This is a genomic window from Limnohabitans sp. TS-CS-82, from assembly GCF_002943475.1.
The window spans coordinates 1-57,302 of sequence record NZ_PTQX01000023.1 but is presented as its reverse complement, the minus strand read 5'-3'; the positions used below and the strand labels follow the sequence as shown (position 1 = coordinate 57,302).

The following is a 57,302-nucleotide window of genomic DNA, read 5'->3' as shown; positions in this document are numbered from 1 at the left end:
CTACAAGGAAGGCTTGGCCTTGGCACAGATCGCACCTGGACCACTGGCTGCCCAATTGGCCATCTATCTTGGCTATGTGCACCACCGAATTCTTGGCGCAACGGTGGCTGGCTTTGCTTTTGTGCTGCCATCTTTTGCCATGGTTGTAGGTTTGGGCATGGCCTATGTGTCTTATGGCGGCTTGCCTTGGATGCAGGCAGTGTTTTATGGGGTAGGTGCTGCGGTGCTGGGCATCATGGCCATTGGCGCACACAAACTGTCCACCAAGAGCATCGGCAAGGACAAACTGCTGTGGGCAATCTTTGGTGTGCTGGCCGCAGTGACCATCATCACCCAGTCTGAAATCGCTTGGTTGTTCATTGCAGCAGGGCTTCTGGTCTGGGTGATCCGTTGCAAGCCCACCTTCGGCAACAAAGCCATGGGGCTGGGTCTGGTGCCCCCAGTCGATGCCGCCCAGCTTGCTCCTGTGGTGCTTGATCCGGCCTTGTTGACGCAAATCGGTCTGTTCTTTGCGAAAGCCGGGACCTTCGTCTTTGGTTCGGGTCTGGCCATTGTTCCCTTCCTCTACGCGGGCACTGTGACCGAGCACCATTGGTTGACCGACCGCCAGTTTGTCGATGCCGTGGCCGTGGCCATGATCACACCGGGTCCGGTGGTCATCACAACGGGCTTCATCGGCTACCTGGTCGCAGGATTGCCCGGCGCGGCCATGGCCGCAGCAGCGACTTTTCTGCCGTGCTACCTCATCACCATCGTTTCAGCACCTCATTTCAAGAAGTGGGGCAAGAACCCCTCGGTGATCGCCTTTGTGGATGGCATCACAGCAGCTGCCATCGGGGCCATTGCAGGCTCGGTGGTGGTGATCGCGCAGCGCTCCATCAGTGACATCCCAACCGCACTGCTTGCCCTCAGTGCCACTGCACTGCTATGGAAGTTCAAGAAGATTCCCGAGCCGGTACTGGTTATTGGTGCTGCCCTGATCGGATTGGCCATCTATCCTCTGGTGAGCCATTGATGAAAACCGCAATTAACCTGTTGGTCTTGAGTGGTGCTTTATTGCTCCAAACCAGCTTCGCTCAAGACCGCAAGATCGAGCAAGCCATTAAGCATCGTAAGGCGGCGTTCACCTTGATGGCGACCTATGTGAATCGGATGGTGCAGACCGTAGAGGGGAACCGACCGTTCGATGTCAAGCAGATGGCCCAAGATGCCAAAGCGGTCGAATTGCTCAGCAAGCTGCCATGGGAGGGGTTTGTCGAGGGCAGTGAACGGGGTGAGACCCGCGCCAAAGATGACATCTGGTTTGAAGATGAGAAGTTCAAGCGGTATGCCAACGACCTGCAAGTCAAATCGGCTGCGGTGACAGTTGCCGCCGAGTCCGGTGATCTCAAAAGATTCAAGGCAGCCGTTAGTCCAATGCGGGATGCCTGCAACACCTGCCATAAGGCGTTTCGCAAGGAATGACCGTGTATCGCCCGCGCTGGATCGCCGTGCTTTTGCTGATGGTCTGTTCAGTGACTTGGGCCACCAAGCCATTGCCGGGCTGGAAAGCATTGGGATCGTCTGAAATTGAGGACTTGTTCAAGGGCAAAGTGCTTGGAGATGGATTCCATTACAGCTACCGATTCCAGACCAATGGCTCTCTCAGCGGTGTCGAAATGGCCAAGGATGTGCGAGGCACTTGGGCGGTCGAAAAGAAACTGCTCTGCCTCCATCGGGAAAAGCCTCGACGGTTCACCGAATGTTTTGAAGTTCACGCCAATGGTCGCGACATCAACATGTTGGACCGTGGAGGCTTGGTGTTCCGGGGGAACCTGCTTGACCTTGAGCCAAGCCAGCCAATCCATTGACCCTGTGTCGGTCAGTAATCAGGAGGTTTGATCATGAAATGGATCACACGCGAGCGCCCCAAGATCGACCGAATTGCCTGCCCATGGCTGATCACGCGATTCATCGACAAGGACGCCGAATTTCTCTACGTTCCCGCCACGGATGTGCTGCGCCTGTCCAGTGAAACTGGGGCCACACCCTATGACATTCCGGGTGTGGCGTTTTCTCATGTGGGCGAGCGGTGCAGCTTCGATGCCTTTTTGTTGGCGTACAAACTGGAGCAACCCGCGCTCAAGCAGTTGGCTGGAATCGTGCGCGGTGCGGACACCTCACGACTGGATTTAACGCCCCAGTCTCCAGGCTTGTATGCCATCTCACTGGGTCTGTCTGAAGTCTTCAAAGACGACCACGAAATGCTCAAGCACGGCTTGGTTATGTACGATGCGCTGTATGCGTGGTGTTGCCACTGCCAAGGTGAATCCCACAACTGGCCTCCCAAAATGTAATCTCCCGTGAATCAGAGCGTTATCTTTGCCATTGCTGCCGCCGTTTTGTTCGGTGCCAGCACACCGCTGGCCAAACTGCTGGTGGGCGATGTTTCGCCTGTCCTACTCGGTGGCCTGCTCTATCTGGGAAGTGGTGTTGGGTTGGGGCTATTCCGAATGCTGCGTGACAAGGCTTGGAACCCATCAGGACTACAGGCTGGTGACTGGCCTTGGCTCCTTGGAGCCATCTTCTTTGGGGGTGTCTTAGGTCCCGTGGCCTTGATGTATGGCCTGACGACGGTATCAGGATCGGCTGCTTCTTTGATGCTCAATCTGGAGTCGGTGCTGACCGCAGTCTTGGCATGGGTGGTGTTCAAAGAGAACGCCGACAAGCGCATCGTCTTAGGCATGCTCGCCATCGTGGTTGGAGGGGCGGTGCTTTCTTCGCAGCCTGGAGGCGCTGGCAGCTCCTCCCTTGTTGGTCTTGCTGCCATTGCCATCGCATGCCTGTGTTGGGCCATTGACAACAACCTAACCCGCAAGGTGTCGGCCTCTGACGCGGTGTTCATTGCCAGTTCAAAAGGTTTATTGGCCGGATTGGTGAACTGCGTCGTCGCCCTGGGGATGGGGGCCAGCTTTCCCGCAGTTCAGACCTCTTTGCTGGCGATGACTGTGGGCTTGCTGGGGTACGGCATCAGCCTGGTGTTCTTCGTCTTGGCCTTGAGAGGATTAGGGACTGCTCGCACGGGGGCTTACTTCTCAACCTCACCGTTCATTGGTTCTGCTGTTTCATTGCTGTTCCTCGGGGAAACTGCAACAGCCTCGTTTTGGCTGGCCTCAGCACTTATGGCCCTGGGTTTATGGCTTCATCTGACCGAGACTCACGAGCATGAGCACACGCACGAGCCACTTGAACACTCACATGCGCATACACATGACGAGCATCATCAACATCAACACAACGCGAGTCTGGATTTGACAGAGCCACATGCCCATTTGCATCGACATTCATCGCTCACTCACAAGCATCCGCACTATCCTGACATTCATCATCAGCATTCGCATTGATGCACCGTCTGATGGCCTAGGTTTTTGAGGACAGTCAACGTCCGCTTTGATCAATTGCCTAAGTCCAAGAGTGTCTGCTTAGCTGAGTTCCCGATGACAGCTAAGGGTCGGCTGCGGCCAGTCACTTGCGACGATTGAATGTCTGCTCCCAGCCTGAAGCCGTCTTTAATTAGCGTCATCACATACCGGCTTGCAACGGAATTCCGCCCCCCTCTTCTTCCTGAAGACCCGATCTGCCCTCCAACAACAACACACCTATTAGGTGTGTTGTTGTTGGAGGGCATCGCCTGGCTCTTTAGCTAAATCGAAAAAAAGATTACTAGACCCCTTAATAAAAATTCAAAGTCAGCGATTTCATCCTAATGGACCTAGCGCGTAGTGCGTTCAGGCCATCAATAGGAGTAGAGATGAAAAGCAAACACACACTCGCCGCTGTCAACTGGGGTGATAGTGCAGGCATCGAAATGATTGCGATAGACGAGGCACTATCTGCGTATAAGCCGAATCCACGATCACCCGCATTTGCAGTGCAAAAGATCTTTCAAATCAAATCAAATGATGATGATGAACAAGTTTTTCTAGCTCGCGAAGATTTCTTAGTGATGTTCCCACTACTGAAGGGAGATGTTTATGAAGGACAAATGAGTTGGGATGCTGCTGGCTCATGCTGGAGCCTAAGTCCTGGACCAACTGTGCCAGCGTTAAGAATTCAGGAAGACGCCATGAGATGGTATTTGAATGGTTGGGACATGAGTCGCCACACTCGCGACTCAGAATTCGGTTATCCCGAAGATCGTGAGTTTGCCCCCTCGGGCGAAGGAATTGATCGCCTGTTCCATGCACTCTTGCCGCATGAGGATGAGTTGACTCGTCGCTTGTTTGTTGACCATCAGAATGAACGCGTCGGTTACTGTGATGTGTATAAGTCAAAAAACACAGACATGTACGTAGCTGAACTTGGATTCTTCAACGACCGAAGAACCCATCGATTACAACGAATCACTCAGCCTTTTTGGGAACTTGAAGGGTTCACCGTCCCATCCATGCTCAAACAATACAAAGTTCTGAGCTATAGAGTCCATCACATCTTCGCTTTACGTGGCGAAATGGAATAAATCTAACGCGAGCACTGCGGAGCAATTCCGCAGTGCAACCATGCCTGCCCAAAATCAGCCACACAAACGACATACTGATTTATGGGGTAAAGACCACATACATCCAGCAGATCTTTGGAACTGCCAAACCCACATTGAACTTCGCAATCAATTGGCACAGCAACAGTCATCTATGGGCAGAGGACTTCGTTAAAAAATATTTTCCCCCTCCCCCTTAAAAACGGCAAAAGGTCAGCGATTACATAGAAATGGACCTTGTGCAAGTGCATCTTGGCCATGCAATAAAAAGGAGAGACAGATGAGAAAGGTAGACATTTTTAAAGACATCGCTGGGCGTACAGATGAGATCCTTGATGCATTGGGAATTGATCAGCGCTCACGGTTTCGCCACATTCACTGCCCAATTCCGTGCCATGACGATCATCGACCATCATTTCGTGTAGATGTTCAGAAAGAACGTTTTATCTGTAGTTGCTCACCCATTGGCGGATCAATGATCGATTTAGTCATTGCCATGGGGCATGCTGAAAATTTTGTCGAAGCAGCTCGCTGGTTGCGTCGAAAGTTGATGATTCAAATGACGACAGTAAAGCCATTTCGAATTGAACACAACTTCGTGGAAGACGCGCAAGATGCAAAAGAAGCGGCCAATCGTGACGATATCCTGCGCGTGTTCTCACATTGTGTTGATGTACCTCCGTTTCATCCTTACCTTGTAAAGAAAGGAATTCTTCCGCTAGGGGCACGTTATGAAACAACATTGAAATCCATCGTGCTGCCAATTCACGATTCGGAATATGTGTTCCGAGGGATGGAATACATTGATGATCAAGGAAACAAGTTCTGCATAGATGGGACGAAAAAATCTGGTAACGGACTCATGCTCGGCAACCCAGATTCGAGTCCAGTTTTGTGTGTTGCAGAGGGTTGGGCAACCGGCGTATCAGTGCACATGGCGCTTGGTGGAGTACCGGTGTTGATCACTTTTGGCGCTGGAAATCTTTCAGCAGTCAAAAACTTTGTGCGACCAGAGCAGAAAGTTTGGTTCTTCGCTGACAAAGACGAAAGCGGAATTAAAGCAGCGAATGATGCGGCTCAAAAACTAGACCCTATCGGAGTAGTCTTACTTCCAACACTGGATGATTTCAATGAAGACTTTTTGGGCGCTATGGGGCGATCGAACTTCATCAAGATGAAACACCAATTCCAAGATACACGGAGACAAAAATGATGCAAAAAACCACTCCAACAGGTCTAATGGATTCGTTTTCACAATTAACGAAACATTTAGATACGAAAGATGCATCAACGCTCAACAGCAACGCCACGATTACGCCTCCTCTGGAATGGTTAGGCATGCCGATTGATCTACGCGAAACTCGACGAGTAGCTCAAAAAAATGTGGACTATGTTTTGTCGCCAATCATTCCTGCCGGGCGCGCTACTTTGGTTACGGGAGTCGGTGCGTCATCTAAATCGATGCTTCTCAAACAAATGGCGATTGCCGTCGCAATTGGTCGAGATTTTCTTGGTTTGTCAGTTCCAACGCCAGGGAAAGCTGTTTTGATTCTTGCTGAAGACACTTCAGAAGATGCCCATCGAAGCCTGGACGCTATTTTTCAAGGTATGAACCTAACGGATGACGAAATCACTCTTGCTCAAAAACGACTGCATGTATTTGCAGCAGCCGGCATGGATTGCGTAATCGTGAATGAAAACGATGCATCTGAAAGACTTGAAAAATTACTTGCATTTGTGAGTAGTCTCGGTGACGTTCGACTGATTGGACTTGATCCGGCTATTGCACTGTCGCGGGGGCGCGAACTTGACGAGATGGCCCAACGAGATCTCGCTAACGCCGTTGAACGAATTGCTATTACTTCAAGGGCGGCCGTCTTAGTGATATCGCATGCAGCAAAGTCTATCCAGAGCAGACAAGAGATCACTTCTCACTCAAGTAGGGGAAGTGGTGCAATTACAGATGCTTTTCGACTTGAAATACTAATGCGTGTGATGACTGAACGAGAAGCAAGAGACTTCCGAATCCCAGAAGAGTTTAGATTTCGGTATGTTCGCATGCAAGTTACCAAGGCTAATTCACTCTCTTATGAAGAGATGCAACCGCGTTGGATCGAAAGAGGCTCAGGCGGCGTGCTAACTCTTGCCAATCTAGCACCTCCTGTACCCACTGCGTGGGTTCGCAAGCGACGTGGACTTGAACTTTTTTTCAACACTGACACATGCACAGGAGAGGTATGTCCGACAACTTTGTCTAAAGCAGAATGGAAGAAGAGAGCCGCTTCAGCAGCACTTTTGACTGGAGTTTCGACTAGCGCAAAGGATATGTCTGCGACAAGATTGTTTGCAGCAATCCAAGACTGCAACTGGATTTACGAAGCAGAAGGAAAGTGGACAGTAACGGCGGAAGGATTAAATGAACTATTGGATTAGCAAACTGCCAAGACCGTGACTTACATTTTGGCAGCAGATTTCCCTTGGAACCAACATCATGGAAAATGAACCAGAGACAAGACGAAAACGCTTATGGATCGAAAAAAAAATCTAACCAACAGTTCCAGCATACATTTCGACGGCACAAATAACAACATCATGGTCGAAGATGCTGTTTCCAAATTCACCTGGGAACTGAGTCGCAAGGGCGAAGCGCAGCAAGTCAATGGAGCCGTGCTTGCTGTACTTGTTTCTGTCGCTCTGGAAAACGGGTGGAAATTTCCCTCAGAAACCCAGCACAAAGCGAACTTCATTGACCTCCAACTTCTGAACCAGTTGCCCAGCCATTTCGACGATCAGCAGGCCAGAAGATTCTCGAGAGAGTCTCTTAGGGCTGTTGGAAAACAAGGAGCAGAAACGCTTGGCCCGGAAGGAGCAGTCCTCTCCGAACTGCTTGACTTCATTTACCAAGGTGCCTTTAACCTGAGAAAACTGGATGAATCATCTGCAGCCGGACCACTCCGACCGATGTGCAGGATATTGGACATCCCAGACGATCTACCGACACCAGCAGCAAAGATGCGGGTCATGTCACTGGAGGGAGAAGGACTGCGCACAGTCCAGGTGCCCGACGCGGTCCTTGACTATTGGGCAAATTTTGAACCTGGTACCCCTGAAATTTACCTACACGCCATCATCCCGGATGAGACGAGGTACCAAGAAGTCATTCTCGTTAAGAGAGATGCGTGGGACAAAGCAAGCCAAGTCTTGAGGCACTTCGCAGACAGCAGCGATGAAGTCTACGAGGATCAATTTCAAAAGGTCCTCGATCAGATTCTGCGAGCAGAGGAGTTCAAAAAACTCACACTCGAAGGCTAGATCATCGAGAAAGCTCTCTCATCCTTCGAACCGTGTCATTCAAAGATGCTGCCACCGGGGTGCCACGCTCGGAAAACACCTTCGCCAAAGATTCGTAGTACCAGAGAGTCTGTTCTTGACTCGCTGTGAATCGTTCGTAGACCGCAGAACCTATGCGCAGGAGGTCTTCAACAATTGCACGTGCGTTGTGCAGTTTGTCAGATCCACTCACCAACAGCACATCGTCTGTGGCGTCCTTCAGATGTTCGAGATATTGCTCTTTGCGAATCTTCCAAGGCGCTTTCTTGCCGCTGGCATCAGGAATGCCATCTGTACACCCTTCGACAATATCGGCCACGCGATCACCAAATTTGTCACGGATCAACTTGGCATATTTGGCACCACCATCCTCGATGGCATCGTGAAGCAGCGCCGCCATCGCTTGGTCCTCATCAGCCCCGTGATCAAGTGCAATCGATGCGACCCCCATGGGGTGCGCGACATAGGGAATGTCAGTCCCTTTCCGCTTTTGTCCAGTGTGCGCCTCAACAGCTAGTGCGAGCGCTTGTGAAATTCGTTCAGTCAGCATTTTTTCATCCTTGTCGTACCCAAAGGCTGCGCCTTAGCTTTACGGTTCGTTGATGCCATGGGAGCGCACTCAGTTGTCATATGGCTCCTCGCTAAAGTCTGGATCTACTTCCCCGACCTCAACGTCATACTCGCCACCAGCAAGCTCAATGGACGGGTCTAGATCATCAATTGCCGCGTTTTCAAGATCGCCGCGCAAGGTGATGAACAGATCCACTTCCACTTCATGATCGCGAGATACTTCTATAGAGCCAAAATTTAGCTCTTCATGGTCGATGGTGTCGTATATAAAAAATTCAACATTCACGTCCACAGAAACCTGAACTTTCGCTCTGACCTCGATGATGCAAATGGTAGGGTCATGATCCACCAACCATGTCCCAATTTCAGTCAGGTCCATCTGGTGACCGACGTAGTGCGCTTGATCCACCTCTGCCTCAACACGGTGACAGAAACCCGTCCAAACATCACCTGCATTCCAATAGGCACCAGCAACATGGTTTTCAACTGCGGCCTGCACCAATGTAGAAAGACTGCTGGTGGTATTTGATAGCTCCGTACTGACTTTCGCAGTCACACCTGTTGCCACCGGATTGGCGGACTTGAACAGCGCGACAAATTCATCCAACGATTTCACACAGTAGATCCAGTCACTGTCCTTGGCGAAATCTGCCCATCCGCCATCCTTTGAGATCACGATGCCCTGCTTTTGGGTAGCCATCGCATAGTTTTCCAGCGTCAAAAGCGCGGCAGCATCGGGAAATTCGGACTTTTTTCTGGCTTCAAAAGGCGCCACTTCTTGGAAATAGCGATCAAACATCTGTCGCGCCAAATTTGGTCCATCGATGGGCAGAACGCTTCCACCAAGCCCTGCGACAAAGGTCTTGAACTCATTGGAGAAATTTCGAGCGGCTACAGCTTCGGGATTCATGCCTTCAATTTGAGCGTTGACAGAAGTGAAATCCTGCCTTGTGTGCCGCTGCAAACTCGAAATCGCAGAGTTCAGTTCCTTAACAGTCTTAGTCACTGGATCCATTCGGTGTGCGTGGACTTCCCTCTCGACAACTTCAGTCTGCTGGATAGTCAGCCAAGAGGGCCTTTGAAGAGGCAATGCTCGCAACGCACCCTCAGAAAACTTGAAGCCCAAGCCTTGAATGATGTCCGTATCAATCGAAAAAAAAGCGACAGTCTTGTCTTCTAACAACGCTTGTGCACTTGGCAAACCACTTGGCATACTTGCTTATCTCCTCCGTTGGATTTATGAATCCCGCAAGATTGCAGCAGCCATGTTTGAGCCAGTCGTATAAACGTCCTTGCACTGATCGGCGAATATGAGCTCGAACTCGCTGTCAGACATATGATCGAACTTCGATCCGGACGGGCCATTTCTGCTCATCAGAACATCAAGAATCGGGACAAACACGTTTTCTTTGCCGGACAACTCTCTTTGCAAAGAAGCCTCAATCGCCGCAGAGAGTCGATCGACGAAAACTTTGTTCGAGTCATTGAACATCCGGTCCATATCGATCCCCAACAACTTATTCATTTCAGCAAGCCCCGGCCCCGAGCCACCAGCTTTCTCCTTCAGGCTGCTGTTGACCACTCCCATGGTCAAGTTGTTGTTCACCGCCAGCACTTTATTGAGACCTTCAACAGTGATCGCCTTTAGTCGCTGGTCATTGCATCCCGCTTTTCGAAGTGCAAGCCAAAGGATGCTCCAAGCGAAGAAGGGACCGGGATTGGCAAAAAGCTGTCCGAAGCCGTTCTTTGAGCAGTAGCTATCGAAACGATTCCCAGCATTTCGAACGAACGACGTTGCACGAAAGAGCGGATCTTGGTGCGTCGGCTTCTGAACCTGAGGTACTGGCGTTGGCGACTGCATCCTCTTTTTTGATGCCAGAAAAGAATCAAATGCTGCCGAACGTTTTTTCGCATCCTGCCTGGTGAAAAACCAACCCAAGCCAAACAGGGTGCCGCCGACCCCTATCGCCCCAATTACTGCACCCGTCAGTAGAAATGTTCGATCAGTCAACTCTCCGCCGACAAAGCCACCAATGATGGCGGACACGATGATGACGATGATGAATGCTTTCATTTCTCTCCCCTTGTTCGTTCAGGGTGCCTAAATTCCCACGGTGGGATCTGACTCGGAACACCCCATAGCCCTAATTTCCCCTGTCGTGCCTGCTGCTCTGCATCTGCATATGACAGCCTTAGCCCCTCTGGCTGTTCATTCGCGTATTGCTTGTAGTGCCAGGCCAACCCTGCTCGAATCTGCTCAAGACAGACATCAGCTCCATTGACAAGCACCCTACCAAGAACCCGACCGTATCGATCCTTCTTGGTTGTCTCAACGGTCACAGTCTTCCCAAAGACATGATCGGAAAGATGTCTCTTGGAAACCGCCCCAAATGGCTGTGCTTTTTCCGGGGCATCAATTCCTAGAAGCCGTACCTTGACGCTGTCATGCCCGTCGACGAGAACGGTGATGGTGTCTCCATCGGAAACACCGACGACACGACCAGTGATCTCTGCGCTCATTACAGTCAGTGAGGTCCAAATCAGCGCTACGCCGATCAGGGCTTGTCGAATTGAGCGCAAAAAATTCATCACGACCTATTCCTCGCCATCTTTTTCAATGGGGATCCGAGCAGTCAAGATGTATGCGTCAGGCGCTCCCTCTCGCACGATGGTGTAGCCGCTCCGGATTTCTTTTCGCCCCCAGTTTCCATCCCACGTAGTCTTGAAGGACCAAAGCTCATCCCCGGGTAGCAACTGGGAAGTCAAATCTACCCAGCACTTATTCAAATGCCCAAACGGAAGCGACGGAACTGCCGAAAGTGGATCTGAAACGATTTCCGACGATTCAATCTGCTCGATCGATTTCTGCGTTTGCAAATCAGCCTTGAGTACCTTGAATACCTTCTCCTCGTAGCCACCACTTGATCCCTTGTCCAGCATGTCTTTTATCTTCATGTAAATGGCGACTGGCCATACAAAAAGAACCAGCACAGCGGCCAAAACGGGTACGAGACAGTTGTTGATGATTCGATATGAAAGCCTCTTTCGCTCTGGATTCATCGCATCTAGGATGTCCTTAAGGCCATCTGATTCAGACCTGGAATTCCATTTGTGTGCCCCGTACATGATCACAAGAGTCACGGCTCCGACGCCGAGATACCAGTAGAGGTAGATCATGACTGATCCCCTTTCTCGCGACCTTCACGTGAGAAGACCGTCATGGCTCCATTGCTGTAGCCCTCTTTGGCATCTACATCCTCAGCGACACCATTGACTTTCACATGACGAGAAATCAGCACTCCTTTTTCGAATTCGAGCAACAGATCACGCTCGTAAGTACTGCCATAGCCCATATGGATGTACTCAAGCATTTTTCCCTGAGGCAACCGGATGACTCCTGAATACCAATGCGCGAATACGCGTTGGCCGTATCCTGGGAATACTGTCTCGAGATCAGCATCTTGGCCAGACTCAAGCTCTCCGTTGAGCTCAATCAGGTACAGCCTATCGTTGACGATTTCCCAGGTGCCCACATAACCACGCCAGAGGGCTGTGCAGTTGGACGCAAATCGCGGCAACTCACCGCCCAGCGCAGAGTAGTCCCCCAAAGGATTCGTACACATCGCATGCTTTTCGCCTTCAAAGAGAAGCTTTTCTGAAATTTGGGCTGTCATTTTTATTAGCTCCTCACAAAACAATGGACTGGCTGCAATGAGGGCATCGCACGCCAAAATCGGTGTACTCAACTACTTCGTCGGGTTCGAATCGCTTGGAGCAACGTGGGCAAGTCGTTGTCCCCGTCGGGATCCTCTTTGGAGGAGGTGGCTGTTCTATTTCCTCCTCTTCCTCATCGGATTCCAGATCGGCCTCGATGTCAGCCAGGCCTTCATCTGGGTCGTCTTCTGACACGTAGTCAGGATCCCAGGTGAAGATCTTTCCACGTTGCTCTAAGAGCCATTTGCGCGTCTGACCATATGAGGGGAGTTCTGCAGCCCACTCGGCAAGTACAAGGGCAGTGGGGACAGCCTTATGGCTGTTGATCGCATTGATTGCGCAAGCAATGACTTCATCAGCAAAGCTATTCGCAACCGCCTGAAAGTTGGGGTCACTCTCGCCTAGAGAGGCTCTGAGCTCATAGATGATGTGCTCAACTTTAGACAGCCCATTTTTTCGACGTAGGTCATCTATGGATGTGCCTTCATTGCGCTTCGCCTTGCTACGATCAACAGCATCTTGAACCGCATTGGTCAGTGGTTTGGTGATCTTTTCGGCGATGTACTCAAGAGTTTGGTCATGGAAGTACAAGCAGTGTTCAGTCATCCGAATGGCATTGGGGCCATAGACCTGCTCACAGGATCTGACAGCTATCTCGATCAATGCATCTGCTATCAGATCTCGTACTCTTTGAGGCGAAACCTGAGATGCGCCCGGTATTGATGCAGTGGCTTCGTCGTAAAGGTCTTCTGAAGCAAAGGCGATATCCTGTAATGCCTGCTCAAAGTAAACAGTACCCGAGTCCTCTAAGTCGCCCGTCATCCAGATGGAAAAGACACCCCGATTTATTCTCCAAGAGACTTTCCCGATTCCAGTGTGCTTCTCGAACTGTTTGGTCCATACACCGTCCGTCTCAAGTAGCTCGAAATTAGTTAGACACTCAAAGGCAAGCTCATCAACCGTGTCACCGTCACGAAACCAGAAAAATGAGTGGAAGACTCGCATTTCCGGAAGTTCAATGCGACGCGCCGCATCCTTGATCGCCTCCATAGAGCGATCAAGGACACCTAGATCGGGGAAGTCGTGTGGGTAGGTCTTGTCTTTGCCTAACTCGGCAAACATCTCAAGATCTGAAACACGTTTGGCAATTTCACGACTACTGGCCGTGACGGGAAGTCCAAGTACGCGAAACGGGTTTCTCAGCACCAAGTCCATGCGGCCTCACCTCAGTCTTCCGATGAGAAGGTGCGCTTGTCTCGGAATTTCTCGTATGAACGAACTTGCTCACGTGAAATCGAGGGTTGGTGTTGTTTGAGTACAGACTCGAATTGCGCGTTCGAGATCTTGACCCGGTCTTTAAGGGCCAGACGTGAAGCCTCATTGACCAGGAACTTGATGTCGCTTGAGACATATCCATCCATGAGTCCAGCCAGGCTAGTGAGGTCAATATCCTCATCTACAGGCCTGTTCCTCAGATAGAGCCGCAACATCTCCTGCCGAGCAAAAACATCTGGCGGAGAAAGGTAAACAACCTTGTCGATACGCCCAGTTCTCATGATCGCTGGATCGATGTTTTCAGGGCGGTTAGTCGCAGCCACAATAAAAATTCCCTTATCCGCACAGTTTGTCATCTGTGCAAGGAATTCATTCACTTCTGACGATACGTGCTGATCAATGCGGCCATCTCGATTGGGCAGGACTGCATCCACCTCATCGATGAAGATGAGCGTCGGGGCTTTCTCTGCGGCCTCCTTGAACATCTTGCCAATCTTCTCCTGCGTCCCATGGATGTAGGTGCTGGCCAAGTCAGAAGGTTTTACTTCGATGTAGTGATATCCAATTTCCTCAGCCAGCTTCTGAGCGATGTAGGTCTTGCCGCATCCTGGAGGGCCATACAGCAGCATGCCGTTGGGTGGCGAAACTCCATACTCTTTGTAGAGTTCTGGCTCGGACAAAGGTCGAATGATGTCTTGGTACAAGGTCTCCTTGAGCTCATGCATGCCTGCAATGAGGTCGAAGCCTTTGCCTTGGCTCTTCGCTGAGTAGTCCTTATTCGGAAGCTCCGAACTTGTGGTGTCTCGCAATCTTTTAGGCAGATCTTCCACAACACCATCGCGCCAATTCTTCAATGCCGCCAAGAACTCCCCTGCATTGCGATATCGTTTCTCTAAGTCGCGCTCAATCGCTTTGAACAAGATCTCGTCCAGTCGATCATCTTCATCTTCCAGATGAAAGGATGCCGCACGAGGGGCCTGCTTGCGAGCTCTAGAAATTTCCGTGACGACATCTTCGGGGTCTGTATCTTCCCACTCGATTTCGTACTGCCATGGGTGAATGCCTGTGACTGCACGATACAAGGTCACACCGGCGGAGAATACGTCGCTGGACAGGATATACGTGCCCCAGAAACACTCGGGAGCCATGTAGGGATAACGACCTGCAGCGCCTGGCAAGTGCTCGTCAGTGTCGAGAGGCTGCGCCAAACCGAAATCTGACAGCAGACCACGAGGAGTAACGCCGTCATAAGACAGCAGGATGTTGTCTGGGTTGATGTCTCGGTGAATGATTGGAGGCTCCATCGAGTGGACGTGATCCAACCCCTCGAGAACGTCAATCATGATATTGACTGCCTCAGCACGCGACAGGTTGATTCGCCGGGCCAGAAGTTGCGTGTGCGTCTCACCAGACACGAACCCCATCGTGAGGAAATGCCTGGTCTTTGCATCAAGCTGGAACGAGTTGCACTCAAAGACCCGGACCACATTTGGATGTGTGACCTTGGAAAGAACTCTCGCTTCGCGAGATATTTCCTCGATATCGACTGACTTTTCGAAGTCTTCTTTAAACAGCTTGAAGACCTGAACACCCAAGTATTTGTGTTGAACGCGGTACACCTCCCCAAAAGCCCCTTCGCCGATGTAGAAGAGGACTTCGTAGGTTCCGTCGATGACTTGTCCTCTGGCGAGGGTGCCGCGCTTTTTCATTTATGCCTCATTGGCGCAAGATGTCATCACTTGCACGCTGAGCAGCTTCACGCTTCTCTTTGGTCATCAAAGACCACAGGGTTCGAACCGCTTCTTCAACCTTCGACTTCGAAGGATTAGTGGCGATCATGGACTTCGCATCATTGAGTACTCGGCGAGCCTCGCGCTTATCGGTCCATTCAGTGGACTCGAAATCTTGGTCGTACTCCTTGATCCAGCTCATCCACAGACCGATGTCTTGACCTATCAAGGCAAAGGAGAAGGCGTGAATCTCGTCGAGCAGTTGCTTTCCAGCGTTGTAGTTTTTCTCGGACTTAGCGTGACGAACGCGTTTTTGATAGTCCGCAATGAGCGGCTGCGATTTTTCGTTTCCGTAGCGTTCATCGTTGACCAGCAGGTACTCCATTGCTGAGTCCAATTCGGCCTCCAACTCTGGCCACCTGTTTGTGGACTCGATCTTGTCTAATGCAATGAATGTCTTCTGCAGCTTCTGCCGCGCCATGACCTTTATATCGACATCGTTGCCTCGGTTATTGAGCAACCGTTCGACTTCATTCAGGTCGTTCTTGAACTCAGATATATCGGCAGATTTCTCACCTGACTCCAGCTTTTCCGCAACCCCACGCGCTTGCTCGACGTCCGCCAAGAGGTCAGCCACGTCTTCCGACTTCAGCGTGCTGCTCTCAAACTGCAAGTCGATCGTTTCATCCAGCGTTGGGATGTAAATAGACAACGAAGCACGGCGAGATGCGTCAATGCTCAGAGTGAGTTCAACTTCGCTTTGCGCGGGGAGCATGGCGGGCAACTGTTCGCCAGTCACAGTTGCTCCTCCGTAAAGGTCATTCAAGATCGCCCGAGAGCCTTCATCGCCATAGGAGAACTCATAGAACTGGACCGTAAATTTGTCAGAGCGATTTCCAGGTCGGATGTCTTTGGCTGTCTTGTATGTACCTTTGCCTTTGGCAGGCAGCGTGTTGTTCTTCTTCAGACCTTTGAATTCATACACGCCCTGCTTACCGTCCAAGGTGTTGTACACCTCTAGACCAATGGAGTAAGGCAAAGTGGGGTTGGCAATCTTCAAACCGTGAATGATAGTGATTGAGCTTGGCTCACACGGGATGATCGAACCGTCAGGACCAAAGAGTTTGATGTCGAACTGGTTGGCTTTTCCATCATTGAGAACGACCTCGACGATCTCAGTGTCGCCATCCATCTCAACCTTGCCGCTCGACCAGCCACGGTCAGCACGAATGATTTCAAAGGAAAAGGAGGACGGCAGGTTGGCTGTAGATTTGTTACGGTCAACCCGGATCCCAAGGTTCTCATGGGTTTCAACGGTCGTTTCGGGGTACTTGAGCGTGAGCTGTGCTTTGCTGGTATCGCGCTTTTGTAGATCGCTTGGAATATTCTTTGTCGAAGCAAAAAGCGCCGCTCCCTTGGCGACAGCCGTCATTGGGTCAACTGTCGTATCGATCCGACTGGAAATCTGTTCCTTCAGCATCCGACGCAGAGTCTGCGAAAAAGTTGGTCCACCAACCAAAACGATCGAGCTCAGATTATTTCCAGTCAATTTGTTCCGTTCCAGAAGATGTTTGCAGATATCGATAGCTTTCTGGAACAGCGGACCACAGACCTTTTCATATTGCTCTAGTGAGATGGCCAGATCGACCTGCATCTCTTCGCCCTCGTCGTCTGAACCGAAGTCCTCTAGGAAGTGATCCCATGAACTTTTCGACGACAGGGCAATCTTGGCCTGTTCGGCGTAGCGCTTAAGTGCATCCTGCAGCAATTTTTTACTGAGTTCGTCATCCAAGATGCCATCAATTTCGCACTGCTTTGCGATTTCGGGAACAAACAACTGATCAACAATCGCTGAATCAATGTTCTTGCCGCCGAGATGGTTGTCCCCCTCTGTGTCGACTACCTTCATGATCCCATCGTCGACGTGCATCAGTGCGGCATCAAAGGTGCCACCACCGAAGTCAAATACCAGCCAATGGCCGCTATTGCTGCTGGCCTTGATTCCATAAGCAATGGATGCCGCAATTGGTTCTTGCAGAAGCTCGCAGTATTTGAAACCAGCCAACTCTGCCGCACGCTGAGTTGCATCAATTTGGTTCTGCTTGAACATGGCCGGAACTGTGATCACAACCGAGCCGACTTCCTCGTCACGGATGTAGCCACGGAGCTTCTTCAGAACCTCGGCTGACAGGTCTTCCGACGTGTAGCTGCGCTCCATGTACACAGACTCATAATTGTGGTCAGTACCCATGGTTCTTTTGAACTCATGGTAGCCATTACTTGGTGCTTGACGACGGGCGCGGAATGCGGATGAGGCTTCGCCCTCAATTGCATTCTTGGCGTTCTGTCCTACGAACATCGTCTTTTTCTTGTTGAAAGAGACGCAGGACGGCGTTGTGTCCATTTGGTTGTCATCGCTCTTGATGATGAGGGCTTCACCTGCATCCATCCGCGCAATAGCGGAATTCGTAGTGCCCAAGTCAATGCCGTAATCAATTTTTTGTCTCATTTCAATTCCTCACTCAAGATCCAATGCTTACTTCAATGTCAGCCATTCTGATCATCACACCCCGGTAGTTAACCTGAGGCACAACCACCTTGCTGATGATTTTTTGGTCTGGCCCAAGGTCGTCACTCGGGACAAAGCGAGCCTTTACGGACAAGTTCTCCGTGTAGGCCATGCCTGTATGGTCAACGATCTCGTAACCTTGCTCAGCCAGTTCAGACTCCAGTCGCTCTAGAGACTTTTGCAGCGGCGTCAGTCCCTTGGTGTCTTCGGGAAGTGAGGCGAGACGTTTGCGCATCCGATGGATTTCATCGGCAAGCTTCAAAGGCAAGTGATGATCTGCCTCTGCTGGTTTTGCCTGACCATTGGCCACCGCGCTTATCTCCTGCACCTTCAACTTGTTCAGAATTTCAAACAACGAGTCCGCCAGTGCCGTGTCGGACTTCGCTATCTTCTCTTCCGTAGAGCGGACAGTATCAATGGCACTCTTTACTTGAGCGGACAACGATTGTTGACTGGCGTCATTACGACGACGCAGATACCAGTAGCACCCACCCAGCAACAGTAGAAGGGCAGCAATTGCAGCGCCATACCACTTCGAACGCGTTGTGATGGTTTCGTCGATGGTCTGGGTCTTTTGCTCAGTATCCCGACTCAACTGATCCAGCGATCCACCCAAGGCTGTCTGCTTGCCCTCAAGCGCGGCAATCTTTGAGCTCATCTCGTTCAACTTTTGCTGCTGGAGTTTTCCGCTGGCAGAGAGCTCGCCAAGTTGCTTCTTGAGCTCGACTGTTGCGTCTTGAGCCTGCTTCGCTCCTTTTTCGAGACCGTCAACACGCTTCTCAACTTTTTGAAGTTGTGCTTTGAACTGGTCTACTGCCTCATCGGCCCAAATCAAGCTGCTTGCAGCGGCAAGCATCAAGGCTATGGTCATTTTTTTATTCATATCGCTCCTTTTTATCCGCTGCACATCGACAACAGAAAGATGACTCCGACGATCCACACCCAGACCGGGATCTGTTCGAGGATGTTGCTTGAACTAGATGCGCGATTTGCTCTTACCGTTACAGCAGCGGTCACGCTGGTATTGATGCCTTCGATTGTTTCAAGGTTTTTGTTCACTCGTACTCTGGTTTCCCCATCAAGATCCAAAAGCAATAGCTTCCTGGTCAGTCCCGTTGCCTGTCCAATCGTCGACTGAAGATCCGTCAAGTTCTTTCTCGAGCTGAACGAGTCTTGTGCCTCGTTTACTGTATCAATCAAGAAGCCAAGGATTCGGTGTGCGCATGCAGATGAAATCGTGATGTATCGCTTATCCGTTGAGCCGACCTTTGCCTTGATCTTCGCCAGCTCACGCTTCATGTCTTCCAACATGTTGCTGGCCTGGGTCATGGTGTACACGTCCACCTTGAGCTTCTTAACAAGCTCGCCAAAAAGCTCGTCTTCTTCGTCTTCTTCAACCCAGCCCTGAATAATTTCGAGGTTCTCTCCAATGCGAGACTTCACACGCGAGAACGAGGGAAGACTGTCCGCCCATTGAATAAGGGACATGGCCAACTTTGGGTCTTTGAAATTATTGAGTGCCTTGACTGCGCAGGCGCACACCTCGTCGGCATAAGCATTTGCGATTGTTTGAAAGCGAATGTCTTCTTCACCTAAGACTTCCTCGAGGTCTTCGATGATCTTTTCAACTTTACCCAGCTGGTTCTTGGCTTTAAGTTCCTCGAGGTCCTCTTCGGCACGAAGTCCCTCACTGACTTTGATCGCCTCTTGGACCTCTTCAATCAGTGGGTTGACGATCTTTGATGAGGCGTAATCACGCGCCTCGGCGGGAAACGACCAGAAAGATTCAACGATCTTTAATGCGTTCTTCCCGTAGGGGGTGCCTGCAGAAGACTGCACCAAGCCAACCACCTCATCGACAACACGTCTCCACAGGCTCTCACGATCCAAACCGGACTCATTGCCCGAAAGGACGTCTTGGATTGAGTTATCTAGATCGTCATCGATGACGAAGCCCAAGTCCTCCAAGGCTTCATCCATTTCGTCTTTGTCCAGCATCCCACCATTAGCTCTAACAAGACGAAGTACGCCGCGATTGAGTCGCCAGGTGTATTTTTTGGTGCCTTTCTTGCCAAGCTGCTTGTCCCATAGTTCAACCGCCTCATCGACGTTACCAGCTGCCAAGCTGTCGAGCGCCAGTTCATCGACGCTGTCGCCCGCACGGAACCAGAAGAAGGAGTGGAAGAGTCGCCCCTCGGTCTGTTCAATCTTTCTGGCTGCATCCTTGATCGCTTCAAGGCTTCGATCTAGTGCACCAAGACTAGGTAAATCGAGCGGATACGTCTTTAGCTTACCTAGTTCGGCAAACGTCTCAAGGTCTGAAATTCGTTTGGTGATGTCCCGCGTGCTTGCTGTAGCAGGCAAACCCAACACTCGAAATGGATTATTTAGAACGAGATCCACGCATCAACCCTCTTAGAACGGCCACCACTTGCTTTTTTCTTCTCTGGAGCTGGCGCCCCACCGCCCAACAACCGCCCAACGGGTGTTTTTCGGACGTTTTCCAGTTGCTTCAACAGGTCTTGTCGAGATTTCTCATCGAGGTGCGGAGGCTTACCCTCTGCAACCGACGATCCCATTTGCTTCATGGTAGCCACGTCAAAGTAGTGATCGGTCATTGCCAACGAAAGCACCAGCTCCTCATCGGTGACTGGCCTTCCCCCGCAATGAGGGCAGTCAGTGAAGGCTCCATGCTTCATTTCGCCGCACTTGAAACAAACCGCTTGAGTCATCTTCTATCCCCTCGCCGCCAGCAAGACAACAATCACCACCACAGCTGCAAAAAACAGCCACTTCCAAATCCCAGCCCCACCAGTTTCGGTTTGAACACGCTGTTCGGGTTGTGCGGAATCCTGCTCGGTGACGGTCGTTGGATTGCCCGTGATCTTTTCTCGATAAGAGAGCCCCGTACCGGGTATGCCGATGTTGCCCGTTGCTCCATCCTTACCGAGGTTTACAGACAGACCGTTCTTGCCTACGGTGAGGCTTGCGCCGGACTTGCTCAAATTGAGCCGAATCCCGGGAAGCAAGCTGATACGCTTTTGAAATCGAAATCCCATCGTCTTTACGCTGCGCGCCCCATCTTGTGTATGGGCTGGAGTCCCGCATAGTTCGTCACCAGCGGATAGCCTCGGTAAAGTGTCCCGCCTTCGGAGATGGTCTGCATGCAAGCCACAGAGACGGAGGCGAAGTTGCCACGCTTACTCATTCGCGAGCAGCTATCTGCAACACTGCGCCAGTTGACTGGCAGATCGGCGTCTTTGTGAGGATAACGGGCGGTTCTCACAATCACCCACTCCGGGCCATCGTTGCCAACAAACCAAAGCGAGGGGTCCACACCCGGGTTCGCCTGCCATGACATCAGCTCATGACCTTCTTTTTCAATTTGCTCACGGACTACCTGAACGGCAAAGTCCTGCAACTCCCAGTCTGTCATCTCAATCTTCTGGTCGCTGATTTCAGCCGGGGGCTCGATGAGCTTCTTGGTTCTCGCGTCTTGCAAGCCCCAACCAGGAAGAGCGGGCTCCCATTTGCCACCACGCTTGCGCATAGGCATCAGGCAGGCGTGCCCTTTGCACCCGTCGGCAACGCTCAGTAGCCCCTGCAAGCTTCCAGGCCCCTCTATCTGGCCCTCTTCGTCCTCGACCCTCAAGAAGAACAGCTGGTTTCCCAGACGAAAAGACAAATGCTCGAGGAAGGGAGGGTTCAAATGCGCCCTCAACCAAGCGTTGAGCTGACCACCCGCCACGTGCTCGATGTGCACACCAGCGGCTTGCCAGCAACGGGCAAACTCTGGTGTCACTTCGGACATGGGGATGTCATGCATCTGTACTCCTCAAATCATTAGATAAAGAAACTCTTTTTAATCTTATAAGATGTTATCAGAGTTGTTATCATTACGATACAGTGGTATCGTGCCCATAACAATATTTTTTAGAAAAATGCTCAAAACATGACCCGAATCGAGAAAGAGCTGGCCCAAGCGCCCCGCTCCCAAGTGGAGCGGCTCGCCTTCATTGAGGCGAGGCTGTACTTTCTCGGCGAGTTGCAACGCCAAGATGTAGCTCAAAGGTTTTCTGTTGCGTCGGTTCAAGCAAGTCGTGACCTTTCGCTTTACAAGCAGTTGGCCCCAAAGAATCTGGACTACGACTATCGGGCACGAACTTATCAGCCATCTGACAAATTCAAGCGAATATTTGAACTCTCAACAGAAAATGTTCTTTGGTGGCTTAAGTCAGGTTTGGGCGACGGCTTACCCAATCCCCCAGGACTGCCCACAGAGACAGTAAATACTCTTTGTATCCCCGATGCGGAAATGTTGGCGCAGGTAACCCGAGCAATTTACCGGCGCAAAGTCTTAGAGATTAAATACTTGTCCTTGTCCAGCGGATACAAAACCAGACAAATCGCGCCTCATGCACTGGTAGATAGCGGCAAGAGGTGGCACGTCCGAGCATTTGATAGGGAGAACAACAGGTTCTCTGACTTTGTGATCAACCGCATCCAGTTCGCGCGTGCGCTCGAAGAAGACATTGCAGAGCGTGAACAGGCAGCCGCCGATGACCAGTGGTCGCAGGTTGTCCACCTGTCCCTGATCCCTCATCCCAAGATCACTCATCAGGCGGCCATCGAAGCCGACTACCGAATGAAGGGACGTCGCATCGAAGCGTCCTGTCGAGCGGCTGTCGCCGGGTACATGTTGAGGCGCTGGGGAGTCGACTGCTCTGCAGACAGCTCCCTTAATCCTGAGGAGTACCACCTCGCGCTCCAAAATATCGAATCTCTGGCCAAAGCAGAGAGTGCTGACTTAGCCCCGGGCTACAAAAGAACAAAAGGACTAGCATGAGCGACAGTGCATCTCCACTCACCTCCGCTCTCGAGCAGTTACGCCTGAAACTGCTCGATCTGACAGGGCGAAACCGCCTCATCAATTTCAAGCACACCGCAGGCAAATCACTGCAGTTTGTAGAAGGCCATCCTGCCGCCATCTATCAAAAGCTGGTTGAAGTGAACAACAAGGCCAACATCAGCGTTATTGGGCTGCCTGAACCAGCTCGTAGAGACTGGGTTGAACGCAATGGGCGACTACAGCGACCTGAACCTCGAGAGTGGGCCAAGTCTGCAGGAGTTTCAACGGGCTACGACATTTCAGGCGCAGGGGAGGACTCTGACGAGTCGAATGTCAGAGCGCTGATGTACCCCGACGATCTGGCTAAGCACTGCCGGAAGATCGAACGCGAAGCCACACTAGCGATTGAAGAAACCGGCGCGAACATGTTGTTCTTGGTGCTCGGCTTCTTAGAGTTTCCTGATCAGCGAGACAGTGACAAGACGTTCACGGCTCCGTTGATTAGCGTCCCAGTGTCCTTGCAAAAAAAGGAAGTTGCGGGCATCCAGCAGTTCTCATTGCAGTACACCGGTGACGACATCTCGGAAAACCTCTCACTGCGCGAAAAGCTACGTAACGACTTCGGACTGGTTTTACCGGAGCTCGCCGAAGAGCAGATTGATGTCAACGGCTACTTCGCCGAAATTCAGGCGATCATCAAAAAGCAACCTGGATTCGCACTGAAGCATCGCGTTTCCCTGTGCTTACTCAGTTTCAGCAACATGCTGCTGGTTCGAGACTTGGATCCGACCAAATGGCCATCAAACGGTGATGAAAACTCCCTCATCGACCACCCAATCGTTCGGGAAGTATTCGAAGGCAGAGCCGATGACGGCGGAGCAGGTTTCAGCCTAGCGGAAGAACATCTGGTGGAAGAAGGCCCCGGAGCGAGCATTCCGCTCGTTTACGACGCCGACAGCTCCCAACACAGCGCCCTCATTGATGTCTTGTCACTCAAAAAGAACCTGGTCATTGAAGGCCCTCCGGGCACAGGCAAGTCCCAAACCATCACGAACTTGATTGCCGCTTGCCTTGCCGAGGGCAAGAAAGTACTGTTTGTCGCTGAAAAGCTGGCCGCTCTTGAGGTCGTAAAAAACCGCCTATCACTCGCTGGTCTTGATCCGTTCGTGCTTGAGTTGCACAGCAACAAGACCAATAAAAAACGAGTCCTGGAGGAAATCGCCAAGCGAACGACCTTCAGACCAAACCACCCCAATGATCTTCCTCGTCTGCAACAGCAACTGGAAGCACACCGCAAAGATCTCAAAGCCTATACGGACTTGATTAACTCCATCGCTCACAACGCGTTTGGATTGACGCTCCACCAAATCATGTGGCGTGCCGAAAAGCACCGCCAAGGTCTCAGCAACGAAGAGAGCATGCTGAGCCAGATCAACATCAGTGACGCGACTCAAATCTCCGAATTTGAGTTCGGTCGCCGCATGGACTGTCTCGGGTATCTTGGCTCTCAATACAAGTCAGTTGGTGGCTTCGATGCGAGCTGCACTTTCTGGGGCTTTTACCCTGAGCGGCTGATTCCAGGCGACGAGGTCAAGCTCACACAGTTATTCGAAGCAGCCGATGGCTGGGGACAGGCTTTGGTGGATGCCTCAAAGCACTTCTCACAGGTTCTCGGAGGCCGCGTCCATAACCTTTCATTGTCTTTCAGCGGGGAGCAGCTGGCCATGCTCAAGCACTTGCTTGAGACCGCGAATCAACAACTGCCCCTACACCTGATCCCTGGCTTCTTCGAAGACGACGAGACAGGCGCAGCAGCTGCAAAAACAATCGAAGCGTTTGCGAAACAGGTTGAACAGTTCCACAGCTTAGAGGGTGCCGTCAAGGCAGCTCTCAAATTGGAATCGAGCGTCACCAAATCTGGTGCAGACGATTTGAAGAGTCTGAAACGTCAAGCCGATAGCCTGGGCGCAGAGCTGGGCACGCTCAACGAACTGCGAAGTCTTCATCAACAACTTGTTGAGACGGCGGGCAAGCTCTCGGCAGCCAATATGGCCGTCATAAGCTTTCTCGGCGGAAAAAATATCCCCTATGACGGTTCGAAACAGAAACTGGAGCAATTGCTCAGCTTCACAGATCTCATACTGGATGCACCTGAAGAGCACTTCCATCTTCAAACCCCCGGTCTGACTCGTGATGGCGCTGTCCAAGCCATCGATCAATTGCTTGCACTTCAAGCTGAGTGGACTGGACTCGAAAAGGAACTGGGTGACTCACTATATGTGGACACCTTGCCGCATGAAGGAGACATCAAGCAAGCAATCCTGACTCTGCGCGAAGGCGATGCTTGGTATCGAATCTTCCAAGGGCGCTGGCGCAAAGCCGTGGGACTGCACAAAGCATTGCAGCGCACCAAGCTAAAGATGCCTGGCCAAAAGCGACTGGAACAGCTCGAGAAAATCATCAAATTACTGGGCCTCAAGGAACAGTGGAAGTCATCTCCGACCTGGACACAGTTCATTGGCTTGCCTGCGCCAGCGACACCGTCACCCTTAGAGGGATACCTCGCCTTAGCAAAGTGGAATCGCGGAATAAAAGTCGCGTCCGAGGACATCCAAGCCGTACTGATCGATCCAATCAGCTTCACGGCCGACCAGGCACGTGCCCTGCGCCGCGAATTCTCAGCAGTCAAACTGGAAATCACAACAGCAATCTCAGCCTTCAAGAGCATCAACGAAAAGCTCAAGCGACTCTCTGAGTTCAGTGGAAGCCATCTGATTGAGAAAGTGACGGAGAAGACTGGGGAATTTACCGAAGCTCTTGAGGACCGATTCGAGTGGCTCGAGTTGGAGGCAAGAAGCCAAGCCACCTTCAATCAGGTGGTGACGGGCTGCGATGCGGCCTTGGAGCGTTCTGCTTTGAAGTCACAGATACAAGCAAACGCTCGCGTCAAAACGCTCCTCGGCGAACTCTATTTGGGAGTGGACACCGACTGCGCAACAGCCATCGAAGCACTTTCATTTGGTCAAAGCATTGACGGCCTCAACTTGTCCCCTCAGGTCAAGTACAAGCTGCGCTCGGGACATCCCATTGAGACTTGTCGCACGCTGATTGCCGCGCTGGAGGATGTGCATACGGGCCTGCAGCACGTTGAAAACTTGATCGGCACTTTGTCCCAATTCGGCACGTTTGAAATGGACACATGGACAGGAGCGCCAGCAGACGAAGACTTGGAGCTTTTTGTCAGTGCTCTGCATGGTGCAGTTCAAAAGGCAGTTCAGGATCAGGATCTTCTGATTCCTTGGTCGCTGTATATCACCCGCCGCAAGGAAGCAAGTGAGCTGACCTTGAACGAATTCGTGGATCTCCTGGAGAAGAAACGTATCAAGCCCGACGAGTTGACCGACGCTTACGCTTACTGCACCTACAGCACGATCACACGCGAAGCCTTCCGAAACATTCCTGAGCTGGGTCGTTTCACTGGACTCAAGCACAACCAGATCCGTGACGAATTCAAACGACTGGACAGGGAAATCATCTCACTACGTGGCAAGGCAATCGCCTACGAGTGCTCTCGCAAGGCTTCGCCTCCACCCGGCAGAAGTGGAGCCCGTGTAGATGACCGCACGGAAATGGTTCTTCTGAACTACCTCATGCCTCAGCAGCGTCCACGCATGCCCGTTCGGAAAATCCTCACCCGTGCAGGTGGATCAATCCAGGCATTGAAACCTTGTTTCATGATGGGCCCACAAGCTGTGGCTCAATACTTAGCCCCAGGCGTCATCAAGTTTGACCTCGTCATCATGGATGAAGCGTCACAGTTGAAGCCCGAGGAGGCGATCGGTTCGGTTGCCCGTGGCGGTCAGTTGGTGGTGGTTGGCGATCCGAAACAGCTTCCCCCAACCTCGTTCTTCTCGCGAATGACACAGGATGGTGATGGCGGGGATGATCACTTCACCACCACCGATGCAGAGAGCATTTTGGACGTCTGCTCGTCACATTTCAGGCCGACACGCTCGCTGCGTTGGCATTACCGCTCGCAACATCATTCTCTGATCGCATTCTCGAACCACAGTTTCTACCGTGGAAACCTGATCATCTTCCCGTCGCCATATGGACAAGGGGGCAAGCTGGGTGTGCGGGCGGTTTACTTAGCCGATGCCATCTACGAGAACCAGACCAACCTGCGTGAGGCCAAACGGGTCGTGGAAGCGGTTGTCGAGCACATTGCAACCCGCCCCAACGAATCCCTGGGCATTGTGACGCTCAACATCAAACAGCGTGACCTAATTGCCGAGCTTTTGGAAGAACGTCTCAAGTCAGTTCGTGGGGCAGACTCCTATCGTGATCACTGGGCAGTCGAGGGGCAGCCTCTTTTCATCAAAAATCTTGAAAACGTCCAAGGCGATGAGCGCGACGCCATCGTCATCTCTACGACCTTTGGCAAACCAGCAGGCTCAAGTGCAGTCAGGCAAAACTTCGGCCCTATTAGCCGTCAAGGTGGCTGGCGACGTCTCAACGTGCTGTTCACGCGTGCCAAGAAATCCATCGCCATCTACACCTCTCTGCGGCCCGAAGACATCGTGATGGATGGAACCACACCAGATGGCACCAAGGCACTGCGCAACTACCTTGAGTATGCACGTACAGGTTCACTGACCACCTACGAAGAAACAGACCGCGAACCAGACAGCGACTTCGAGATCTCAGTCATGGACATGCTCAAGCTGCGTGGCTATGAAGTTACGCCTCAATTAGGCGTGGCGGGTTATCGCATCGACATCGCCGTCAAACATCCAGACGCACCTGGTTCATATCTGGCCGCCATCGAATGTGATGGGGCGTCCTACCACTCTGCCCTGTCTGTACGTGACCGCGATCGCATTCGCCAAGAGATCCTTGAATCACTTGGTTGGCGTGGCCGCATTTGGCGCATCTGGTCTACAGACTGGTTCCGCACGCCAAGACAAGAGACCGAGAAGCTCATCAGTTTCCTTGAAGATCAGCGCGCAAGCTGGAAACCTGAGCACGCCTCCGGCGAGTCTTGGATCGAAGAAGGCCAAGGAGCGGGACAATCGACAGCCCGCGTAATTCAAGAAGTGGAACAGGTTGAAAACACTGCGCAAGCCGAGATTGAGCGCGAGGCAGTTAGCTCGGTTCTGATCGACACAGAGGATGATCTGGAGATCGAAGTTGGCGATGTGATTCGCTACGTTGATCTAGCCAATCCGAACGATGTGCTGACTGTTCAAATCACCCATGGAAAAGACGACTTTGCAAATGGCATCGTCAATGAAAGTCGTCCTCTAGCTCAAGCATTACTTGGAGCCGTTGTTGGGGATGAAGTTGCACTTCACTTAGCGGGCAGCGCCTCCAAGACCTTCCAAGTCATAGAAATCAAAAGAACAGAAATCTGATGGTCATATCTCTAACTACTCTTGAGTCTCATCTCTGGGAGTCCGCAAATATTCTGCGCGGCCCGGTCGATGCTGCAGACTTCAAGACTTACATTTTTCCGCTGCTGTTTTTCAAGCGCATCTGCGATGTCTGGGATGAGGAATATCAGGAAATAGTCGATGAAACTGGAGACGAGCAGCTTGCATGCTTCCCCGAATCACACCGATTCCAGATCCCGGACGACTGTCACTGGGTGGACGTGCGAGCCAAAGCAACCAATGTGGGTGCAGCTCTTCAGCACGCAATGCGTGGAATTGAAAAGGCCAACCCTGAAACCCTTTATGGAGTGTTTGGTGACGCGCAATGGACGAACAAGGAACGTCTTTCTGACGCATTGCTCAAGGACTTGATCGAGCATTTTTCTGCGCTCCCCTTGGGCAACCAAAACGTTGCCTCTGACTTGGTCGGTGACGCCTACGAATACCTGATCAAGAAGTTTGCCGACGCCACCAATAAAAAGGCTGGTGAGTTCTATACCCCGCGCAGCGTGGTGCGGCTGATGATTGATATGCTTGATCCAAAGGAAGCCGAAACCATCTACGACCCCGCCTGCGGTACTGGTGGAATGTTGCTCGCCGCTGTACAGCACGTCAAAGAAAAGCATGGAGACGTCAAGCGCCTTTGGGGCAAGCTGTACGGGCAGGAGAAGAACCTCACTACATCGTCCATTGCCCGGATGAACCTGTTCCTCCACGGCATCGAGGACTTCCAGGTGGTACGAGGTGACACCTTGCGCAATCCAGCCTTCTTTGAAGGTGACAAGCTGGCCAGCTTTGATTGCGTACTCGCCAATCCGCCGTTCTCACTGGAAAAGTGGGGAGAGGACTTGTGGCTGAACGACCCCTTTGGTCGCAACTTTGCAGGACTGCCGCCATCAAGTAGTGGTGACTTTGCCTGGGTGCAACACATGGTCAAATCGATGGCCGATGGCGCTGGTCGAATGGCCGTGGTGCTCCCCCAGGGCGCTTTGTTCCGTAAAGGTGCGGAAGGAGACATCCGCCAGAAGCTGTTGGAGATGGATCTGGTCGAAGCCGTGATCGGCCTAGCTCCAAACCTGTTTTATGGCACCGGTTTGGCAGCATGCATTCTGGTACTGCGCAAGCGCAAATCTGCCAAGCATAAGAAGAAGCTACTGGTCGCTGATGCGTCGCGCTTGTTCCGCCGAGGCCGGGCGCAGAACTTCTTAGAGCCTGAGCACGCCGCTCAAATCCTGGGCTGGTATAGCAGCTTTGCCGATGTGCAAGACGCAGTTCGCGTGGTCACCCTCGATGAGATCAAAGCTGAGGACTGGACGCTGAACATCTCGCGCTACGTCCTGCCTCCGCTTCAAGAAGACATTCCGCCACTACCTGATGCCATCGCTGCATTCAAGGATGCGCTCACCCGCTGCCGAGAAGCCGAGGAACAGCTCGCCCACGTCATGACCGAAGGAGGATGGCTGAAATGATCCAATCAGTGCCAAATTTGAAGTGGGCTTTTTTGATCGAGCCTTCATATTCCTGGTTTGAAAGCTTTGCAGATCACTTCAGCAGCCCCGACTTGGCGTTCATCGTTGATACGGAAGACGACAAACCCAATGCCTACGCCCTTTCCAGCCAGCATTTCAATGAGCTAACCAACGCAGCCGAAGTTATCGAGCGTGCAATTTCGCTGAAGGCTGTTTTGGATGGCGCACTATATCTACAGCATGGGAAAGACTTTCGACCCTTTCAACTCTTAGACCTAGTCAATCTAGAAAATGATCTTCGCCATGGCATGCCCAGAGGCGACTACGAGGTTATCGCTGCTCCTTTTAGCTCCAATTCAGCCAACTTAATAACAAAGTGGCGCAGCGCTTCAAATCCATTTGGAAATTTCGTTACAACGATGCTTTGGCTTGCTCGCGAAGACGAATCCAGTAGGGGATTACTGCAGTTCTTAGGGCTTCAAGGATGTACCTGGATATCGCTTTATGCGTTGCTCGATTTCATGAAAACTGACGGACTATCCGCAAAGGAAATTGCCACGTTTTCGAATACATCTGAAGCAGAGATCAAGAGATTTACCCATACAGCGAATAATTTCTCAGCGATTGGCCCCCTTTGCAGGCACGGAGATCTTGGTCAACACCCACCGAGAAATCCAATGCGACTTGGCGAGGCTTCGGAAATATTGCTTCCAGCTGCCCAGAAGTTTTTGCTGAAAAAGATTTCAGATTTGGGTTTGCAGAAGCGTTGGCAGGAAAGCAATAGATGAGACGTATTACCCAACAAGAACTCGAAAGCTACCTCTGGGGCGCAGCCGTTTTGCTGCGCGGACTGATCGATGCAGGCGATTACAAGCAGTTCATCTTTCCGTTGCTGTTCTACAAGCGGGCGTCGGATGTCTGGGATGAGGAATACCGGTCCGTTGTGACCGACTCCGATGGTGACCTGTCTTACGCACAGTTCGCCGAAAACCATCGTTTTCAGATTCCCGAAGGGGCGCATTGGAACGATGTGCGGCAGACTTCGAAGAATGTGGGCGCAGCCATCCAGAAAGCGATGCGCGCCATCGAGTCGGCCAACCCCGACATGCTCAACGGCATTTTCGGCGACGCTCCTTGGACAAACCGTGAGCGCTTGCCCGACGAAACGCTGAAAAATCTGATCGAGCACTTCTCGACGCAGTTACTTTCGGTGGCGAACGTACCCGAGGACGAATTGGGCAACGCCTACGAATACCTGATCAAGAAGTTCGCGGACGACTCCGGCCACACAGCCGCCGAGTTTTACACCAACCGCACTGTCGTTCACCTGATGACGCAACTCTTGGCACCACAGGCGGGCGAGTCGATCTACGACCCCACTTGCGGTACCGGCGGCATGCTGATCTCGGCACTGGACGAAGTGAAGCGCTCCGGCGGCGAATACCGCACGCTCAAGCTCTATGGGCAGGAGCGCAACCTGATCACCTCGTCCATTGCTAGCATGAACCTGTTCCTGCACGGCGTGGAGGACTTCGAGATCATCCGGGGTGACACCCTGGCCGAACCCAAGCACATCGAAGGCGATCGCCTGCGCCAGTTCGATGTGATCCTGGCCAACCCGCCGTACTCCATCAAACAGTGGAATCGCGAGGCCTGGAGCAGTGACAAGTGGGGCCGAAACTCCCTGGGTACGCCGCCGCAAGGCCGCGCCGATTACGCCTTCCAGCAGCACATCCTGACCAGCCTCACCGCCAAGGGACGTAGTGCCGTGCTTTGGCCCCACGGCGTGCTGTTCCGTAACGAAGAACAGGCCATGCGCGCGAAGATGGTCGAGTATGACTGGGTCGAGGCAGTCATTGGCTTAGGTCCTAACCTGTTCTACAACTCCCCGATGGAGTCGTGCATCGTCATCTGTAACCGCAAGAAGGTCGCCGCTCGCAAGGGCAAGGTGATTTTCATCGACGCGGTGAACGAGGTCACCAGGGAACGGGCGCAGAGCTTCCTGAAGCCCGAGCACCAGCTGCACATCCTGACCGCCTACAAGACCTTTGCGGATATACCTGGTTTTGCCAAGGTCGCCACCCTGGCCGAAATCGGCGCCAATGCGGGCAACCTCTCGATCCCGCTGTACGTGAAGCGCATTGCCGCCGCCAACGCCACCGACAGCAATGGTGACGCGGTATCGCTGCGCTCTACCTGGGAGCAATGGCAAACCGATGGCCGCGCGTTCTGGCAACAGATGGACGCGCTGGTGGAAACGCTGGATGGACTGATTACGGAGGACATCGAGCGTGTCTGACAAGAACAATAAAACCTTGAGGCCCGGCTGGCGCCGGGTGAAATTCGGCGACGTGGTGCGCCTCTCGAAAGCGCGCAGCCAAGATCCGCTGGCCGATGGCATAGAACGCTACGTCGGTCTGGAACATCTCGAACCAGGTGACTTGCGCATCCGCAGTTGGGGCAGCGTTGCAGACGGCGTGACCTTCACCAGCGTGTTTCAACCTGGACAGGTGCTGTTCGGCAAGCGACGCGCATACCAGCGTAAGGTGGCTGTGGCAAATTTCTCTGGGGTGTGTTCCGGGGACATCTATGTGTTGGAGACCAAGGATGCGCAGGTTTTACTGCCGCAGCTGCTGCCCTTCATTTGCCAGACCGACGCCTTTTTTGATCACGCGGTGGGTACGTCGGCAGGCTCGCTGAGCCCTCGTACGAATTGGACGAGTTTGGCCGATTTCGAGTTCGCCTTACCGCCGCAGGATGAGCAGGAGTCACTTGTAAGGCTGCTTCGCAATGCGACTGATGCCGCTCAAGCTCAAGAGAACTGCATCAAAGCAGCGAAGGGTTTACTCCAGTCATTCAAGAACGAGGCGATTGGAAATAACAATGCGGGCATCGCCAAAGATGTCCTTCTTGGAGATGTACTGCTGGGGTCCCCTGATAGCGGTTGCAGTGCTCCACCGAGAGACGCCGACACTGGCTATTTCGTCTTGGGGCTTGCTGCGCTATCGCGGCATGGTTACGTGACGGGCGACTTCAAACCTGTCGAGCCGACCAGCAAAATGCTTTCAGCAAAACTGTCAAAAGGTGATTTGCTCATTTCGCGTTCCAACACACCGGACAGAGTTGGCTATGTCGGAATTTTCGATGATGAACGAGATGATGTGTCGTTTCCAGACACGATGATGAGGATGAAACCGAGTCCGGCCGTGATTGATCCGATCTACCTAGAGGCCGTTCTTCAGACCACTTCCGCCCGCGAATTTCTGATGCGAATTGCGGCAGGGACAAGTGCAAGCATGAAGAAAATCAACCGTGCCAATTTGCTGAAAATGCCCTTCAGGCTTCCGAGTCTTGAGGCTCAGCGTGCTGCACTTGAGCAACTACACAGCCTAAGAGCAACGGTGCTCCTGCAGCGCGGACGACTGGCTGCAACACGCTCGCTCATCACACAAATTTCTGCGGCAGCGTTGGCTGGGGGGCAAAAAAATGTTTAACGAGGCCAACACCGTCGAAGCCTACGTCCGCGATCTGCTCGCAGGTCCCATCAAGGCTGTACCGGCCAACACCGCCCAGGAACCTCAAGCCAGCTACGGCCCCAGCCCCAAAGGCATCGGCTGGCGCTACGCTGCTTCGTCTGAGGTGCCGCGCCAGATCCAGGAAGTGCTGGTCGAACCCTGGCTGCGCGATGCACTGATCCGCCTGAACCCCGAGATTGCCGCCCAGCCGGATCGGGGCGACGAGGTGCTCTACAAGCTGCGCGCCATCGTGCTGTCGGTGCGATCGGATGGCCTGATCCGCGCCAACGAGGAAATGACCGCCTGGATGCGCGGTGAGCGCTCGATGCCCTTCGGCCACAACAATGAGCATGTGCCGGTGCGGTTGATCGACTTGGATGACCTGGCGCAGAACCAGTACATCGTCACCCAACAGTACACCTACCGAGCAGGCCCCACAGAGCGCCGGGCTGATCTGGTGCTGCTTGTCAACGGTCTTCCGCTGGTGTTGATCGAGGCCAAGACGCCTGTCAAAAAATGTATCAGCTGGGTCGATGGCGCGGTGCAGGTGCACGACGACTATGAGAAGTTCGTGCCGGAGCTATTCGTTTGCAACGTGTTCTCCGTAGCCACCGAGGGCAAGGCCTACCACTATGGTTCCATCGGCCTGCCCGTCAAGGACTGGGGACCATGGCATTTGGATGGTGATGGCGACGATTGCCAGCACCACCCACTGAAATCTCTCAAGTTGTCCACCGAGAGCATGCTGCGCCCGCATGTGGTGCTGGACATCCTCGGCAGCTTCACCCTGTTCGCAACCAACAAGAAAAAGCAGCGTATCAAGGTCATTTGCCGCTACCAACAGTTTGAAGCGGCCAATAAGATTGTCGAGCGCGTGCTGGCGGGTTACCCCAGGAAAGGCCTGATTTGGCACTTCCAGGGTTCAGGCAAGTCACTGCTGATGGTGTTTGCCGCGCAGAAGCTGCGCATGCACGCTGGACTGAAGAACCCCACAGTGCTGATAGTCGTGGATCGTATCGATCTCGACAGCCAGATCACCGGTACCTTCACCGGGGCGGACATTCCCAATCTGGATAAGGCCGACAGCCGCGAGAAGCTGCAGCAGCTGCTGGCCCAAGATGTGCGCAAGATCATCATCACGACGATCTTCAAGTTCGGCGAGGCCACTGGCAGTCTGAACGACCGCAGCAACATCATCGCCTTGGTCGACGAGGCCCACCGCACCCAGGAAGGCAATCTGGGCCGCAAGATGCGTGAAGCTCTGCCAAACGCGTTTCTCTTCGGCCTGACCGGCACCCCGATCAACCGTGCTGACCGCAACACCTTCTATGCCTTCGGTGCCGAGGAAGATGAAAAAGGCTACATGAGCCGTTACGGATTCGAGGAGTCGATCCGCGACGGCGCCACGCTGAAGCTGCACTTCGAACCCCGGCTGATTGACCTGCACATCGACAAGGCAGCACTGGATGCCGCGTATAAAGACCTGACCGGAGAGCTGTCAGATCTGGACAAGGACAACCTTGCCAAGACCGCCGCCAAGATGGCAGTGCTGGTAAAGACGCCGGAACGAATCCGCAAGGTGTGCGAAGACATCGTCCAGCATTACCAGAGCAAGGTAGAACCCAACGGCTTCAAGGGGCAGATCGTCACCTTCGACCGGGAGTCCTGCTTACTGTTTAAGGCAGAGTTGGACAAGCTCCTACCGCCCGAGGCTACGGACATCGTGATGTCGGTGCAGGCGGCGGACAAAAAGGAACACCCTGAATACTCGCTCTACGACCGAAGTCGCGATGAAGAAGAGCGACTGCTGGACCGTTTCCGCGACCCGGCGGATCCACTGAAGCTGATCATAGTCACGGCCAAGCTGTTGACGGGTTTTGACGCACCAATCTTGCAGGCGATGTACCTGGATAAGCCGCTGCGCGACCACACGCTGCTGCAGGCCATCTGTCGGGTCAATCGCACCTACTCCGAACAGAAGACCCACGGCTTGATCGTGGATTACCTGGGCATCTTCGACGACGTGGCGGCTGCACTGGAGTTTGACGATCAAAGCGTCAAACAAGTGGTCAGCAACATCGAGGAGCTGAAGGACAAGCTGCCCGAGGCGATGCAGAAGTGTCTGGCCTTCTTCAACGGGTGTGATCGCACCCTGCAGGGCTACGAAGGCTTGATTGCCGCGCAGCAGTGTCTGCCGAACAACGAGGTGCGCGACAATTTTGCCGCCGAGTACACGGTGCTGGCACGCATCTGGGAGGCGCTGTCACCTGACAGCGTGTTGAGCCCCTTCGAGAAAGACTACAAGTGGCTGTCGCAGGTGTACCAATCAGTTCAGCCCTCCAGTGGCCACGGAAAGTTGATCTGGCATTCCTTGGGCGCCAAGACCATCGAACTCATTCACCAAAACGTGCACGTCGACACGGTGCGAGATGACCTCGACACCCTAGTGCTCGATGCCGACCTATTGGAGGCGGTACTCTCGAACCCTGATCCGAAGAAAGCCAAAGAAATCGAGATCAAGCTCAAGCGGCGTTTGCGCGGGCACGACGGCAATCCGAAGTTCAAGCAACTGTCGGAACGTCTCGATGCCTTGAAGGATCGATTTGAGTCGGGGCAAATCAACAGCGTTGAGTTCCTGAAGCAACTGCTCGAGATCGCCAAGGAAACCCTGCAGGCTGAAAAAGAAATCCCCCCCGAAGAGGACGAGGATCGTGGCAAGGCGGCGCTTACCGAATTGTTCAACGAGGTCAAGACAGCAGAGACCCCGATCCTCGTGGAACGCGTGGTGGCGGACATCGACGAGATCGTCCGCCTGGTGCGCTTTCCAGGATGGCAAGAAACCCAGGCCGGGGAGCGTGAGGTCAAGAAAGCGCTGCGCAAGGCCCTCTTCAAATACAAGTTGCACGCGGATGAGGATTTATTCGAGAAGGCCTATAGCTATATCAAACAATACTATTGAGAGGCACTATGAAAGCACACCTAACGACTCATGCGATTCTCGACACGATTCCTTTGCGAGTCGGCGTTGTGCTTTCGGATAGAAAAGTCTTTCTTGAGAATCTAGTCTATGACGAAACAGGGACCGATCAACAAAACCGACGCGAACTAATTGACAAGCGATATCACGTCATAGCGAACCTTGTCACTCTCTACCCCGTGAGGAAGGACCTAGGGCGGTGGCGATTGGTCATTAAGGACAGCCAGGACACTCAAAAGCTTCCACCTGTTTTCACCGTTCTCCCTGCTGAATCAGACATCCGCACAGAAGCCAATCTGACTAAGGCACTCTCCGACGCACGCCAATCTGGTGACTCGCGGATCACTCCAGAATTTATCCGCGATGTCCTTCACCCTCTTTACAAGAACGGGCAACTCCGCAATCAGCAAGACCTATCCGATCTTTTGAACAAGGGCGAAGTTGAAGGACTTGTCTCTGCGCTCGAGGAGGCCAACGAAGACCGGAAAGTGCTCCTTGCCCGCATCTCTGAACTCGAAGCCAAAGAGGCCGTCCAGGATCAAGAGATGTCCAAGGTCAACTACGAGAACCAAGTCATTGATGTGACCGATGGAGCTATTCTCGAAGACGCGAAAGTTGTCACGATAGATCGACAACGAGGCCCGACCCAATACACGCAAATTGAGCTCAGCAACGGACTCAAGCTGCTCAAAAAGTGGGATATCCCCAAAACGCTCGCCAAGGCAATCGCTCTCAAGGGCAAGTATGTTCGAACAACTGTTTGGAACAAAGTCGGGAGCAAGCCAACCGACAGGGACTACTGGAAGCCTACCGCTTGGTTTGAAGACATTTACGAAATCAAAGACATTGCAGCTGAGGAGTCGCGATGATCAATCACACGATGGTTCTCACCATCAATGGCACTCGACGCTCTGAAAAAGCTGGTGGCCTAGACGATGGGGAAGTGTCCACATTTGAAAACAAGCCTGGCGAGTACCGTGAGGACCTAAGCACAGTTGAAGATCTCATCGAGAACATCAATCACTCGGCATACATGCGAGGCGAATGGATTTCCTCAATGAAGCTAGATGGGCGCGATATTGTTGAAGAACACGCCATAAAAATTTTGCAGGAAAACATGCTCAACATCGGTGAGTCTGCAGTCGAACTCTCGCAAGCAGGAATGTTTGCTGCGGCAGATTTAGAGGACCTGATTACCTTTCTGCAATCGATCAAGGCCAAACATTTCGACGACAACTTGGAGGACGACCATGAATAAGTATCTGATTTCCACTCTGCTCCTTCTTGGAATGGCCGGAAGTGCAGGTGCATGCAACACAGAGTACAACATCACGCTGCAAACGTTTGGGGAGGGTGTTCTTGTGGAGCTGCGATCTGGTAGCCCTGGGAATTCGCGGGTTGTCCAATCCAGAAGGAGTAACGGCGGCGCGGTCAATTTCGGGAACCTCTGCCCAGGCAGCTACTTTCTTGCGATTGGCAATGACGACTCCGTCAACGTGACTCAGACTCGATATTTCGAGGCCGATGCCATCTACACAGGGAGCATCGTCATGCAACGAGGAAGCGGCAACGTTTCGAACAAATCAAGAAAGAGCCTCTAATCATGTCTGCGTCCGAACCTAGCGATCCTCAGCAACAGTTTTTGAACTGTGAAATGACGTTTGAGTGCCCAAAAAATTGGTTCGAAATTACTAAGACTGAACAAGCAGCCGTAAAGCATTGCTCGACATGCCAGAAAAACGTGTACCTCTGCATCACTCAGAACGAGTTAGATGCTTTTGCAAACCAAGGCGAGTGCATTGCGTTCTTTTCGAACCCCGATCTACCTACCCGTTTCAATTTATCCCGTGAACGAGCTGAAGCCAGTCTTAGAGACCCAAATTTCCAACCAGAGCGAATCACGCTCGGTCTCCCAAGAAGCGCCCATCGAGGAGAACTTAAAAGCTTTCTTGATGGAATGGACATAGACAACAAGAGAAAAATGGAGGCTCAATGAGCGAGGCTTTTGATCAAGATTTCGAAGATGATCCACTGGATTTATCAAATTTTCTGTACCTTGAAGCGCCAGACGCACTTGTCATCGCCGCTAGCGACGGGAACGGAAGACTAGTGGACTACCTTCTTGAATCAGGTCACGACATCAACATTCGTGATGACGAAGGACGCACAGCCTTGTTTGTAGCAGTTGATGCAACTTACTATGGGCTAGCCGTTCACTTGCTTGAACGTGGTGCAGATGCAAATATCCCAGACAAAGAGGGAGATTTCCCTCTGGACATTGCCAAGTACTCACATCTCTTCCGGCACAGTAAAAACTCAGAAATGGTCGATGCATTAACGAAGGCAGGAGCAAAGTGCAAAGATGGTCCATCAGCCAGAGAACTGCTCGATGACAAAATCCATAAGGGATTTGCTCATGCCAGCGCAATGAAAAACCTTTTGGCTCTGATCAGCACCACACGAGAGAATTAGCTACTAATGAATCCAAAAACACATTCAACCTAATTTATCAAGGTCTGTCCTCGTCATCAAACGCACCCTAGGATCCACGAGCTTATTCGTAAAGAAAATTGTTGTTGTGTCTAGTTTGTCTGGATCATTTCTTAGGCCATGAACTATCGACCTCCCTCCAAGATCGAGCAAATTTGATATAGGTCCATCAAAAATCAATTCGTGACTTTCTTCGTCTCCCTCATCAGTTCGCATGAATATCAATGCCTGATCAACAGGCTGTTCGAGGTTTCGAGGAAGCTTCAGGTTCTCTTTTTTATTCAGTACCGTTATATATACAAAAACTCGGGTTCTATCATTTCGTAGACCTACCGCCTTAATAGGTAAGAACTCAGTAGTAACAGGTACTAAGAAATGCGTTGCTGCCAAATCTCGAGCGGCGATGGGCCAATCGACAAGTGTTGAATTTTTCTCCGTTAATCTGATCAGATGAGTCTTACGAATAATCTTTTTAGCGAGATTCTGTGCTTTTATCTGCGGCCCTTCACTTTCTAACCAGCAATTTAACTGCTCCCGAATCCAGCGAACTAAATTTTTTTCATCGTTTATATCTAAAAGATAGATCAATTGCTCCCAATTTTTCACTGAGACTTCTTGCGAAATAGCATTGAAATGGGGCATCACTAGAGTGTCAACCGTAAGTTCAGGTAGCTTAGGATGGCCAAGATTTTCCGTCAATCGCAACCATTTCTCAGTAGCCATTCGCATGATCGAAATGCGACCCACTCCATCGTATGAGAAATAGATTGCAACGTATTTTTGCAAGCTGGAGCCACCTCGGAATTCCTTTTCTGTCTTGACTTGCGCCAGGTACTTCACTTTAAAGCCAAGTTCTTCCAAGGCGTTCAAGTCCTCAAGATTCCTGCACAAATTGGATTGCATCAGACATGGAGCAAATCCGTGCTCATTTAACCCGAGCGCCCTCCCTAGAGCTATAGCGCTCTCTTCTGGGAGGTCTCTTCGGTTGTTCAGCACTCGTGCATAAACATCACGATCGATGCCGACTGATTCAGCAAGTGGTCTCGCCCCAATGGCTGAAAGTTTTGACCAAGCGACCACGTTCTTTTTGAAGTGCTCCATGCTTATCTCCTAATTTTCTCGACACGTCTTTGGATTTCGTATTATGATCCATAAAAACGCGCTTTCTTTTTTTGTGCGTTTGTGCTCTACAAGGAGGGATCATGAGCAACCACTTCTCGCTGACCGAAGAACAACTTGCAAATCTGCGCAAAGAGCTGTCAGGGCCTCCACCACGGTCATCTATGTCCGCATGGTCCATGGTTCGTGCAATGCATGACTCGTTAAAAGCTGCCCGCGAACAAGGCAAAACTCTCGAAGAGATGCACGCTGATGTAGTTCGCTGCGGCGTGGATATCAAGTTAGGGACCTTTCGGAAATATGCATCCGACTTGCTGTCAGACGAAGTGAGGCCGAAATCCAATACGGCATCAACGCCAATCACAAAACCCGCCGATAGCCCCAGCCTACGTAGCTTGCGTACGACCAAAGCTCCAGGACTCTGATCACAGCATCGCATCCAGACAGACATATCAATAAGGATTTTTATGACCGCAAAGAAGACAACATCACAACGAGTCACAACGCATCACCGCCCCCTACTTGTTTGGATTTTCGGCAAAGGGGGAGTAGGAAAAACGATGACTGCGCAAATCGCACGAATTGCGATTCAAAGCCTTGATCGTGATGTGATCGCACTGGATGCCGATGCGTCTAATAGCAGCCTCAAACGCCAAGTTCCGGATGCGTTGCTAGTTTCAGGCAGCAATGCCTCTGAAATGGTAGGCAACATTGAGCAAGAGATTGTTGAACATGCTTTAACTCTGGGACGCTCAATAGTTATCGATACAGGGAACGGGACAGATCGATTGTCTAGGAAATGGTTTCTAAGTGAATCAATGGACAAGCTCCTGATTGAGCGCGGTATGCAAGTTGTGGCAATCACTGTCGTTGATAGCTCTCTTGACAGCGCGGCCCATGTAATGGAAACGATTGATTCGCTGACAGCTGCTCAACACATCTTGATTAAAAACCTGGGGCACACACCCGGGGGTGTAGGAGAAAAAGCATTTGCACCACTTTTTGAAAATGAAGAATTCAAGCGCTATGCAGATCTTGTGCAAGTCATTGAAATGCCACCGCTAGCTGATGTAGTCACTTTAGATGGTCTTGGTGCGCGTTTGCACGACATTGCAAACAACACATGCCCCGTGCAACTCAACCCGTTTGTTGAAACTCGTACACGCTCGTGGTTATCACTTGTCATCGCTAAATTTCAAGAGACTTTGACAAAGTGAAATTTCAGAAAGCTCACCAAAACATCAACAAGATGTCAGTGCGGGCTTTCTGAAATATTCAATAGATCTTCATACGCAAATGAACTCTTCTGTTGTATTAAGTCCGGAGGAAATCCAGTCAATTACTGGCTATACCTCTGCGACTAAGCAACTCCAAGTCTTGCATGATCGAGGATTTGTAAGGGCATATCGCGCGCGTGAAGGCAAGATCATCTTAGAACGAAGGCACTTTGAAAGTGTTTGTGATGGCGTGTTTTCAAATAACGCAAACTCGCAAAAAAGCACTAAGCAGGTACCAAATCTTTCAATTTTTTAATTTCATATATATGAATAATCGACGCATAAACCACACGGGTCTTCTCTACCGCATTTATGAGCGTTATGGCATACGCACTTACAGCATTGGTTTTAAACAATCCAATGGCAAATGGGCCTTTCGCTACTCATGTCCAGTCATTGATAAGGCTTCAATTTTGGCATTGCGGTCGAAAGCAATTAACGAAACGGCTCTACTACAAAGTAACGTAAGGCCTTCTGGAGTGACAAAAGAGTTGATTGAAGCTTGGTTGAAATGGCAAAACTCTTTGCCTTTAAATAATTTAAACCGTAGGGCCAACTCTACGCTATCGGAAAACAAACGTGAGGCGGACAATTTAATCAAAGCTTTTGGTCACATGGATCCGAACTCGATTGAAAAAGAACATTTATACGGTTACTTAGACTCATGTGTAGTTGCGAATAGGCCGTCAAAAGGTAACAAAGAAATCTCTCTTTTTCAAGTCATTCTTGAATATGGAATTCGAATAGGTCGTGTTTCAACTAACCCAGCAAATGGATTGCGAAAAAATAAAACTGTAGTGTCAAGGCGTTATGTCACCGACGATGAGATTGATTTGGCCTTAGAAATGGGGCGCAAAGCTGGTGGCTCTCGTCACATCGTTGCACTCGCATTAAAAACCGCTTGGCTTTGCCTTCGTCGTTCAGTCGAGATTCGGGGTGTTGAGCGTACTGCGGTCACAGAAGCGGGCATCATCTGGCAAGACGGCAAAAGCAAATCAAAAGCACCGATTTTGATGCAGTGGACCCCTGAACTCAAAGAAACGATTAACGAAGTTCTCGCGCTTAAGCGAAACAAAGATGCAGGAACACAATATCTGTTTGGAAATTTGAGCGGTGCGGTGTACTCAAAGGGGGGCTGGAAATCGATTTTGAAAGATCTGATGAGCGATTGTGCGGAAGAGGCGAAAAAACGTGGAATTCAATTCGAACAATTTAGTCTGCAAGACTGCCGACCCAAAGGCGTGAGTGACAAACTCGAATCCGGTCAAACGGACACTCAAGATGCAACTGGACACACAAACGAGCGCATGATTCGAAAGGTTTACGACCGTCGCCAACTCAAAAAAGCCACCCCGGTAAAGTAAGTGGAATTCCAAAGTTTGGAATTTGATCCTGAAAAACCAAAAAGGGCTACAAGCCTAAGCTTGTAACCCTTTGATTTCATTACGAAATTTTGGCGGAGTGGACGGGACTCGAACCCGCGACCCCCGGCGTGACAGGCCGGTATTCTAACCAACTGAACTACCACTCCTGGTAGCTGTAACTTTTGCTCTGCTGCTTTCGCAACCTAGCCAAGTGCTACAAAACTTGGCGACCCTACGGGGATTCGAACCCCGGTACTCACCGTGAAAGGGTGATGTCCTAGGCCTCTAGACGATAGGGTCATAACCTGTGGACTTAACCAACTCGACATCTCTCTGGTGGAGGTAAGCGGGATCGAACCGCTGACCTCTTGCATGCCATGCAAGCGCTCTCCCAGCTGAGCTATACCCCCGATGTCTGTCGAGAACGTTAGTATATCGCAGTTTTTAGCGTTTGGTCAAACGGCCCAAAACTTTTTCTCTTTCGCACAAAGAAAGTACGGCATCCAGCGATGGCGTCTGGGGCGTGCCCATGACCAACACGCGCACAGGCATGGCGAGTTGTGGCATTTTCAGACCCGTCGCGGCCAAGACTTCTTTGATCGCGGCACTCACCGCCTCTTTGGTCCAAGCGGATGACGTCAGCTTCTCAGCCAACATCGCCAATGCAGGCTCAACAGCCGCAGTCACGTGTTGTGCCAAGTCTTCGGCTTTGGGCGTCACGTCGCCGTAGAACGCCGCGGCCCAATCCGCCAAGACCACCGTGGTGTCGCAGCGGTCTTTGAACAAACCACAAATGGCGGGCAAGCGCTCATCCGTGACCACGCCACGTTTGGCCAACTGCGCTTGCACCAACGGCGCCAAAGCGTCGTCGGCCATGGCCTTCATGTGCTGGGCGTTGACCCACTTGAGCTTGGCTTCGTCAAACTGCGCGGCGCTGCGGCCGAGGTGGTCGAGGTTGAACCACGCTAAGAACTGTGCGCGGCTGAAAATCTCGTCATCGCCGTGGCTCCAGCCCAAGCGTGCGAGGTAGTTCACCATCGCGTCGGGCAAATAGCCTTCGTCGCGGTATTGCGTGACAGCCTTCGCGCCGTTGCGCTTGCTCATCTTCTCGCCTTGCTCATTGAGAACGGTGGGCAAGTGCGCGTAGACCGGCGTGTCTTTGCCCAGTGCTTTGAAGATGTTGATTTGGCGCGGTGTGTTGTTCACATGGTCGTCACCACGGATGACGTGGGTGATGGCCATGTCGATGTCGTCCACCACCACGCAGAAGTTGTAGGTGGGCGTGCCGTCGGGACGCGCAATGACCAAATCGTCCAGCTCGTCGTTGCTGATTTCGATGCGGCCTTTGACTTTGTCTTCCCACACGACCGAGCCGCCTTGTGGGTTTTTAAAGCGCAACACGGGCTTCACGCCTTCGAGAATCGCAGGCAAGGTCTTGCCGAGCTCTGGGCGCCATGTGCCGTTGTAGCGTGGCTTTTCTTTGTTCGCCATTTGCTGTTCGCGCAGGGCGTCGAGCTCTTCCATGCTCATGTAGCAGGGGTACACATGGCCACCGGCTTTGAGCTCTTCCAGTACGGCCTTGTAGCGGTCCATGCGCTGCATTTGGTAGAACGGGCCTTCGTCGTGGTCGAGGCCCAACCACTTCATGCCTTCGATGATGACGTCCACCGAGGCTTGGTTCGAGCGCTCAAGGTCGGTGTCTTCAATGCGCAAAATAAAGTCGCCGCCGGTGGAGCGTGCAAACGCCCATGGGTACAAGGCCGAACGAATGTTGCCCAGGTGAATAAAGCCAGTGGGAGATGGCGCGAAACGGGTACGAATTTTGGTCATGCGGAAAGAAAAATCAAAGGGTGTCGAGGCCGCGCAATAGATCGGCCTTCATGTCGTCTAAATGCTCAAGGCCAGCGGCCAAGCGAATCATGCCTTGGCCAATGCCTGCGGCTTGACGCTGGTCTTCCGACAGCTTGCCGTGTGACGTGCTGGCGGGGTGTGTGAGCAAAGTTTTGGTGTCGCCCAAGTTGGTACAAAGGGACAGAACGCGCAGGCTATCGAGCACATGGAAAGCGCGCGTGCGCGCTTGCTGCGGGTCAGCCGCCTTCACATCAAACGACAACACCGCACCGCCCATGCCCGACATTTGCTTCATCGACAAGGCATGTTGCGGGTGCGACGCCAAGCCAGGGTAATAAACGCGCGAAACCGCAGGATGCTGCTCCAGCCACTGCGCCAGCGCGTGGGCTTGGGCGCTTTGCGCGCGCATGCGAATGTCGAGTGTTTCCAAGCCTTTGAGCACCACCCATGCATTGAAGGGTGACAGCACCATGCCGCTGTTTTTCATGACAGGCAGCAATTTTTCTTTGATGAGTTTTTCGCTGGCACACAAAGCGCCCGCCATCACACGGCCTTGGCCATCCAAATACTTGGTGCCCGAGTGCATGACGATGTCTGCCCCCATGCCCATGGGACGCTGCAGTACAGGGGTAGCGAAACAGTTGTCCACCGCCAGCAAAGCGCCCGCGTTGTGCGCCATGTCGGCCAAGGCGGCGATGTCGCACACTTCGGTCAAGGGGTTGGTCGGCGTCTCGGCAAACAAGATTTTGGTGTTGGGGCGAATGGCCGCTTTCCAAGCGGCCAAATCGGTTTGCGGCACCACGGTCGACTCCACGCCAAAGCGTGCGAACTCGGAGCCAATCAGCTTCAAGGTCGAGCCAAACATCGACTGCGAATACACCACATGGTCACCCGCTTTGAGCAAGCTGAACAACATCAGCATCACGGCCGACATGCCAGACGACGTGGCCAAGCAAGCCTCGCTGCCTTCCAAGGCAGCCAAGCGCATTTCAAAGCTGCTCACCGTGGGGTTACCCGAACGGCCGTAGGTGTAGCCGTCTTCTTCGCCGGCAAAGCGACGGGCCGAGGCTTCGGCTGAAGGCTGCACATAGCCGCTGGTCAGGTACAGGGCTTCTGAGTTTTCACCGTACTGGCTGCGGTCCGCTGCCAAGCGCACGGCCAGCGTTTCCAAATGCAGATCGTCGGGCAAAGGGTGTTGGCTCATACCTGGGTCACTCCGATGGGTTGGGTAAAGCGAGGCGCGAGTTGTCTTCGGCGCCCTCTTCTGTGCCCACACGTTTTTCGTTCAGGCGCACGATGTCGCCCGCAGACACATCGCCGGTCACATACACGCCGTCAAAGCACGACGCATCAAAGCCATCAAGCGCAGGCGCATCGCTGGCCATGGCCGCACGCACGGCTTGCTTCATGGCGTCGACGTCTTGGTAAATCAAGGCGTCGCAGCCAATGAGTTGACGCACTTCGTCGATGGTGCGGTTATGCGCCACCAGCTCTTCGGGCGTGGGCATGTCGATGCCATACACGTTGGGGAAGCGCACAGGCGGCGCCGCGCTGGCCATGTAGACCTTGCGTGCACCGGCGTCGCGGGCCATTTGCACAATCTCTTTGCTGGTGGTGCCGCGCACGATGGAGTCGTCCACCAACAGCACATTGCGGCCTTTGAATTCGCTGGCAATCACGTTGAGCTTTTGGCGCACTGATTTTTTGCGCACACCTTGGCCCGGCATGATGAAGGTGCGGCCCACGTAACGGTTTTTCACAAACCCTTCGCGGTAAGGCACGCCCAACAAATGCGCCAGCTGTGTGGCGCTGGGGCGGCTGGACTCAGGAATGGGAATGATCACATCAATGTCTGTCGGCGGCACCACGGACACCACGCGCTTGGCCAAGGTTTCGCCCAAGTTCAAACGGGCTTGGTAGACCGAAATACCGTCCATCGTCGAGTCAGGGCGCGCCAAATACACGTATTCAAAAATGCAAGGCTTGAGCTGTGGCGCTTCGGCACATTGCATGAAGTGCGCTTGGCCTGCGAGGTCAATGAACACGGCTTCGCCCGGCGCAATGTCGCGCTCAAACACATGGCCTGTGCCTTCCAAAGCCACCGACTCGCTGGCCACCATGTAAGTGCCATCCGCACCGCGACCAATACACAAAGGGCGAATGCCAAAGGGGTCGCGGAAAGCCAACAAGCCGTGGCCTGCAATCATCGAGATCACAGCGTAAGAGCCTTTGATGCGGCGGTGCACACGACGCACAGCATCAAACACATCAGCAGGCTTCAAAGGCAAACCGCGTGTGGCTTTGTCAATCTCGTGAGCCAACACGTTGAGCAGCACTTCAGAGTCGCTCTCGGTGTTGATGTGGCGGTGGTCTTCGGAGAACAACTCGGCCTTCAGCGCATGCGCGTTGGTCAAGTTGCCGTTGTGCACCAACACCAAACCAAACGGCGCGTTCACGTAAAAAGGCTGGGCCTCTTCTTCGCTGAACGCGTTGCCTGCTGTGGGGTAACGCACTTGGCCCAAGCCGTTGTTGCCTGGCAAGGCGCGCATGTTGCGGGTGCGAAACACATCACGCACCATGCCTTTGGCTTTGTGCATGAAGAATTTACGGTCCAGCTGGGTGACGATGCCCGCGGCATCTTGGCCGCGGTGCTGCAAGAGCAACAAGGCGTCATAAATCAACTGGTTCACAGGTGCGTTGCTTGCAACGCCGACGATGCCACACATTAGGGGAGGTACTTTCCAAAATCAGCCGGTAGCACCGGCTTCAACACATGCAAAAACTGTTGCAACAACGGCGCGCCTTGCGCCTGCTGCCAAGCCTGCGACGCATGCAGGGGCGTCATGCCCACCACCACCGTCGCCGCCAGCAAAATCACCAATCCGCGCAGCAGGCCAAACACGGCGCCCAGCAAACGGTCTAAAGGCCCTAGCCCCACCGCGGACACCATTTTTCGAATGAGCCAGCTCAGAAAAACAGTCGCCACCAGCACGGCCACAAACACCGTCACAAACCCAGCGGCGTAACGCAACATTTGACTGCTGCCCTCCATGGGCAACCACGCTGCGGCTTGAGGGGCATACATCTGAGACACAAAAAATGCCACCACCCAACCGGCCAACGACAACACCTCGTGCACCAAACCGCGCCAAATACCCAACAAGAAAGACAGGCCCAAGACGGCCAGCAGAATCCAATCTACCGCCGTGAGGTTCAACATCACAGCGCCAATACAGCGGGCTGCAACTGCAGCTGCTTGATTTTGTGAGCCACTTTGTCGGCTTCGTCACGGCTGGTGAAAGGCCCAACGCGCACACGCGTGCGCGGCCCTTCTTTGGTCGTGGCCACATGGGTGTAGGTTTTGTAACCCGCTTTTTCTAGCTTGGCACGCACCTCACGGGCTTTGGAATCTTCAGAAAAAGAACCGACTTGCACGATGAATCGGGGCGCGTTGTCTTTGCTGTCAGAAGCGGCAGATTTGTCGTCTGCGGGCTTCACATCAGTTTTGGCAACCTCTGTTTTAGCGGGGTCCGCTTTAGGCTTCACGTCAGCTTTGGGCTCGACTTTGGGTTCGGCCTTGGCTTCAACCTTGGGGTCAGATTTGGGGGCTGATTTACCGGAAACCATCACCTCTTCTTTGGGGTCCAAACCGGCACCCGTCGCCAAGGGTTTGGTGGTCGACGAGGCCGAGACCAAAGGTTTGCTGTTGGCACGATCTGGAATGTCAACCGCGATGTCCACCGACACGGGCCGCGGCTGGGTGTCAAACACCAGCGGAAAGCCCACCACGCCCAAAACGACCAACACCGAAGCGCCAATCAAACGATGACGGGCGCGACGACGCAAAACCTCGACGCTTTCGGTCGGTGAATTGCTGAAATTACCTGCGTGCTCACCAGCGGCGCGACCGGGCAATCGAAACTTAAAAAAGGCCATGAATGGGGTCTCAGGAGCTCAAATGTGGGGCATCTAAACGGGGGACACCCTCCGCCAATACACCCCCGACCGTGAAGAACGATCCGAAGACCACAATTCTATCAGTGGGGTCCGCCGCCGCCACCGCCGCTTGCAGTGCCGCTTGCGGGTTGGCGTGGGTACTGGCCTGCACGTCTTTGCGGGTTTGGGTGGCTTGCCACTGCGCCTGCAATTGCTCGGCACTGGCGGCACGCGGGGTGGGTAAATCACAGAAATACCAACGGTCGACCAAGGGGCCTAAGCGCGCCAGCATGGGCGCCAAGTCTTTGTCAGCCATGGCCCCAAACACGGCGTGGGTGGTGGGGTAAAAGCCCATCGCATCCAAATTGGCCGTCAAAGCAGCCACCGCATGGGGGTTGTGCGCCACATCCAGCACCAAGGCAGGTTGGCCGGGCACGATTTGAAAACGACCGGGTAACTCGACCATCGCCAGCCCATTGCGAATGGCCTGCGCCGTCACGGGAATGCGGGTGCGCAAGGCCTCTAAGGCCGCCAACACGCCACTGGCATTCACCAATTGGTTGGCACCGCGCAGCGCTGGGTAAGCCAAACCGCTGTAGCGACGGCCCCGCCCTGCCCAACCCCACTGCTGCTTGTCGCCGGTGAAGTTGAAATCTTTGCCAAATTGCCACAGATCAGCGCCAATTTCTAAAGCGTGGTCCAACACGCTTTGGGGCGGCACAGGATCGCTCACGATCACGGGGCGGCCGGTGCGCATGATGCCCGCCTTCTCGCGACCAATCGTTTCGCGGTCGTTGCCCAAAAACTCCATGTGATCGAGGTCAATGCTGGTGATCACCGCGCAATCGGCATCGATGACGTTGACGGCGTCCAAACGCCCGCCCAGCCCGACCTCCAAAATTGCCACCTCTAACTGAGACGAGGCCATCAAACTCAAAATGGCCAAGGTCGTGAACTCGAAGTAAGTGAGCGACACCTCATCACCGTCTTGAACCCGCGCTGCCTCGACACGCGCGAAGTGCGGCAACAAATCGTCGGGCTGCACGGTTTCGCCGTGAATGCGGCAGCGCTCTTGAAAATGCACCAAATGCGGCGAGGTGTACACCCCCGTGCGATAACCCGCCTGCAACAAACACGCCTCCAACATCGCGCAGGTCGAACCTTTGCCGTTGGTGCCCGCCACCGTGATCACGGGTCCGTCAAAGTGCAAATTCAGGCGCTCGGCCACCACGCGCACACGGTCCAAGCCCATGTCGATGTTTTTGGGATGCAAACGCTCGCAGTGCGCGAGCCAACTGTCTAATGAATTCATGGTCTGGATTGTCGCCCACCTGCCGTCTTGCGGCATGATGTCGCCCCATGAACACAGCATCCATCACCGTTTACGGCATTCCCAACTGCGACAGCGTCAAAAAAGCACGCGTGTGGCTCAGCGAGCATGGCATTGACTACACCTTCCACGACTTCAAAAAGCAAGGCGTGCCAACTGTCGCCGTTGATCTTTGGCTGTCTCAGGTGAGCTGGGAGGTCTTGGTCAACCGCAAAGGCACCACCTGGCGCAAGCTCGACCCCGCCCTGCAAGCCAGTGTGACCGACGCCGCCAGCGCACGCGCCTTGATGCTGGAACACGCCAGCGTGATCAAGCGCCCCGTGGTGGTCAAAGGCCAAACGACCATCGTCGGCGTCAACCCTGAAGCTTGGCAGCGCGTTGTTGCCTAAAGTCTGAGCGCGGTTTTACCCCTGCTTTACAGACGCCAAGCCGTACACAAATCACGCGAAGACTACACTTAGTCTAGGTTCAGAAAAAGGTAAGTACCATGAAAAAATTCATCACGCACAGCAGTTTGACAGTCGTCGTTTTGGCCGCTTTGTCAGGCGTGAGCCTCGGTGCTCAGGCCCAAGAAGTGGGTCGCGTCATCTCCAGCACGCCCATCATTCAACAAGTGGCCGTGCCGCGTCAGGTGTGCAACAACGAACAAGTCGTGAGCCAAGGCTCGAAGTCAGGCGCGGGTGCCGCTATGGGTGCCATTGCGGGTGGCGCCATTGGAAACAGCATGGGCCAAGGCTCTGGCCGTGCTGCAGCCACCATGCTCGGTCTGTTCGGCGGCGCGATCTTGGGAGACAAGGTCGAAGGCCCCGGAACACCCGAAGTGCGCAACGTGCAAAACTGCACCCAGCAGATGTTCTACGAGAACCGCACCATGTCTTACAACGTGGTGTACGAATTCGCAGGCAAGCAATACACCGTGCAAATGCCACAAGACCCAGGCCCCACCGTGCGCTTGCAAATCACGCCGATGGCCAACCCACCTAGCCAAAACTACAACTCGGCCCCCCACTCAAGCTACCCCGTGCCCCCCGCAGGCTCGGCCCCCCGCTACTGACACGCTGCGACGGACACGCTGCTTCGAAAATAGCCAGCTTTGCCAGCAAAAGCCGCCTTGTGCGGCTTTTGTCGTTTTCGGTCCCCTAAAATCTAGGGTTTTGCAAACCAACCCCTTTTCGCACCATGACCACAGAAAAAATTGACGGCGCCAGTGTCACCACCAAAGCCAATGTGTACTTTGACGGCAAATGTGTGAGCCACGGCCTGACTTTGGCTGACGGCACCAAGCTGTCGGTGGGCGTCATCCTGCCCGCCACCCTGACATTCAACACGGGCGCTCCTGAGATCATGGAATGCGTGGGCGGCTTTTGTGAATACAAACTCGACGGCAGCCAAGACTGGGTCAAGTCCAGCGCAGGCGAAAAATTCAACGTGCCCGGCAACTCGAAGTTCGACATTCGCGTGACCGCGCCCTACCACTACATCTGCCACTTCGGTTAATCGACGGCGGACACACCACACCATGAGCACCATCCTCCAACACCTCCCCAAAGGCCAAAAAGTCGGCATCGCCTTCTCAGGTGGCCTCGACACTTCTGCTGCCCTCTTGTGGATGAAGCAAAAGGGCGCTGTGCCCTACGCCTACACCGCCAACCTCGGCCAGCCCGACGAGTCGGACTACAACGAAATCCCACGCAAAGCGATGGAATACGGCGCAGAAAAAGCCCGCCTCATCGACTGCCGCAAACAACTTGCCCACGAAGGCATTGCCGCTATTCAGTGCGGTGCGTTCCACATCAGCACCGGTGGCATCACCTACTTCAACACCACGCCTTTGGGCCGTGCCGTCACCGGCACCATGCTCGTGGCTGCAATGAAAGAAGACGACGTCAACATCTGGGGCGATGGCAGCACCTTCAAGGGCAACGACATCGAGCGCTTCTACCGCTACGGTTTGTTGACCAACCCCAGCTTGAAAATCTACAAGCCTTGGTTGGACCAGTTGTTCATCGACGAACTCGGTGGCCGCGCTGAAATGTCAGCCTTCATGACCGCCAACGGTTTTGGCTACAAGATGAGCGCCGAAAAGGCCTATTCGACCGACAGCAACATGCTGGGTGCGACCCACGAAGCCAAAGATTTGGAAAGCCTCCAAAGCGGCATGAAGATCGTCATGCCCCTAATGGGTGTGCCCTTCTGGCGCGACGACTGCGTGGTGAAAGCCGAAGAAATCAGCATCCGTTTTGAAGAAGGCCAACCCGTCGCCTTGAACGGTGTGGAATACGCTGACCCTGTGGAGCTGTTCCTCAAAGCCAACGAAATCGGTGGCCGCCACGGTTTGGGCATGAGCGACCAAATCGAAAACCGCATCATCGAAGCCAAGAGCCGCGGCATCTACGAAGCCCCGGGCATGGCGCTGTTGCACATCGCTTACGAGCGTTTGGTGACGGGCATTCACAACGAAGACACCATCGAGCAGTACCGCATCAACGGCCTGCGCTTGGGCCGTTTGTTGTACCAAGGCCGCTGGTTCGACCCACAGTCCATCATGCTGCGCGAAACCGCCCAACGCTGGGTGGCTCGCGCCGTGACCGGCACTGTGACCCTAGAGCTGCGCCGTGGCAACGACTACTCAATCCTCAACACCGAGTCGCCCAATCTGACTTACGCGCCAGAGCGTTTGAGCATGGAAAAAGTGGAAGACGCGCCGTTCAGCCCGCTGGACCGCATTGGCCAATTGACCATGCGCAACTTGGACATCGTGGACACACGCGCCAAGCTGGGCATCTACGCACACACCGGCTTGCTGTCGTTGGGCGAAGGTGCTGACATGATCAAGTTGGATGGCGGGTCTAAGAAGTAAGCGACTTCTTTCTTCCATTGAAAAAGCGACCTTTTGAGGTCGCTTTTTTTATGGCAAGTTGTTCGCGGAAGCCGCATGGCGATGTGCGCTGCAAAGCGAAGTCAAGGGGGAGGCTAACGGCCCTAGGCCGAAGCCGGAGGACATTCGCTTTGCAGCGCACATCGCCATGCGGCTTCACCTTACACCACCACCGGCTCAGGCTCCAATCGAATGCCAAACCGTTCATACACGCTGGTTTGAATGGCTTTGGCCAAGGTCATGACTTCGCCGCCTGTACACGGGTTGTCGCGGCCGCCTTTGTTGACCAAAACCAAGGCTTGTTTTTCGTAGACGGCTGCGTTGCCCACGGTTTTACCTTTCCAGCCGCAGGCGTCAATCAGCCAACCGGCGGCGAGTTTGATGCGGCCATCGTCCAACACGTAGTGCACCACTTTCGGGTCGCGGGCGATGATGTCGTCGCATTGGTCTTGGGTGACGGTGGGGTTTTTGAAGAAGCTACCAGCGTTGCCAATGACCGCGGGGTCGGGCAACTTGGCTTTGCGAATGGCGCAGACCCATTCAAAAATTTGCATGGCCGTGGGTTGGCTGATGCCGGTTTCGGTCATTTTGCGTTCGAGGTCGAGGTAGCCCAGCACGGGCTTCCAGTCTTTGCGCAGCAAGAACCGCACGCGGGTGATGAGGGCTCTGCCTGCCAACCCTAAGCCCCTGCTCTCCCCGTCCCGGCCACTGCTTTCGTGCTTGAACACCGAGTCGCGGTAGCCAAAGGCACATTGCGCCGAATTGAGGCTGAAGGTCTGGCCCGTGGTCAGGTCGATGGCGTCTAAGGACTCAAACCGGTCTTGCAACTCCACGCCATATGCGCCGATGTTTTGCACAGGAGAGGCGCCCACGCAGCCTGGGATGAGCGCCATGTTCTCTAGGCCCGGCCAGCCGTTGTCCAAGGTCCAGCGCACCAAGTCGTGCCAGCTTTCACCGGCGGCGGCTTCGACCACCCATGCCTTGTCGGTCTCTTGCACCAAGCGCATGCCTTTGAGCTCGACTTTAAGCACCAAGGGTTTGACGTCACCGGTCAGCACCATATTGCTGCCGCCGCCCAGCACCAGCTTCGGGCTCTCGCGCAACGCTGGGTCGGCAATGACGGCCTGCACATCGGCCTCAGATTGCACGCGCACCAACTGAAACGCCTTGGCGACGATGCCAAACGTGTTGTGTGCTTGAAGGGGGTAATTGGGCTCAACTAACATAGGACAATTGTCTCACTCTGATTTTGAAAGCTGACTGATATGCCCTCTTTTGACACCGTACTCGAGCCCAATTTGGTGGAAGTTAAAAATGCCGTTGAAAACACGGCCAAAGAAATCGCCACCCGTTTCGACTTCAAAGGCACGTCTGCCGCGGTTGAACTGAAAGACAAAGAAATCACCATGTTTGGCGATGCCGACTTTCAGCTGGTGCAAGTCGAAGACGTGTTGCGCAACAAACTGACCAAGCGCGAAGTCGACGTGCGTTTTCTCGACAAAGGCGATGTGCAAAAAATGGGCGGCGACAAGGTCAAACAAGTCATCAAAATCCGCAACGGCATCGAAACCGAAGTGTCCAAGAAGATTCAACGCTTGCTCAAAGACAGCAAGATCAAAGTGCAAGCCGCCATCCAAGGCGACGCTGTGCGCGTGAGCGGCACCAAGCGCGACGACCTGCAAGCCGCCATGGCGTTGATTCGTAAAGAAATGACCGACCTGCCCCTGTCGTTCAACAACTTCCGCGATTAAACCCAACGGGACACACTCCAGGGGCCACAGGGGCCAGAGCCCCATTCCTAAAGAGCGCCTCTCAATGCCATCTCAACTCAGACACCTCGTATTGATCTTGGGGGACCAGCTCGACGAAGACGCTTCGGCCCTGAGCGACTTCGATCCCCAACAAGACGCCATTTGGATGGCCGAGGTTACTGAAGAGTCCACGCACATCACGTCGGCCAAACAACGCACCACCGTTTTTCTAAGTGCCATGCGTCACTTCGCGGCCAGGCTGGAAGCACGCGGCTGGACCGTGCTCTACACCCCGTTGGATGCGCCTGACAACTCGGGCACCTTGGCGGGCGAATTGGACAAAGCCATTCTTCGCACCCAGCCCCAGAAGTTGGTGATGACGGCGCCAGGCGAATGGCGCGTGCTGCAAAGCCTGCGATCGGTCGCCTGCACCCATGCCTTGTCCCTTGAAATTCGGGACGATACGCACTTTTTCAGCACCGTGCGTGATTTCGCCGAACATGCCCGAGGCCGCAAGCAACTGCGCCTAGAGTTTTTCTACCGCGAGATGCGCCAAAAAACTGGCATCTTGATGGACGGTAAAAAACCCGTGGGCGACCAATGGAACTTCGACGCAGACAACCGAGGCAGCTTTGGCAAACAAGGCCCCGGGCTGTTGCCACAACCCAGCCGGTTTGAACCCGATGCCATCACCCAAGACGTCATTCAATTGGTGAACCAACGCTTCGCGCACCACCCTGGCTCGGTGGCGAGCTTTGGCTGGCCCGTCACGCGCGAGCAAGCGCTGTCGGCCTTGGCGGACTTCATTGCGCACCGACTGCCCAGCTTTGGCCTTTACCAAGATGCAATGTGGGAAGGCGACGTTTGGCTGTACCACTCGCACTTGTCGTGTGCCTTGAATTTGAAACTGCTCAACCCACGCGAAGTCGTGGCCGCGGCAGAAGATGCGCTTCGCCGAGGGCATGCCCCCCTAGAAGCGGTGGAAGGTTTTGTGCGTCAAATCTTGGGCTGGCGTGAATACGTGCGCGGCATTTACTGGACGCACATGCCAGACTACCTAGAGCGCAATGCCATGCAGGCCCACGAACCGCTGCCCGAGTTTTACTGGACCGGTGAAACCGAAATGGCTTGCCTGCGCGACGCCATTCAACAAACCTTGGCGCATGGCTACGCACACCACATTCAACGCCTGATGGTGACGGGCCTCTACGCCTTGCTGCTGGGCGTCGAGCCCAAAGCTGTGCACCAGTGGTACTTGGGCGTGTATGTCGACGCCGTGGAATGGGTCGAGCTGCCCAACACCTTGGGCATGAGCCAATTTGCCGACGGTGGCCTCATGGCCAGCAAGCCCTATGTGGCCAGTGGCAAATACATAGACCGCATGAGCAACCACTGCAAAGGCTGCCGCTTCAACCCCGCCCAATCCACAGGCGAGACGGCCTGCCCCTTCACCACCCTGTATTGGGACTACCTCATTCGGCATGCAGACACGCTGGCCAAAAACCCGCGCATGCTCATGCAGCTCAAAAATGCAAATCGCCTCACGTCCGAAGAGCGTGAGGCGATTGCTTTGCAAGCGCAGTCACATCGACACATCGGCCACCCAGTGGCCTAAGCGTCTTTTAACCGCAGCGCTGTAACGCTCACTTTTTCTTATTCACGGCCGTCTTAAACACGGCACCCGCAGAAAACTTAGGCACCGTGGCCGCCGCAATTTTCAGGGGCTCGCCGGTGCGAGGGTTCTTGCCCGTGCGCGCTGCACGCTTGGCCGCTTTGAAAGTGCCAAAGCCAATCAACTGCACATCTTGCTTTTTGGCCACCGTTTTGACGATGGTGTCGATCACGGCATTGAGCGCGCGCGAAGCATCGGCCTTGGACAGCTCGGTTTCCTTCACGATGGCTTCAATCAATTCAGACTTATTCAATGGTTTCTCCTTGGTCATAAAAATACTTCATCAACGGCGATCAACGCCCTGCGCTGCAAGCACCGGTTACCGTTGGGTCGCAAGTTACCGTCACACCGCCCTGAGGCGCTGCAACCGAGGCCTTGACCTGCGTGACCACCGCCATTTGCTCTGGCGACAGCGCCTGCAGCTGAACCGGTGTCAGAGCGCCCATCTGTTCGGTCGTCAAACCGCCCAGGTGAGCCGTCGTCAAACTGGCAATCTGCTTAGGCTCCATCACCGACAACTGTAACGGCGTGATGCCCTGCACCTGCGAAGCACTCAGCCCCGTCACTTGCGCGGGCGTCAGGCTGGCCGACTGGCTGGGCGCCAACACCGTCACCACAGCAGCCACTGAGGGCGCCACAGGCACCACGTTAGGTTGGGCTGCAGGACTCACGGCAGACGTGAAGCTACCGCCTTGGGTGTTGGCGTTACCGCCAGCAGCGCTCTTGAGCGACAACAGCGCTTGCTGGCTAACCGACAAGTTGCTCAACTGTGCCTGCGTCAACGCCGCCACCTGTGCGGCCCCCATGCCACCGAGCTGATTCACGCTCAACGCGCCCAACTGCGTAGCCGACAAAGCAGCAACCGCCGATGCGGGCAAGGCCGCCACTTGCGAAGGCGTGAAGCCGCCGAGTTGCTCGCGGGTCAAGGCCGTCAATTGCGTTGGCGTCAAAGCGGCCACATCCGCATTCGACAGCGCTTGAATCTGCGCTGGCGTTGTCGAGGTGCTCACAGTTGCGGTCGCGTTGCTTGTGCTACCTGTGCTACCTGTGCTGCTTGAGGTGTTGGTGTTGCTACTTGAGCTACCTGTACCACCTGCACTGGTTGAACTGCCTGTGGTGCTAGTGCTACCTGTGCTGCTTGAACCACTTCCAATAGCCGTTTGAATGGTTGACTGTTGTGCCGATGTCACGGGTGGTTTTGTGCCTGACGTGTATGTGATTGACCTGAATCTTCCCGACGAAGACGGCCTGAGCCTCACACGGCGCCTGCGTGCGTCGCACCCCAATGTGGGCATCGTGATCACCACCGCACGCTCACAAATTGGTGACAAGGTGGTGGGTTACGAAAGTGGCGCCGACCTGTACCTGACCAAACCCGTGCACCCGCAAGAGCTGATGGCGGGTGTGGCGGCTTTGGGTAAGCGCATGAGAAATGCCACCTCATTGAGCCATACGTTGGTGCTGCAGCTCTCGCGTCTGTCACTCAGAGGCCCCGATCGCATGGTGACCCTGACGACGAGCGATGTGCAGATTTTGTGCGCACTCGCGCGGGCACCCGGCCAAAGCTTTGAATCGCCCCGCATTTCGAGGAGGCCAGTTGGTTTAAGTTAACACTTCGGTGTTGGCCTTCTCAGCGAGTTGCCGATAGTAGTTGGCCTCAGCCTCGGCAGGTGGAATATACCCAATCG

The 57,302-nt window shown here is 53.4% G+C and carries 56 protein-coding genes and 3 tRNA genes (1 of these 59 running past the window's edge); 32 read left to right on the top strand and 27 right to left on the bottom strand.

The annotated features are described in order from the left end of the window. From C5F52_RS28475 to C5F52_RS28435, 9 genes are all read left to right on the top strand, one after another. A protein-coding gene (locus tag C5F52_RS28475; RefSeq protein WP_104801750.1) for a chromate transporter crosses the window boundary here: on the top strand, positions 1–1,015 show its 3' portion. The gene continues 155 nt to the left of window position 1, outside the view; the window shows 1,015 of its 1,170 coding nt (coding positions 156–1,170); its start codon lies beyond the left edge, outside the window; its stop codon occupies positions 1,013–1,015. Then, entirely contained in the window at positions 1,015–1,464 is a 450-nt protein-coding gene (locus C5F52_RS28470; protein ID WP_161499782.1) for a cytochrome c, read from the top strand. The genes C5F52_RS28475 and C5F52_RS28470 overlap by 1 nt, the downstream gene beginning before the upstream one ends. Next, the gene (locus C5F52_RS28465) at positions 1,461–1,850 is read left to right on the top strand and encodes a hypothetical protein (RefSeq protein ID WP_104801748.1); all 390 of its coding nucleotides are present in this window, start codon (positions 1,461–1,463) and stop codon (positions 1,848–1,850) included. The genes C5F52_RS28470 and C5F52_RS28465 overlap by 4 nt, the downstream gene beginning before the upstream one ends. A gap of 33 nt (positions 1,851–1,883) precedes the next feature. Next, positions 1,884–2,336: a chromate resistance protein ChrB domain-containing protein gene (locus C5F52_RS28460; RefSeq protein WP_104801747.1), complete on the top strand. Its 453-nt coding sequence runs from the start codon at positions 1,884–1,886 to the stop codon at positions 2,334–2,336. A 6-nt stretch (positions 2,337–2,342) separates the two neighbouring features. Beyond that, positions 2,343–3,383, top strand: coding sequence for a DMT family transporter (locus C5F52_RS28455; RefSeq protein WP_104801746.1), 1,041 nt, complete (start codon positions 2,343–2,345; stop codon positions 3,381–3,383). 407 nt (positions 3,384–3,790) lie between these two features. Beyond that, on the top strand, positions 3,791–4,498 hold the full coding sequence (locus C5F52_RS28450) for a hypothetical protein (RefSeq protein WP_146100191.1): 708 nt from the start codon (positions 3,791–3,793) through the stop codon (positions 4,496–4,498). A 298-nt stretch (positions 4,499–4,796) separates the two neighbouring features. Next, a complete protein-coding gene (locus C5F52_RS28445; protein WP_104801744.1) occupies positions 4,797–5,729 on the top strand; it encodes a toprim domain-containing protein in 933 nt (310 codons plus the stop codon). Further along, positions 5,726–6,949: an AAA family ATPase gene (locus C5F52_RS28440; protein WP_104801743.1), complete on the top strand. Its 1,224-nt coding sequence runs from the start codon at positions 5,726–5,728 to the stop codon at positions 6,947–6,949. Before C5F52_RS28445 ends, C5F52_RS28440 begins: the two co-directional genes overlap by 4 nt. Before the next feature lie 93 nt (positions 6,950–7,042). Continuing rightward, positions 7,043–7,828, top strand: a complete 786-nt coding sequence (locus C5F52_RS28435) for a hypothetical protein (protein WP_146100190.1) — start codon at positions 7,043–7,045, stop codon at positions 7,826–7,828. A gap of 1 nt (position 7,829) precedes the next feature. Here C5F52_RS28435 and C5F52_RS28430 read toward each other — a convergent pair whose 3' ends face one another. The 14 genes from C5F52_RS28430 to C5F52_RS30105 form a co-directional block, all read right to left on the bottom strand. Further along, positions 7,830–8,396, bottom strand: coding sequence for an HD domain-containing protein (locus tag C5F52_RS28430; protein WP_104801741.1), 567 nt, complete (start codon positions 8,394–8,396; stop codon positions 7,830–7,832). Positions 8,397–8,465: 69 nt separating this feature from the next. Further along, positions 8,466–9,629 (bottom strand): PIN domain-containing protein, encoded by a 1,164-nt coding sequence (locus C5F52_RS28425; protein WP_104801740.1) that lies wholly within the window; start codon positions 9,627–9,629, stop codon positions 8,466–8,468. Between the two features lie 24 nt (positions 9,630–9,653). After that, on the bottom strand, positions 9,654–10,490 hold the full coding sequence (locus C5F52_RS28420) for a hypothetical protein (protein WP_104801739.1): 837 nt from the start codon (positions 10,488–10,490) through the stop codon (positions 9,654–9,656). Next, positions 10,487–11,005: a thermonuclease family protein gene (locus tag C5F52_RS28415; protein ID WP_104801738.1), complete on the bottom strand. Its 519-nt coding sequence runs from the start codon at positions 11,003–11,005 to the stop codon at positions 10,487–10,489. Before C5F52_RS28415 ends, C5F52_RS28420 begins: the two co-directional genes overlap by 4 nt. Positions 11,006–11,011: 6 nt before the next feature. Then, positions 11,012–11,593, bottom strand: a complete 582-nt coding sequence (locus C5F52_RS28410; RefSeq protein ID WP_104801737.1) for a hypothetical protein — start codon at positions 11,591–11,593, stop codon at positions 11,012–11,014. Continuing rightward, positions 11,590–12,090 carry a hypothetical protein gene (locus C5F52_RS28405; RefSeq protein WP_104801736.1) on the bottom strand — a complete coding sequence of 167 codons (501 nt, stop codon included), beginning with the start codon at positions 12,088–12,090 and terminating at the stop codon, positions 11,590–11,592. Before C5F52_RS28405 ends, C5F52_RS28410 begins: the two co-directional genes overlap by 4 nt. A 13-nt stretch (positions 12,091–12,103) precedes the next feature. Next, positions 12,104–13,345: a hypothetical protein gene (locus tag C5F52_RS28400; RefSeq protein ID WP_104801735.1), complete on the bottom strand. Its 1,242-nt coding sequence runs from the start codon at positions 13,343–13,345 to the stop codon at positions 12,104–12,106. Positions 13,346–13,356: 11 nt separating this feature from the next. Continuing rightward, positions 13,357–15,114 carry an AAA family ATPase gene (locus tag C5F52_RS28395; protein WP_104801734.1) on the bottom strand — a complete coding sequence of 586 codons (1,758 nt, stop codon included), beginning with the start codon at positions 15,112–15,114 and terminating at the stop codon, positions 13,357–13,359. Positions 15,115–15,121: 7 nt separating this feature from the next. Continuing rightward, a complete protein-coding gene (locus tag C5F52_RS28390) occupies positions 15,122–17,644 on the bottom strand; it encodes an Hsp70 family protein (protein WP_104801733.1) in 2,523 nt (840 codons plus the stop codon). 13 nt (positions 17,645–17,657) lie between these two features. After that, positions 17,658–18,587: a hypothetical protein gene (locus C5F52_RS28385; RefSeq protein WP_104801732.1), complete on the bottom strand. Its 930-nt coding sequence runs from the start codon at positions 18,585–18,587 to the stop codon at positions 17,658–17,660. An 11-nt stretch (positions 18,588–18,598) separates the two neighbouring features. Next, a complete protein-coding gene (locus C5F52_RS28380; protein ID WP_146100189.1) occupies positions 18,599–20,107 on the bottom strand; it encodes a hypothetical protein in 1,509 nt (502 codons plus the stop codon). Beyond that, positions 20,092–20,436: a hypothetical protein gene (locus tag C5F52_RS28375; RefSeq protein WP_104801730.1), complete on the bottom strand. Its 345-nt coding sequence runs from the start codon at positions 20,434–20,436 to the stop codon at positions 20,092–20,094. Before C5F52_RS28375 ends, C5F52_RS28380 begins: the two co-directional genes overlap by 16 nt. A gap of 3 nt (positions 20,437–20,439) precedes the next feature. Continuing rightward, entirely contained in the window at positions 20,440–20,763 is a 324-nt protein-coding gene (locus tag C5F52_RS28370) for a DUF4236 domain-containing protein (protein ID WP_104801729.1), read from the bottom strand. A 5-nt stretch (positions 20,764–20,768) separates the two neighbouring features. Then, positions 20,769–21,530: a hypothetical protein gene (locus C5F52_RS30105; RefSeq protein ID WP_201747107.1), complete on the bottom strand. Its 762-nt coding sequence runs from the start codon at positions 21,528–21,530 to the stop codon at positions 20,769–20,771. Between the two features lie 126 nt (positions 21,531–21,656). Here C5F52_RS30105 and C5F52_RS28360 point away from each other — a divergent pair, with 126 nt between their 5' ends. Genes C5F52_RS28360 through C5F52_RS28305 form a run of 12 tightly spaced genes read left to right on the top strand, consistent with a single transcriptional unit; the run spans position 21,657 to position 38,418 of the window. Continuing rightward, a complete protein-coding gene (locus C5F52_RS28360; protein WP_104801728.1) occupies positions 21,657–22,550 on the top strand; it encodes a YafY family protein in 894 nt (297 codons plus the stop codon). Next, positions 22,547–27,967 carry a DUF4011 domain-containing protein gene (locus C5F52_RS28355; protein WP_104801727.1) on the top strand — a complete coding sequence of 1,807 codons (5,421 nt, stop codon included), beginning with the start codon at positions 22,547–22,549 and terminating at the stop codon, positions 27,965–27,967. The genes C5F52_RS28360 and C5F52_RS28355 overlap by 4 nt, the downstream gene beginning before the upstream one ends. After that, entirely contained in the window at positions 27,964–29,454 is a 1,491-nt protein-coding gene (locus C5F52_RS28350) for an N-6 DNA methylase (RefSeq protein WP_369954673.1), read from the top strand. Before C5F52_RS28355 ends, C5F52_RS28350 begins: the two co-directional genes overlap by 4 nt. Further along, positions 29,442–30,242, top strand: coding sequence for a hypothetical protein (locus C5F52_RS28345; protein ID WP_104801725.1), 801 nt, complete (start codon positions 29,442–29,444; stop codon positions 30,240–30,242). Before C5F52_RS28350 ends, C5F52_RS28345 begins: the two co-directional genes overlap by 13 nt. Next, positions 30,239–31,753 (top strand): class I SAM-dependent DNA methyltransferase, encoded by a 1,515-nt coding sequence (locus C5F52_RS28340; RefSeq protein WP_104801724.1) that lies wholly within the window; start codon positions 30,239–30,241, stop codon positions 31,751–31,753. Before C5F52_RS28345 ends, C5F52_RS28340 begins: the two co-directional genes overlap by 4 nt. Further along, positions 31,746–32,948: a restriction endonuclease subunit S gene (locus C5F52_RS28335; RefSeq protein ID WP_104801723.1), complete on the top strand. Its 1,203-nt coding sequence runs from the start codon at positions 31,746–31,748 to the stop codon at positions 32,946–32,948. Before C5F52_RS28340 ends, C5F52_RS28335 begins: the two co-directional genes overlap by 8 nt. Further along, the gene (locus tag C5F52_RS28330) at positions 32,941–35,928 is read left to right on the top strand and encodes a type I restriction endonuclease subunit R (protein WP_104801722.1); all 2,988 of its coding nucleotides are present in this window, start codon (positions 32,941–32,943) and stop codon (positions 35,926–35,928) included. The genes C5F52_RS28335 and C5F52_RS28330 overlap by 8 nt, the downstream gene beginning before the upstream one ends. 8 nt (positions 35,929–35,936) lie before the next feature. Further along, positions 35,937–36,815: a hypothetical protein gene (locus C5F52_RS28325; RefSeq protein WP_146100187.1), complete on the top strand. Its 879-nt coding sequence runs from the start codon at positions 35,937–35,939 to the stop codon at positions 36,813–36,815. Then, positions 36,812–37,204 (top strand): hypothetical protein, encoded by a 393-nt coding sequence (locus C5F52_RS28320; protein ID WP_104801720.1) that lies wholly within the window; start codon positions 36,812–36,814, stop codon positions 37,202–37,204. The genes C5F52_RS28325 and C5F52_RS28320 overlap by 4 nt, the downstream gene beginning before the upstream one ends. Continuing rightward, complete coding sequence (locus tag C5F52_RS28315; protein WP_104801719.1) at positions 37,197–37,547, top strand: hypothetical protein; 351 nt, start codon at positions 37,197–37,199, stop codon at positions 37,545–37,547. Before C5F52_RS28320 ends, C5F52_RS28315 begins: the two co-directional genes overlap by 8 nt. Positions 37,548–37,549: 2 nt before the next feature. Next, the gene (locus C5F52_RS28310) at positions 37,550–37,942 is read left to right on the top strand and encodes a hypothetical protein (protein WP_104801718.1); all 393 of its coding nucleotides are present in this window, start codon (positions 37,550–37,552) and stop codon (positions 37,940–37,942) included. After that, complete coding sequence (locus tag C5F52_RS28305; RefSeq protein ID WP_104801717.1) at positions 37,939–38,418, top strand: ankyrin repeat domain-containing protein; 480 nt, start codon at positions 37,939–37,941, stop codon at positions 38,416–38,418. The genes C5F52_RS28310 and C5F52_RS28305 overlap by 4 nt, the downstream gene beginning before the upstream one ends. 24 nt (positions 38,419–38,442) lie before the next feature. Here C5F52_RS28305 and C5F52_RS28300 read toward each other — a convergent pair whose 3' ends face one another. Continuing rightward, positions 38,443–39,537 (bottom strand): hypothetical protein, encoded by a 1,095-nt coding sequence (locus C5F52_RS28300; protein WP_104801716.1) that lies wholly within the window; start codon positions 39,535–39,537, stop codon positions 38,443–38,445. A gap of 101 nt (positions 39,538–39,638) precedes the next feature. On the opposite strand from C5F52_RS28300, the gene C5F52_RS29810 reads away from it, so the two are divergent. From C5F52_RS29810 to xerC, 4 genes are all read left to right on the top strand, one after another. Then, positions 39,639–39,980 (top strand): hypothetical protein, encoded by a 342-nt coding sequence (locus C5F52_RS29810; RefSeq protein ID WP_146100186.1) that lies wholly within the window; start codon positions 39,639–39,641, stop codon positions 39,978–39,980. A 42-nt stretch (positions 39,981–40,022) separates the two neighbouring features. Beyond that, a complete protein-coding gene (locus tag C5F52_RS28295) occupies positions 40,023–40,772 on the top strand; it encodes a zeta toxin family protein (RefSeq protein ID WP_146100185.1) in 750 nt (249 codons plus the stop codon). Between the two features lie 79 nt (positions 40,773–40,851). Then, positions 40,852–41,088 carry a DUF4224 domain-containing protein gene (locus tag C5F52_RS30465; RefSeq protein WP_104801714.1) on the top strand — a complete coding sequence of 79 codons (237 nt, stop codon included), beginning with the start codon at positions 40,852–40,854 and terminating at the stop codon, positions 41,086–41,088. 10 nt (positions 41,089–41,098) lie between these two features. Next, positions 41,099–42,196, top strand: a complete 1,098-nt coding sequence (xerC, locus tag C5F52_RS28285) for a tyrosine recombinase XerC (protein ID WP_104801713.1) — start codon at positions 41,099–41,101, stop codon at positions 42,194–42,196. Between the two features lie 90 nt (positions 42,197–42,286). Here xerC and C5F52_RS28280 read toward each other — a convergent pair. The 9 genes from C5F52_RS28280 to folC all read right to left on the bottom strand — a co-directional run bounded on the left by C5F52_RS28280 (position 42,287) and on the right by folC (position 49,295). Then, a tRNA-Asp gene (locus tag C5F52_RS28280) sits at positions 42,287–42,363 on the bottom strand. A gap of 57 nt (positions 42,364–42,420) precedes the next feature. Then, positions 42,421–42,496 (bottom strand) — tRNA-Glu (locus C5F52_RS28275). Positions 42,497–42,530: 34 nt separating this feature from the next. Continuing rightward, positions 42,531–42,606 (bottom strand) — tRNA-Ala (locus C5F52_RS28270). Positions 42,607–42,640: 34 nt separating this feature from the next. Beyond that, positions 42,641–44,026 carry a glutamate--tRNA ligase gene (gene gltX / locus C5F52_RS28265; RefSeq protein ID WP_104801712.1) on the bottom strand — a complete coding sequence of 462 codons (1,386 nt, stop codon included), beginning with the start codon at positions 44,024–44,026 and terminating at the stop codon, positions 42,641–42,643. Between the two features lie 13 nt (positions 44,027–44,039). Next, a complete protein-coding gene (locus tag C5F52_RS28260; RefSeq protein ID WP_104801711.1) occupies positions 44,040–45,251 on the bottom strand; it encodes an O-succinylhomoserine sulfhydrylase in 1,212 nt (403 codons plus the stop codon). A gap of 7 nt (positions 45,252–45,258) precedes the next feature. Continuing rightward, entirely contained in the window at positions 45,259–46,773 is a 1,515-nt protein-coding gene (gene purF, locus C5F52_RS28255) for an amidophosphoribosyltransferase (protein ID WP_104801710.1), read from the bottom strand. Continuing rightward, positions 46,773–47,267 (bottom strand): CvpA family protein, encoded by a 495-nt coding sequence (locus C5F52_RS28250; protein ID WP_104801709.1) that lies wholly within the window; start codon positions 47,265–47,267, stop codon positions 46,773–46,775. Before C5F52_RS28250 ends, purF begins: the two co-directional genes overlap by 1 nt. After that, positions 47,267–47,983: an SPOR domain-containing protein gene (locus tag C5F52_RS28245; protein ID WP_104801708.1), complete on the bottom strand. Its 717-nt coding sequence runs from the start codon at positions 47,981–47,983 to the stop codon at positions 47,267–47,269. The genes C5F52_RS28250 and C5F52_RS28245 overlap by 1 nt, the downstream gene beginning before the upstream one ends. Positions 47,984–47,993: 10 nt before the next feature. Continuing rightward, complete coding sequence (gene folC / locus C5F52_RS28240; protein ID WP_369954638.1) at positions 47,994–49,295, bottom strand: bifunctional tetrahydrofolate synthase/dihydrofolate synthase; 1,302 nt, start codon at positions 49,293–49,295, stop codon at positions 47,994–47,996. A gap of 47 nt (positions 49,296–49,342) precedes the next feature. Here folC and C5F52_RS28235 point away from each other — a divergent pair, with 47 nt between their 5' ends. From C5F52_RS28235 to argG, 4 genes are all read left to right on the top strand, one after another. After that, the gene (locus C5F52_RS28235; RefSeq protein WP_104801706.1) at positions 49,343–49,702 is read left to right on the top strand and encodes an ArsC family reductase; all 360 of its coding nucleotides are present in this window, start codon (positions 49,343–49,345) and stop codon (positions 49,700–49,702) included. Positions 49,703–49,800: 98 nt separating this feature from the next. After that, positions 49,801–50,367, top strand: coding sequence for a glycine zipper 2TM domain-containing protein (locus C5F52_RS28230; protein WP_104801705.1), 567 nt, complete (start codon positions 49,801–49,803; stop codon positions 50,365–50,367). A 125-nt stretch (positions 50,368–50,492) separates the two neighbouring features. Then, complete coding sequence (locus tag C5F52_RS28225) at positions 50,493–50,810, top strand: pyrimidine/purine nucleoside phosphorylase (RefSeq protein ID WP_104801704.1); 318 nt, start codon at positions 50,493–50,495, stop codon at positions 50,808–50,810. A gap of 22 nt (positions 50,811–50,832) precedes the next feature. Then, entirely contained in the window at positions 50,833–52,173 is a 1,341-nt protein-coding gene (gene argG / locus C5F52_RS28220) for an argininosuccinate synthase (protein ID WP_104801703.1), read from the top strand. A gap of 179 nt (positions 52,174–52,352) precedes the next feature. Here argG and murB read toward each other — a convergent pair whose 3' ends face one another. Continuing rightward, complete coding sequence (murB, locus tag C5F52_RS28215; protein WP_104801702.1) at positions 52,353–53,417, bottom strand: UDP-N-acetylmuramate dehydrogenase; 1,065 nt, start codon at positions 53,415–53,417, stop codon at positions 52,353–52,355. A gap of 39 nt (positions 53,418–53,456) precedes the next feature. Here murB and C5F52_RS28210 point away from each other — a divergent pair, with 39 nt between their 5' ends. Continuing rightward, positions 53,457–53,942, top strand: a complete 486-nt coding sequence (locus C5F52_RS28210) for a YajQ family cyclic di-GMP-binding protein (protein ID WP_104801701.1) — start codon at positions 53,457–53,459, stop codon at positions 53,940–53,942. A 64-nt stretch (positions 53,943–54,006) separates the two neighbouring features. After that, positions 54,007–55,557, top strand: a complete 1,551-nt coding sequence (locus C5F52_RS28205) for a cryptochrome/photolyase family protein (protein ID WP_104801700.1) — start codon at positions 54,007–54,009, stop codon at positions 55,555–55,557. A 28-nt stretch (positions 55,558–55,585) separates the two neighbouring features. Here C5F52_RS28205 and C5F52_RS28200 read toward each other — a convergent pair whose 3' ends face one another. Then, entirely contained in the window at positions 55,586–55,867 is a 282-nt protein-coding gene (locus C5F52_RS28200) for an HU family DNA-binding protein (protein WP_104801759.1), read from the bottom strand. Positions 55,868–55,907: 40 nt separating this feature from the next. Then, entirely contained in the window at positions 55,908–56,624 is a 717-nt protein-coding gene (locus C5F52_RS28195; RefSeq protein WP_146100184.1) for a hypothetical protein, read from the bottom strand. A 154-nt stretch (positions 56,625–56,778) separates the two neighbouring features. Here C5F52_RS28195 and C5F52_RS28190 point away from each other — a divergent pair, with 154 nt between their 5' ends. Beyond that, positions 56,779–57,225: a response regulator transcription factor gene (locus C5F52_RS28190; protein ID WP_104801698.1), complete on the top strand. Its 447-nt coding sequence runs from the start codon at positions 56,779–56,781 to the stop codon at positions 57,223–57,225. Positions 57,226–57,302 lie beyond the last annotated feature (77 nt).

Excerpts from the sequence above, each read along its gene's own strand:
- C5F52_RS28470 (WP_161499782.1), top strand. The coding sequence starts at position 1,015 with ATGAAAACCGCAATTAACCTGTTGGTCTTGAGTGGTGCTTTATTGCTC.
- C5F52_RS28465 (WP_104801748.1), top strand. The coding sequence starts at position 1,461 with ATGACCGTGTATCGCCCGCGCTGGATCGCCGTGCTTTTGCTGATGGTC.
- C5F52_RS28460 (WP_104801747.1), top strand. The coding sequence starts at position 1,884 with ATGAAATGGATCACACGCGAGCGCCCCAAGATCGACCGAATTGCCTGC.
- C5F52_RS28450 (WP_146100191.1), top strand. The coding sequence starts at position 3,791 with ATGAAAAGCAAACACACACTCGCCGCTGTCAACTGGGGTGATAGTGCA.
- C5F52_RS28445 (WP_104801744.1), top strand. The coding sequence starts at position 4,797 with ATGAGAAAGGTAGACATTTTTAAAGACATCGCTGGGCGTACAGATGAG.
- C5F52_RS28440 (WP_104801743.1), top strand. The coding sequence starts at position 5,726 with ATGATGCAAAAAACCACTCCAACAGGTCTAATGGATTCGTTTTCACAA.
- C5F52_RS28435 (WP_146100190.1), top strand. The coding sequence starts at position 7,043 with ATGGATCGAAAAAAAAATCTAACCAACAGTTCCAGCATACATTTCGAC.
- C5F52_RS28430 (WP_104801741.1), bottom strand. The coding sequence starts at position 8,396 with ATGCTGACTGAACGAATTTCACAAGCGCTCGCACTAGCTGTTGAGGCG.
- C5F52_RS28425 (WP_104801740.1), bottom strand. The coding sequence starts at position 9,629 with ATGCCAAGTGGTTTGCCAAGTGCACAAGCGTTGTTAGAAGACAAGACT.
- C5F52_RS28420 (WP_104801739.1), bottom strand. The coding sequence starts at position 10,490 with ATGAAAGCATTCATCATCGTCATCATCGTGTCCGCCATCATTGGTGGC.
- C5F52_RS28415 (WP_104801738.1), bottom strand. The coding sequence starts at position 11,005 with ATGAATTTTTTGCGCTCAATTCGACAAGCCCTGATCGGCGTAGCGCTG.
- C5F52_RS28410 (WP_104801737.1), bottom strand. The coding sequence starts at position 11,593 with ATGATCTACCTCTACTGGTATCTCGGCGTCGGAGCCGTGACTCTTGTG.
- C5F52_RS28405 (WP_104801736.1), bottom strand. The coding sequence starts at position 12,090 with ATGACAGCCCAAATTTCAGAAAAGCTTCTCTTTGAAGGCGAAAAGCAT.
- C5F52_RS28400 (WP_104801735.1), bottom strand. The coding sequence starts at position 13,345 with ATGGACTTGGTGCTGAGAAACCCGTTTCGCGTACTTGGACTTCCCGTC.
- C5F52_RS28395 (WP_104801734.1), bottom strand. The coding sequence starts at position 15,114 with ATGAAAAAGCGCGGCACCCTCGCCAGAGGACAAGTCATCGACGGAACC.
- C5F52_RS28390 (WP_104801733.1), bottom strand. The coding sequence starts at position 17,644 with ATGAGACAAAAAATTGATTACGGCATTGACTTGGGCACTACGAATTCC.
- C5F52_RS28385 (WP_104801732.1), bottom strand. The coding sequence starts at position 18,587 with ATGAATAAAAAAATGACCATAGCCTTGATGCTTGCCGCTGCAAGCAGC.
- C5F52_RS28375 (WP_104801730.1), bottom strand. The coding sequence starts at position 20,436 with ATGACTCAAGCGGTTTGTTTCAAGTGCGGCGAAATGAAGCATGGAGCC.
- C5F52_RS28370 (WP_104801729.1), bottom strand. The coding sequence starts at position 20,763 with ATGGGATTTCGATTTCAAAAGCGTATCAGCTTGCTTCCCGGGATTCGG.
- C5F52_RS30105 (WP_201747107.1), bottom strand. The coding sequence starts at position 21,530 with ATGCATGACATCCCCATGTCCGAAGTGACACCAGAGTTTGCCCGTTGC.
- C5F52_RS28360 (WP_104801728.1), top strand. The coding sequence starts at position 21,657 with ATGACCCGAATCGAGAAAGAGCTGGCCCAAGCGCCCCGCTCCCAAGTG.
- C5F52_RS28355 (WP_104801727.1), top strand. The coding sequence starts at position 22,547 with ATGAGCGACAGTGCATCTCCACTCACCTCCGCTCTCGAGCAGTTACGC.
- C5F52_RS28345 (WP_104801725.1), top strand. The coding sequence starts at position 29,442 with ATGGCTGAAATGATCCAATCAGTGCCAAATTTGAAGTGGGCTTTTTTG.
- C5F52_RS28340 (WP_104801724.1), top strand. The coding sequence starts at position 30,239 with ATGAGACGTATTACCCAACAAGAACTCGAAAGCTACCTCTGGGGCGCA.
- C5F52_RS28330 (WP_104801722.1), top strand. The coding sequence starts at position 32,941 with ATGTTTAACGAGGCCAACACCGTCGAAGCCTACGTCCGCGATCTGCTC.
- C5F52_RS28325 (WP_146100187.1), top strand. The coding sequence starts at position 35,937 with ATGAAAGCACACCTAACGACTCATGCGATTCTCGACACGATTCCTTTG.
- C5F52_RS28320 (WP_104801720.1), top strand. The coding sequence starts at position 36,812 with ATGATCAATCACACGATGGTTCTCACCATCAATGGCACTCGACGCTCT.
- C5F52_RS28315 (WP_104801719.1), top strand. The coding sequence starts at position 37,197 with ATGAATAAGTATCTGATTTCCACTCTGCTCCTTCTTGGAATGGCCGGA.
- C5F52_RS28310 (WP_104801718.1), top strand. The coding sequence starts at position 37,550 with ATGTCTGCGTCCGAACCTAGCGATCCTCAGCAACAGTTTTTGAACTGT.
- C5F52_RS28305 (WP_104801717.1), top strand. The coding sequence starts at position 37,939 with ATGAGCGAGGCTTTTGATCAAGATTTCGAAGATGATCCACTGGATTTA.
- C5F52_RS28300 (WP_104801716.1), bottom strand. The coding sequence starts at position 39,537 with ATGGAGCACTTCAAAAAGAACGTGGTCGCTTGGTCAAAACTTTCAGCC.
- C5F52_RS29810 (WP_146100186.1), top strand. The coding sequence starts at position 39,639 with ATGAGCAACCACTTCTCGCTGACCGAAGAACAACTTGCAAATCTGCGC.
- C5F52_RS28295 (WP_146100185.1), top strand. The coding sequence starts at position 40,023 with ATGACCGCAAAGAAGACAACATCACAACGAGTCACAACGCATCACCGC.
- C5F52_RS30465 (WP_104801714.1), top strand. The coding sequence starts at position 40,852 with ATGAACTCTTCTGTTGTATTAAGTCCGGAGGAAATCCAGTCAATTACT.
- xerC (WP_104801713.1), top strand. The coding sequence starts at position 41,099 with ATGAATAATCGACGCATAAACCACACGGGTCTTCTCTACCGCATTTAT.
- gltX (WP_104801712.1), bottom strand. The coding sequence starts at position 44,026 with ATGACCAAAATTCGTACCCGTTTCGCGCCATCTCCCACTGGCTTTATT.
- C5F52_RS28260 (WP_104801711.1), bottom strand. The coding sequence starts at position 45,251 with ATGAGCCAACACCCTTTGCCCGACGATCTGCATTTGGAAACGCTGGCC.
- purF (WP_104801710.1), bottom strand. The coding sequence starts at position 46,773 with ATGTGTGGCATCGTCGGCGTTGCAAGCAACGCACCTGTGAACCAGTTG.
- C5F52_RS28250 (WP_104801709.1), bottom strand. The coding sequence starts at position 47,267 with ATGTTGAACCTCACGGCGGTAGATTGGATTCTGCTGGCCGTCTTGGGC.
- C5F52_RS28245 (WP_104801708.1), bottom strand. The coding sequence starts at position 47,983 with ATGGCCTTTTTTAAGTTTCGATTGCCCGGTCGCGCCGCTGGTGAGCAC.
- folC (WP_369954638.1), bottom strand. The coding sequence starts at position 49,295 with ATGAATTCATTAGACAGTTGGCTCGCGCACTGCGAGCGTTTGCATCCC.
- C5F52_RS28235 (WP_104801706.1), top strand. The coding sequence starts at position 49,343 with ATGAACACAGCATCCATCACCGTTTACGGCATTCCCAACTGCGACAGC.
- C5F52_RS28230 (WP_104801705.1), top strand. The coding sequence starts at position 49,801 with ATGAAAAAATTCATCACGCACAGCAGTTTGACAGTCGTCGTTTTGGCC.
- C5F52_RS28225 (WP_104801704.1), top strand. The coding sequence starts at position 50,493 with ATGACCACAGAAAAAATTGACGGCGCCAGTGTCACCACCAAAGCCAAT.
- argG (WP_104801703.1), top strand. The coding sequence starts at position 50,833 with ATGAGCACCATCCTCCAACACCTCCCCAAAGGCCAAAAAGTCGGCATC.
- murB (WP_104801702.1), bottom strand. The coding sequence starts at position 53,417 with ATGTTAGTTGAGCCCAATTACCCCCTTCAAGCACACAACACGTTTGGC.
- C5F52_RS28210 (WP_104801701.1), top strand. The coding sequence starts at position 53,457 with ATGCCCTCTTTTGACACCGTACTCGAGCCCAATTTGGTGGAAGTTAAA.
- C5F52_RS28205 (WP_104801700.1), top strand. The coding sequence starts at position 54,007 with ATGCCATCTCAACTCAGACACCTCGTATTGATCTTGGGGGACCAGCTC.
- C5F52_RS28190 (WP_104801698.1), top strand. The coding sequence starts at position 56,779 with ATGGTTGACTGTTGTGCCGATGTCACGGGTGGTTTTGTGCCTGACGTG.